At 62.0% G+C, this 57,671-nt stretch carries 50 protein-coding genes and 1 riboswitch (1 of these 51 running past the window's edge); of the genes, 20 read left to right on the top strand and 30 right to left on the bottom strand.

The features are described from left to right. From H7C86_RS21450 to H7C86_RS21435, 4 genes are all read right to left on the bottom strand, one after another. Positions 1–3,025 carry the 5' portion of an NAD-glutamate dehydrogenase domain-containing protein gene (locus H7C86_RS21450; protein ID WP_182262199.1) on the bottom strand. 182 nt of this gene lie to the left of the window's left edge, so only the first 3,025 of its 3,207 coding nucleotides appear in the window; it begins with the start codon at positions 3,023–3,025; its stop codon lies beyond the left edge, outside the window. 127 nt (positions 3,026–3,152) lie between these two features. After that, on the bottom strand, positions 3,153–4,841 hold the full coding sequence (locus tag H7C86_RS21445; protein WP_020906039.1) for an NAD(P)/FAD-dependent oxidoreductase: 1,689 nt from the start codon (positions 4,839–4,841) through the stop codon (positions 3,153–3,155). Next, positions 4,838–5,683: a carbon-nitrogen hydrolase family protein gene (locus tag H7C86_RS21440; RefSeq protein ID WP_092765463.1), complete on the bottom strand. Its 846-nt coding sequence runs from the start codon at positions 5,681–5,683 to the stop codon at positions 4,838–4,840. Before H7C86_RS21440 ends, H7C86_RS21445 begins: the two co-directional genes overlap by 4 nt. Before the next feature lie 133 nt (positions 5,684–5,816). Then, positions 5,817–6,452, bottom strand: a complete 636-nt coding sequence (locus tag H7C86_RS21435; protein WP_092765464.1) for a helix-turn-helix domain-containing protein — start codon at positions 6,450–6,452, stop codon at positions 5,817–5,819. 146 nt (positions 6,453–6,598) lie between these two features. Between H7C86_RS21435 and speB the strand changes: the two genes are divergently transcribed. Continuing rightward, the gene (gene speB, locus H7C86_RS21430) at positions 6,599–7,555 is read left to right on the top strand and encodes an agmatinase (RefSeq protein ID WP_003941134.1); all 957 of its coding nucleotides are present in this window, start codon (positions 6,599–6,601) and stop codon (positions 7,553–7,555) included. Here the strand turns inward: speB and H7C86_RS21425 are convergent. Beyond that, complete coding sequence (locus H7C86_RS21425; RefSeq protein ID WP_020968309.1) at positions 7,519–8,193, bottom strand: bifunctional 2-polyprenyl-6-hydroxyphenol methylase/3-demethylubiquinol 3-O-methyltransferase UbiG; 675 nt, start codon at positions 8,191–8,193, stop codon at positions 7,519–7,521. The genes speB and H7C86_RS21425 overlap by 37 nt on opposite strands. 111 nt (positions 8,194–8,304) lie before the next feature. Between H7C86_RS21425 and H7C86_RS21420 the strand changes: the two genes are divergently transcribed. Both H7C86_RS21420 and H7C86_RS21415 read left to right on the top strand, forming a co-directional pair. Then, positions 8,305–8,742 carry a hypothetical protein gene (locus tag H7C86_RS21420; RefSeq protein WP_069147328.1) on the top strand — a complete coding sequence of 146 codons (438 nt, stop codon included), beginning with the start codon at positions 8,305–8,307 and terminating at the stop codon, positions 8,740–8,742. A gap of 168 nt (positions 8,743–8,910) precedes the next feature. Beyond that, positions 8,911–10,512, top strand: coding sequence for an ABC transporter substrate-binding protein (locus tag H7C86_RS21415; protein WP_029254380.1), 1,602 nt, complete (start codon positions 8,911–8,913; stop codon positions 10,510–10,512). A 41-nt stretch (positions 10,513–10,553) separates the two neighbouring features. Here H7C86_RS21415 and H7C86_RS21410 read toward each other — a convergent pair whose 3' ends face one another. From H7C86_RS21410 to H7C86_RS21400, 3 genes are all read right to left on the bottom strand, one after another. Next, entirely contained in the window at positions 10,554–10,934 is a 381-nt protein-coding gene (locus H7C86_RS21410; protein WP_029254379.1) for a 6-carboxytetrahydropterin synthase, read from the bottom strand. A gap of 35 nt (positions 10,935–10,969) precedes the next feature. Continuing rightward, positions 10,970–11,335 (bottom strand): metal-sensitive transcriptional regulator, encoded by a 366-nt coding sequence (locus H7C86_RS21405; protein WP_020968305.1) that lies wholly within the window; start codon positions 11,333–11,335, stop codon positions 10,970–10,972. Between the two features lie 198 nt (positions 11,336–11,533). Next, on the bottom strand, positions 11,534–12,340 hold the full coding sequence (locus tag H7C86_RS21400; RefSeq protein ID WP_024487558.1) for a hypothetical protein: 807 nt from the start codon (positions 12,338–12,340) through the stop codon (positions 11,534–11,536). Between the two features lie 251 nt (positions 12,341–12,591). Between H7C86_RS21400 and H7C86_RS21395 the strand changes: the two genes are divergently transcribed. The 3 genes from H7C86_RS21395 to H7C86_RS21385 all read left to right on the top strand — a co-directional run bounded on the left by H7C86_RS21395 (position 12,592) and on the right by H7C86_RS21385 (position 15,929). After that, the gene (locus tag H7C86_RS21395; RefSeq protein ID WP_020968303.1) at positions 12,592–14,022 is read left to right on the top strand and encodes an MFS transporter; all 1,431 of its coding nucleotides are present in this window, start codon (positions 12,592–12,594) and stop codon (positions 14,020–14,022) included. Between the two features lie 73 nt (positions 14,023–14,095). After that, positions 14,096–14,623 (top strand): carboxymuconolactone decarboxylase family protein, encoded by a 528-nt coding sequence (locus H7C86_RS21390; protein WP_021333740.1) that lies wholly within the window; start codon positions 14,096–14,098, stop codon positions 14,621–14,623. After that, positions 14,607–15,929, top strand: a complete 1,323-nt coding sequence (locus tag H7C86_RS21385) for an MFS transporter (RefSeq protein WP_019746698.1) — start codon at positions 14,607–14,609, stop codon at positions 15,927–15,929. The genes H7C86_RS21390 and H7C86_RS21385 overlap by 17 nt, the downstream gene beginning before the upstream one ends. Before the next feature lie 79 nt (positions 15,930–16,008). Here the strand turns inward: H7C86_RS21385 and H7C86_RS21380 are convergent, their stop codons facing one another. Beyond that, positions 16,009–16,287 (bottom strand): YHS domain-containing protein, encoded by a 279-nt coding sequence (locus H7C86_RS21380; protein ID WP_020968300.1) that lies wholly within the window; start codon positions 16,285–16,287, stop codon positions 16,009–16,011. A gap of 272 nt (positions 16,288–16,559) precedes the next feature. Between H7C86_RS21380 and H7C86_RS21375 the strand changes: the two genes are divergently transcribed. Then, on the top strand, positions 16,560–17,519 hold the full coding sequence (locus H7C86_RS21375; RefSeq protein ID WP_030534848.1) for a DMT family transporter: 960 nt from the start codon (positions 16,560–16,562) through the stop codon (positions 17,517–17,519). Here the strand turns inward: H7C86_RS21375 and H7C86_RS21370 are convergent. Continuing rightward, positions 17,509–18,183 carry a TetR/AcrR family transcriptional regulator gene (locus H7C86_RS21370; RefSeq protein ID WP_182262198.1) on the bottom strand — a complete coding sequence of 225 codons (675 nt, stop codon included), beginning with the start codon at positions 18,181–18,183 and terminating at the stop codon, positions 17,509–17,511. The two genes, H7C86_RS21375 and H7C86_RS21370, sit on opposite strands and share 11 nt — an antisense overlap. A 158-nt stretch (positions 18,184–18,341) precedes the next feature. Between H7C86_RS21370 and H7C86_RS21365 the strand changes: the two genes are divergently transcribed. Then, entirely contained in the window at positions 18,342–19,844 is a 1,503-nt protein-coding gene (locus H7C86_RS21365) for an MFS transporter (RefSeq protein ID WP_182262197.1), read from the top strand. Positions 19,845–20,185: 341 nt separating this feature from the next. Here the strand turns inward: H7C86_RS21365 and H7C86_RS21360 are convergent, their stop codons facing one another. Together H7C86_RS21360 and H7C86_RS21355 are read right to left on the bottom strand one after the other, a co-directional pair. Beyond that, a complete protein-coding gene (locus tag H7C86_RS21360) occupies positions 20,186–21,793 on the bottom strand; it encodes an ABC transporter substrate-binding protein (protein WP_080908862.1) in 1,608 nt (535 codons plus the stop codon). Positions 21,794–21,952: 159 nt separating this feature from the next. After that, positions 21,953–22,531 (bottom strand): CGNR zinc finger domain-containing protein, encoded by a 579-nt coding sequence (locus tag H7C86_RS21355; protein ID WP_060939644.1) that lies wholly within the window; start codon positions 22,529–22,531, stop codon positions 21,953–21,955. A 63-nt stretch (positions 22,532–22,594) separates the two neighbouring features. On the opposite strand from H7C86_RS21355, the gene H7C86_RS21350 reads away from it, so the two are divergent. Both H7C86_RS21350 and H7C86_RS21345 read left to right on the top strand, forming a co-directional pair. Further along, positions 22,595–22,972 carry a hypothetical protein gene (locus H7C86_RS21350; RefSeq protein ID WP_020906022.1) on the top strand — a complete coding sequence of 126 codons (378 nt, stop codon included), beginning with the start codon at positions 22,595–22,597 and terminating at the stop codon, positions 22,970–22,972. 93 nt (positions 22,973–23,065) lie between these two features. Then, the gene (locus H7C86_RS21345) at positions 23,066–23,410 is read left to right on the top strand and encodes a hypothetical protein (RefSeq protein WP_019746690.1); all 345 of its coding nucleotides are present in this window, start codon (positions 23,066–23,068) and stop codon (positions 23,408–23,410) included. Here the strand turns inward: H7C86_RS21345 and H7C86_RS21340 are convergent, their stop codons facing one another. Together H7C86_RS21340 and H7C86_RS21335 are read right to left on the bottom strand one after the other, a co-directional pair. Next, positions 23,411–24,622 carry a saccharopine dehydrogenase family protein gene (locus H7C86_RS21340; protein WP_182262196.1) on the bottom strand — a complete coding sequence of 404 codons (1,212 nt, stop codon included), beginning with the start codon at positions 24,620–24,622 and terminating at the stop codon, positions 23,411–23,413. Then, positions 24,615–25,613 (bottom strand): S9 family peptidase, encoded by a 999-nt coding sequence (locus H7C86_RS21335; RefSeq protein ID WP_029254370.1) that lies wholly within the window; start codon positions 25,611–25,613, stop codon positions 24,615–24,617. The genes H7C86_RS21340 and H7C86_RS21335 overlap by 8 nt, the downstream gene beginning before the upstream one ends. Positions 25,614–25,756: 143 nt before the next feature. On the opposite strand from H7C86_RS21335, the gene H7C86_RS21330 reads away from it, so the two are divergent. Beyond that, the gene (locus H7C86_RS21330) at positions 25,757–26,635 is read left to right on the top strand and encodes a PaaX family transcriptional regulator C-terminal domain-containing protein (protein WP_182262195.1); all 879 of its coding nucleotides are present in this window, start codon (positions 25,757–25,759) and stop codon (positions 26,633–26,635) included. Here the strand turns inward: H7C86_RS21330 and H7C86_RS21325 are convergent. The 8 genes from H7C86_RS21325 to H7C86_RS21290 all read right to left on the bottom strand — a co-directional run bounded on the left by H7C86_RS21325 (position 26,614) and on the right by H7C86_RS21290 (position 36,557). Next, positions 26,614–27,228: a hypothetical protein gene (locus H7C86_RS21325; protein ID WP_060939646.1), complete on the bottom strand. Its 615-nt coding sequence runs from the start codon at positions 27,226–27,228 to the stop codon at positions 26,614–26,616. The genes H7C86_RS21330 and H7C86_RS21325 overlap by 22 nt on opposite strands. Positions 27,229–27,438: 210 nt before the next feature. After that, the gene (locus H7C86_RS21320; RefSeq protein ID WP_019746685.1) at positions 27,439–28,764 is read right to left on the bottom strand and encodes an aminotransferase class V-fold PLP-dependent enzyme; all 1,326 of its coding nucleotides are present in this window, start codon (positions 28,762–28,764) and stop codon (positions 27,439–27,441) included. A 53-nt stretch (positions 28,765–28,817) separates the two neighbouring features. Continuing rightward, positions 28,818–28,932, bottom strand: a riboswitch (SAM riboswitch). 60 nt (positions 28,933–28,992) lie between these two features. After that, positions 28,993–30,528 (bottom strand): CdaR family transcriptional regulator, encoded by a 1,536-nt coding sequence (locus tag H7C86_RS21315; RefSeq protein WP_182262194.1) that lies wholly within the window; start codon positions 30,526–30,528, stop codon positions 28,993–28,995. Then, entirely contained in the window at positions 30,525–31,583 is a 1,059-nt protein-coding gene (locus H7C86_RS21310) for a DUF917 domain-containing protein (protein ID WP_182262193.1), read from the bottom strand. The genes H7C86_RS21315 and H7C86_RS21310 overlap by 4 nt, the downstream gene beginning before the upstream one ends. Positions 31,584–31,589: 6 nt before the next feature. Further along, entirely contained in the window at positions 31,590–32,699 is a 1,110-nt protein-coding gene (locus H7C86_RS21305) for a DUF917 domain-containing protein (protein WP_020968290.1), read from the bottom strand. Beyond that, positions 32,696–34,276, bottom strand: coding sequence for a hydantoinase/oxoprolinase N-terminal domain-containing protein (locus tag H7C86_RS21300; RefSeq protein ID WP_021333724.1), 1,581 nt, complete (start codon positions 34,274–34,276; stop codon positions 32,696–32,698). The genes H7C86_RS21305 and H7C86_RS21300 overlap by 4 nt, the downstream gene beginning before the upstream one ends. A 30-nt stretch (positions 34,277–34,306) precedes the next feature. Further along, a complete protein-coding gene (locus tag H7C86_RS21295) occupies positions 34,307–35,674 on the bottom strand; it encodes a cytosine permease (protein WP_019746680.1) in 1,368 nt (455 codons plus the stop codon). A gap of 151 nt (positions 35,675–35,825) precedes the next feature. Continuing rightward, positions 35,826–36,557: an SDR family oxidoreductase gene (locus tag H7C86_RS21290; RefSeq protein ID WP_021333722.1), complete on the bottom strand. Its 732-nt coding sequence runs from the start codon at positions 36,555–36,557 to the stop codon at positions 35,826–35,828. Positions 36,558–36,801: 244 nt separating this feature from the next. Here H7C86_RS21290 and H7C86_RS21285 point away from each other — a divergent pair, with 244 nt between their 5' ends. After that, positions 36,802–36,942 (top strand): hypothetical protein, encoded by a 141-nt coding sequence (locus tag H7C86_RS21285; protein ID WP_003941170.1) that lies wholly within the window; start codon positions 36,802–36,804, stop codon positions 36,940–36,942. Positions 36,943–36,957: 15 nt separating this feature from the next. Here the strand turns inward: H7C86_RS21285 and H7C86_RS21280 are convergent, their stop codons facing one another. After that, positions 36,958–37,422: a hypothetical protein gene (locus H7C86_RS21280; RefSeq protein WP_397517267.1), complete on the bottom strand. Its 465-nt coding sequence runs from the start codon at positions 37,420–37,422 to the stop codon at positions 36,958–36,960. A gap of 3 nt (positions 37,423–37,425) precedes the next feature. Here H7C86_RS21280 and H7C86_RS21275 point away from each other — a divergent pair, with 3 nt between their 5' ends. The 4 genes from H7C86_RS21275 (at position 37,426) to H7C86_RS21260 (ending at position 45,339) form a co-directional block, all read left to right on the top strand. After that, entirely contained in the window at positions 37,426–37,728 is a 303-nt protein-coding gene (locus tag H7C86_RS21275) for a ribosomal protein L7/L12 (RefSeq protein ID WP_252858595.1), read from the top strand. Positions 37,729–38,156: 428 nt separating this feature from the next. Beyond that, the gene (locus H7C86_RS21270) at positions 38,157–40,010 is read left to right on the top strand and encodes a BCCT family transporter (RefSeq protein WP_182262191.1); all 1,854 of its coding nucleotides are present in this window, start codon (positions 38,157–38,159) and stop codon (positions 40,008–40,010) included. A gap of 122 nt (positions 40,011–40,132) precedes the next feature. Next, positions 40,133–44,026 (top strand): Pls/PosA family non-ribosomal peptide synthetase, encoded by a 3,894-nt coding sequence (locus H7C86_RS21265; RefSeq protein WP_003941141.1) that lies wholly within the window; start codon positions 40,133–40,135, stop codon positions 44,024–44,026. 11 nt (positions 44,027–44,037) lie between these two features. After that, entirely contained in the window at positions 44,038–45,339 is a 1,302-nt protein-coding gene (locus tag H7C86_RS21260) for a M1 family metallopeptidase (RefSeq protein ID WP_182262209.1), read from the top strand. Here the strand turns inward: H7C86_RS21260 and H7C86_RS21255 are convergent. Then, positions 45,315–46,139, bottom strand: coding sequence for a bifunctional 2-polyprenyl-6-hydroxyphenol methylase/3-demethylubiquinol 3-O-methyltransferase UbiG (locus H7C86_RS21255; protein ID WP_182262190.1), 825 nt, complete (start codon positions 46,137–46,139; stop codon positions 45,315–45,317). The genes H7C86_RS21260 and H7C86_RS21255 overlap by 25 nt on opposite strands. A 168-nt stretch (positions 46,140–46,307) precedes the next feature. Here H7C86_RS21255 and H7C86_RS21250 point away from each other — a divergent pair, with 168 nt between their 5' ends. Both H7C86_RS21250 and H7C86_RS21245 read left to right on the top strand, forming a co-directional pair. Further along, positions 46,308–46,823, top strand: a complete 516-nt coding sequence (locus tag H7C86_RS21250; protein ID WP_063315111.1) for a hypothetical protein — start codon at positions 46,308–46,310, stop codon at positions 46,821–46,823. An 11-nt stretch (positions 46,824–46,834) separates the two neighbouring features. Beyond that, positions 46,835–48,406, top strand: coding sequence for a flotillin family protein (locus H7C86_RS21245; RefSeq protein WP_020906004.1), 1,572 nt, complete (start codon positions 46,835–46,837; stop codon positions 48,404–48,406). A 49-nt stretch (positions 48,407–48,455) separates the two neighbouring features. On the opposite strand, the gene H7C86_RS21240 is transcribed toward H7C86_RS21245, so the two are convergent. Together H7C86_RS21240 and H7C86_RS21235 are read right to left on the bottom strand one after the other, a co-directional pair. Then, positions 48,456–49,730: an MFS transporter gene (locus H7C86_RS21240; RefSeq protein WP_030534864.1), complete on the bottom strand. Its 1,275-nt coding sequence runs from the start codon at positions 49,728–49,730 to the stop codon at positions 48,456–48,458. Then, positions 49,730–50,374: a GntR family transcriptional regulator gene (locus H7C86_RS21235; RefSeq protein ID WP_020968281.1), complete on the bottom strand. Its 645-nt coding sequence runs from the start codon at positions 50,372–50,374 to the stop codon at positions 49,730–49,732. The genes H7C86_RS21240 and H7C86_RS21235 overlap by 1 nt, the downstream gene beginning before the upstream one ends. Positions 50,375–50,549: 175 nt before the next feature. Between H7C86_RS21235 and H7C86_RS21230 the strand changes: the two genes are divergently transcribed. Beyond that, a complete protein-coding gene (locus H7C86_RS21230; protein WP_182262189.1) occupies positions 50,550–51,671 on the top strand; it encodes a GGDEF domain-containing protein in 1,122 nt (373 codons plus the stop codon). A gap of 14 nt (positions 51,672–51,685) precedes the next feature. Here the strand turns inward: H7C86_RS21230 and H7C86_RS21225 are convergent, their stop codons facing one another. The 4 genes from H7C86_RS21225 to H7C86_RS21210 form a co-directional block, all read right to left on the bottom strand. After that, positions 51,686–52,483, bottom strand: coding sequence for an SDR family NAD(P)-dependent oxidoreductase (locus H7C86_RS21225; RefSeq protein ID WP_020906001.1), 798 nt, complete (start codon positions 52,481–52,483; stop codon positions 51,686–51,688). Positions 52,484–52,560: 77 nt separating this feature from the next. Beyond that, on the bottom strand, positions 52,561–53,253 hold the full coding sequence (locus tag H7C86_RS21220) for a class F sortase (protein ID WP_182262188.1): 693 nt from the start codon (positions 53,251–53,253) through the stop codon (positions 52,561–52,563). 129 nt (positions 53,254–53,382) lie between these two features. Beyond that, positions 53,383–54,867 (bottom strand): hypothetical protein, encoded by a 1,485-nt coding sequence (locus H7C86_RS21215; protein ID WP_259349262.1) that lies wholly within the window; start codon positions 54,865–54,867, stop codon positions 53,383–53,385. Between the two features lie 620 nt (positions 54,868–55,487). Next, on the bottom strand, positions 55,488–55,946 hold the full coding sequence (locus H7C86_RS21210; protein ID WP_021333711.1) for a carboxymuconolactone decarboxylase family protein: 459 nt from the start codon (positions 55,944–55,946) through the stop codon (positions 55,488–55,490). A 49-nt stretch (positions 55,947–55,995) separates the two neighbouring features. On the opposite strand from H7C86_RS21210, the gene H7C86_RS21205 reads away from it, so the two are divergent. After that, positions 55,996–57,387, top strand: coding sequence for a PLP-dependent aminotransferase family protein (locus H7C86_RS21205; RefSeq protein ID WP_182262207.1), 1,392 nt, complete (start codon positions 55,996–55,998; stop codon positions 57,385–57,387). Positions 57,388–57,671: the final 284 nt, after the last annotated feature.

The following is a 57,671-nucleotide window of genomic DNA, read 5'->3' as shown; positions in this document are numbered from 1 at the left end:
CGGTCCACAACTCGACGACCTCCGGAATACCTTCTCCGAGCGCTCCGGACACGAGGTCCGCGAAACGCGCCGTCAACCTGGCGTGGACGGCAGCGCTGCCCATGACCTCCCAATGCGAGGCACCGACGGCAACGTCGACGCCCCCGAGAACGTCGCCCAGATCGAGGGTGTCGGAGAGTTCCCGGTAGATCGCAGCCGCAGCCTGAACCGTCGTATTCTCCTGCAGTGCAATGTCTGCCAGGGCGAGCGCTCCGAAAGACGCCTCGATGCGCTCGCTGGCCGACAAACCGTCGGTGAGTTCCCGCACCGGGGCTGCCCACCGATCGATGTCGGCGCGCGGGTTCACGGTGAACCGGCCGGCTGCTCCCGGACGACGCAACACCCAGCTCATCTCGGATTCCAACAACTGCTGCAAGCGATCGAGAGCCTGCAACTGCTCGGTGGCGCGCAGCTCCGAGTTCAAGATCTCGCGCCGAAGTTCCTCGGTGCCGAGCACTTCGCTGACCACTGCGTAGGCCAGAGCCGCTTCCGGACTGTGGACTCCGAGGTGTTCCTCGAGCCGGAACAGCACGCCGGGTCCGACGCGGTTGACCAGTTCGTCGACCACCGAGGTGATGATGATGTCGCGGCCCAACCGATGTGCGCGGACCGCGTCCGGTGCTGCCTCGACGACGGAGAGCGGGAAGTACTGCGGGAGACGATCGGCGAAGATCTGATTGTCCGGGACGGTCGACGCCCCCAATTCCGCCGTCAGCACGTTCTTCGACTGCGCCACCAGCACAGCAAGTTCCGGACGGAGTAGGCCCTGCCCGGCTCGCGCCCTGACCGCCAGCGCCTTGGCGTCCGGCAATGATTCTTCGAGGCGCTTCATCGCACCCGCCGAGACCAGGTTCTCGATCAACCGTTCGTGCTGATCGAGTAGGGCGGGAGCGCGGTGCTCGGCCAGGCTGATCGCGAGGGTCTGATCTTCACTGGCCTCGAGTACCGATGCGGCTACCTCGTCCTGGGCCGCCGCAAGTAGTTCATTGCGCGAGGTCGCGTCCAACTCTGCGAGTGCGATCTTGATGTTGACCTCACGGTCCGAGGTAGCCACGCCGGCCGCGTTGTCGATGAAGTCGGCGTTGATTCGTCCTCCGCCAGCGGCATATTCGATGCGGGCACGCTGGGTGAAACCCAGGTTGCCGCCCTCACCCACCACGGTTGCACGCAACTCGTCAGCGCTGACGCGAACTGCGTCGTTGGACGGATCGGCCGCGTCGACGTTGCTTTCGGTCGACGCCTTCACGTAGGTACCGACGCCGCCATTCCACAACAGGTCCACCGGAGCGCACAGGATCGCTCGGATCAGTTCCTGCGGAGTCAGCTTCTCCTCGGTGATACCGAGGACCTGACGCGCCTCGAGCGGGAGGCGGATCGACTTCGCGCTACGTGGCCAGACGCCACCGCCAGGCGACATCACGGTGCGGTCGAAGTCGTCCCAGGACGAGCGCGGCACGGTGAAGAGGCGAGCGCGTTCGGCAAACGTCGTCTCGGTGTCGGGGTTCGGGTCGATGAAGATGTGGCGGTGATCGAATGCCGCGACCAGACGGATCTTGTGCGAGAGCAACATTCCGTTACCGAACACATCGCCGGACATGTCACCGATGCCCGCGACGGTGAACGGATCGGTGTCGACGTCGAGGTCACGCTCGGCGAAGTGGCGTCGAACCGCTACCCAGGCGCCGCGAGCGGTGATGCCCATCGCCTTGTGGTCGTAGCCGGCCGAACCGCCGGAAGCAAAAGCGTCGCCGAGCCAGAAACCACGTTCGACGGCGATGCCGTTCGCGACGTCGGAGAACCGTGCGGTCCCCTTGTCCGCCGCCACGACGAGGTAGGAGTCTTCACCGTCGTACTCGATTACTTCTGCCGGGTGCACCGCTGCGCCGTCGACGATGTTGTCCACCACGTCCAGCAAGCCGCGGATGAAGGTGCTGTACGACTCCTGCACCTGCGCCGGGGTCGGTGACGACGTGCCCCGAACCACGAACGCACCCTTGGCTCCCGAGGGAACGATCGGCGAATTCTTCACGCTCTGGGTCTTCATCAGACTCAGAGCCTCGGTGCGGAAGTCCTCGTATCGATCCGACCAACGCAGGCCGCCACGGGCGACGGAGGAGCTACGCAGATGCACGCCTTCGACATTGGGTGCGCTGACGTAGATCTCGCGGAAAGGAACTGTCTTCTGCGGGGTGGAGAGCAACTGCGAGTCGATCTTGAACGACGCGTACGGCAGCGGTTCGCCGGCCTCACCGCGCAGGTACCAGTTGGTGCGCAGAGTCGCCTGCAAGAATGAACGCACACCGCGCAAGACGCGATCCTCGTCGAGAGTGTCTGCACCGTCGACTGATTCGTCGATGGCCGCCGCCGCGGTGGCCACGGCCGTCTCACGCGAACCTGCTACTGCGGGATCGAAACGCGCGGTGAAGAGTTCGATTGCCTGCCGTACGAAGAGCGGCTTCGCTGCCAACACTCCGACGATGTAGCTCTCGGACAACCCGATACGAGCCTGAGCGAGGAAACGGCACGCAGCGCGCAGCAACTCTGCGTCGCGCCACGTGATGTCTGCTCGTCCGATCAGACTGGAGAATGCGTCCATACGGGTCTGTCCGGCGATGACGGCTTCGAAGGCGTCCGCCATCTTCTCCAGCGCACTGCCGCCGAAAGTGCTCGGCTCGAAGGTGAAGTAGTGTGCCGAACCCAGAACGGTCGGAAGCGGGCGGTGCGTCGAAACTCGGAGTCCGAGGGACTCGAAGTTCTCACACAGATCGGAGAGGGAGGGCTCTCCGGACGGCCACAGCACCACACAGGTCAGATCGTCACTGTTCAGGGCATCGCTGGTCAAGTCGTCGCCCTGACGGAAGACGAGTCGCTGGCCCGCTGCTGCCAATTCGGCGACCAGTTCGAGCGCCGGGTCACCGGATCGATCACCGCCCGCGGGTCTCGATTCTGCAGCTGCGGTCTTGGTCGCCGATGATGTGCTCGCCATTGAACACCCTCCTGGAAATTATTGGATCCGAACACTTTCCAGTGTTGCGTGGATCACCGGAAAGAGGTCGTGCCCGATAGGAGTACCAACCCCCATCGGGCACGACATTTCGGCAGTTGCGGTGAGCTCAGTCGCCCAACCTGATCGGAGCGAGCTCCTCGAACACGTCGCCGGGTCCGGGATTCTCGGTAGGCGCAGCGCCGCCGAGATGGTTGACGACGCCCCATACCGCGTTGATCGCGGTCTGGATCGCGCCCTCGGCCCAGCCGGCAGTCCACGACACGTCGTCTCCGGCGAGGAAGATTCCCCGATGACGCGGTTCGAGATCATTCTGCACGAAGTGAGAGAACAGGCGCTCCTGGTACCGGTAGTGCCCCGGAAGGTTCGCCTTGAACGCACCCATGAAGTCGCGCTCGGTTTCCCACGACAGCGTCACCGGGCTCGAGATGATGTGGCTGCGGAAGTCCACGCCTGGGTAGATCTCTTCGAGAGAGCGCAGCATGATGTTCATGCGCTCGGTGGCGTCGAGCGCCAGCAGCTTCAGCGAATCGTCCGACCAGGTGTACGACAAGCAGATCAGGCCTGGCTTGCCCTCGCCTTGATCGAGCAGGTAGGTGCCGCGACTCATACGGTCGGTCAGTGTCATCGACACCGAGTCACGGCCGGTCACGGGGTCCTTGTCCTTCCAGAACGGGCGGTCGACGAGAACGAACACCTTGGTCGAACCCATGTAGTGAGTTCGCTCGATCGCAGTCCAGTGGTCGATCGGGAACAGATCGTCGTCACACCTGATGTTGTTCAGCAGCATCCAACTCTGCACTGTCACAACGGCACTCGCATACGTGCGAATGAAACCTTCGGAGTCCGTGACCGTGATGTTGCCGGGCTCGGTACGCCGGAGTTCGGTGACGCGGGGACGCGTCTCGCCGTCGTTGAGCGAAGCGACCGTCGTACCGGCAGGCCAATGCGCCATGTGCTCCGGGGCGCGGTTCCACAACCGCATCGGCAGCTGCTGCGATCCACCGACGATGCCGCGGTGGTCGTCGTCGGCGGCCGTGATGACCACACGAAGGATTTCGAGGATCGAGTTGGGGTAGTCGGTATCCCAACCACCCGTACCGAATCCGACCTGCCCGAACACTTCCCGCATATGGAAGGACTTGAAGTGCTTCGACGCGGCGAGGAATCCGTAGAACGTCTGGTCGTCGTAGCGCACCACGAGGTCGTTCCAGATCCGCTTGATCTCTGCGGTGTCGCGGTCACGAATGGCCTGCTGCAACGGAATCAGATCGGCATGCTCTTCGAGAGTGCGCTGCCAGGCCTGCGCCACCTCGGTGTAGATCGGAGGCAGATCCTCGAGAGTGTGCGCGTAGTGGCTCTCACCCTTGAGATCGATGACCGTGCTCGGCGTGACCTCGGCAAGGGGATTCGGGAACTCCTCGGTCTGCAGACCCAGTTCGTTCAGGTAGTGGAACAACGTCGTCGACGACGGTGGGAAACGCATTGCGCCCATCTCGGCGACAACCCCGGGGTGCCCGTCGAACTCGACCGACCGCATCCGGCCACCGATCTGATCAGCTTCGTAGACAATCGGTTTGAGACCGACCTTGAGCAACTCGTAGGCCGCGATCATGCCGGAGAGTCCACCACCGATCACGGCAACTTCTGTACCCAGTGCCAGATCGGGCACCGAGCCGAGTCCCGCCGGACTGGAAACGTAGTCGTCGTACGGGAACGGAAAATCCGGTCCGAACATCGTGAGGGGCGGCTGCTTGCCGGGTTCCGAGGAACTGTCCGGAGCTACTGGGATGGTCATCTACGGTTCTCCTTGGAGACAGTCGTGACAGAAAGGTCTGGATACAGATCGAGGCGTCGATCGTCGAGATGCGTGTTGAGGGTGCGCGATTGCGAGACGGTGGCGGCGGCGATATCCGCGAAGAGTAATTCCTGGCCGCCCCCGGCCCGCGCCAACTCGGCACCGTCGGGTGCGATGGCGCACGAGAGACCGCAGTAGGTCAGCTCGGTTTCGGCGCCGCAGCGGTTGACGTAGGTGACAAACATCTGACTCTCGTATGCGCGGGCCGGAACCACTTGCTGCGCAATGTGTTCGTACGGAGTCATCAACCCCGTCGGCACGATGAGCCATTCGGTACCGGCGTCGGCATGGGCCCGAACCGCTTCGGGAAATTCCACGTCGTAGCAGATCAACAATCCGCAGCGGATGCCCTCGAAATCGAACCCGACCACCAGGGTCTCACCTGGCCGGAAATGTTCGCGGTCGAGCGTGCCGAACAGGTGTGTCTTGCGGTAGTGCGCAAGCGAAGTGCCGTCGCGGTCCACCACCTGCACGCTGTTGTAGATGTCTCCCCCGTCGAGTTCGGGGTAGCCGTAGACGACGGCGATGCCTGCACTTCGAGCAATCTCGGCGACGGAATCGAAGATCGGGCCGTCGGCCGGTTCCGCGCGCAGCGACACCAGTTCGCCGATGTCGTAGCCGGTTGCGGACATCTCCGGCGTCAGCACGATCTTCGCACCGGATGCCGCAGCCTCGCGGGCAGCGGTGTCGATTGCAGCGAGGTTGAACTCCACCGACGCAAAGGTGTCCGGGGTGGTGAGCGGACCTTGGAACAGGCCAACTCGAACTGAATCGACATGCATGGTGCGCTCCTTCAGGAGTTCCGTGACGCCAATTTTCGACGGTGTGTGTGACGGGGACAACTACCAGCGTGACGGGTGCCGCCAATCATGTCAACTCTTGTTTCCTAAGAATCAACATTCACAGATTCGGGTCTCACGAAGGCGACGCGCGTGGCCCTTCCGGCAATGCCGGATTCAAGACCCACAGAACCTTCGCCAGAGCCGAGCCTTCGGCCTGAAAACTATGGTTGTGCGTCGGCGTGAATGTGAAGGAATCGCCCGCCGCAAGCACGACGTCCTCGGCATCGACGGCCTCACCGTTCGGATCCGTCCGACCGCCCTCGAACGAGACCCGCAAGCCGCCCTCCAGCACGTGCACGAAGTTCACGTCGATCGGCAGACTGTAGAACTCCTGACCACTTCCGCCGCCTGGTTCCAGCTCGCCGAGCAGCACCTGAATTCGACGCTCGTTGGTAGGCGTGAGCAGGTACTCCGTCATCTTTTCGCCGCCGAAGCTGATTTGCGGCATGGCGTCGGCGCGGACTACTTCACCGGCGGACGCATTCTCGAACAGGGATCCGACGGGGATCTCGAGCACCGCGCACACCTTGATCAGGGTCGCCACCGACGCGTTGACGTGATCGCGCTCGAGTTTCGAGAGATACCCCTTGGTCACACCACAGGCCTCGGCCAGGTCGTCGAGGGTCAACCGCTTCGACTGACGTGCCGCCTTGAGCCTCGCCCCGATGCGCGGTCCGACCGGCTCGACCGCTTCCTTCGCCTTGGCCACTGAACCCACTCCTTCACGACCGCCGTGTCCCTTTCAGGAAACAGGGGTTGACAACCGAGCCTCTTGAAGAAACCATACTTGCTCAGAGAGCTACATCACTGAAGGGCGCCCGGTGTGCGCCGAATCGAGAGCAGGGACCTCTGCACATGGCTACCAACAACCCCGGATCGTTCATCGGACCCGTCGACGCCACGCGCGTCCCCCGCTACGCCGAGCCGACCACTTTTGCGCGTCTGCCGCGCCTCGACGAGGTCTCGCGCGCCGACGTGACAATCCTCGGCATCCCCTTCGATTCGGGTGTCAGCTACCGACCCGGCGCTCGGTTCGGTCCGGGGCACATCCGCGCTGCGTCGAAGCTGCTGCGTCCGTACAACCCCGCGCTCAAGGTCTCGCCCTTCGCCAACCAGCAGGTAGCCGATTTCGGCGACATCGGCGTCAACCCCTTCGACATTCAGGAAGCTCTCACGACGGTTCAGTCCGCCGTCACCGACCTGCGCGCCGACGGTTCCTCCGTGCTCACGCTCGGCGGCGACCACACCATCGCACTTCCAATCCTGCGTTCACTGGCCCGCGATCACGGCCCGATCGCCGTCCTGCACTTCGACGCTCACCTCGACACCTGGGACACCTACTTCGGTCAGCCTTTCACCCACGGCACCCCCTTCCGCCGCGCCAGCGAAGAAGGCCTGATCGACATGGAGCGTTCCCAGCACATCGGTATCCGTGGACCGCTCTACAGCGAGAAAGACCTCGAAGACGACCGCGTCCTCGGCTTCCAGGTGATCCGCAGTGACGACTACGAGGTCGACGGCGTCGCCAGCATCGTCGAGCGCATGCGTAAGCGCCTCGACGGTGGCCCGGTGTACGTCTCCGTCGACATCGACGTGCTCGATCCCGCCCACGCTCCGGGTACTGGAACACCCGAAGCGGGCGGCATGACCTCTCGCGAATTGTTGAACACACTGCGCGGGTTGGTGGGACTCAACGTGGTCGGCGCCGACATCGTCGAGGTAGCGCCGGCGTACGACCACGCCGAGATCACCGGTATCGCAGCGGCTCACGTCGCTTACGAGTTGCTGTCGGTGCTCGCACTCAATCGCTGAAGCAGCACAACGGTATCCGTCGTGTGATGCATCTCGGGGTTCGCGGGAAGATCACGTTCCCGCGACTCCGAGACCAACACCTTCCAACCATCGGTGAACAGCGACTCCACGTATTCGGGTGTATGGAGCATGGCCCGATGATGCTCGGTCGGCGACTCGTGTGGCGAGTGGCCCACGATCAGCAAATGCCCGCCGGGCGCGACCAGATCTCCGAGAGCACGGAACAATTCCCCGCGCGCGGGTTCGAGCATGTGGAAGAACTGCGCGGACACCAGATCGAACGATCGACCCTGCGGATCCCACTTCGTCAGGTCGGCTTCCAGCCATTCGATGTCGACGCCCTCGCCCTCGACGTGAGCCTGGGCGCGACTGAGCGCAACCGACGATATGTCGGTGCCTGTGACCTTCCACCCGCGACGTGCCAACCACAAAGCGTCGGCGCCTTCGCCGCAACCGACGTCGAGTGCAGTGCCCGGTTCGAGGTCGGAGGCTTCGGCAATCAACTGTGGGTTGGGATTTCCGCTCCAGCGCGCGGGACGTTCCTCGTACAGCGAGTTCCAGAACTGTGCGTCCGCCTTGGCGTACGGATTCTCGGTGGTTTCAGAGTTTTCGTGGTGATTGTGGTGTTCGTGGCTCATGCACCCAGGATGAACGACCTTCCACAACTCACGCAACCATCTTTGCCGAAACAGCAACTTCTCCATTTCGACGCTCTGCTAACGTCACGCTTCGTGGCAGGTGGATTTCCCGTGTTTCGTCTCTACTGCAACTCAGAGGGCTCACACGTTTTGTGTTGTGCGCATTTCCCCGAGTTCAGCGGTTCGAACGCGGACGAAGAGTTCACCACTCAGCAGAGTTTCGACCGCGCAGTCGAGAAGATGCTGCGCGAGGCGTCCTTCGAACCGACAACCCTGACGTTGGTGGGCGAGCAACAGGGATATCCAGTCGGAGCCCACCTGTTCGATGCGACGGTTCCGCGAACCGGCAGCGTCTCCTTTGCCTTTCAAGAAGCCGGACCGCCGTGGATCGTTCTCGGCCTCGATGTTTCTTCTGAAAAATTCTGGTCCGAGATCGACGAAGACGAAGATCTCCTCGCCCTCGGCCCGATCTCTCCGTTGACGTCGGTCCCTGCCGTTGTACTCACTACAACCGGGTGGCCACAGCGAAATGACCTCGACTCGCTTTGAGCCAGACTGGTTCATCACCCCGGTTCTCGTGAAATCGGACAAAAATCCACCCCTTTTTCGTGAAGATCGACCGAGATGCCCGTCACGTCCTACGCCAAGATTTAGCGGTCACACTCGACCGCGCCCTCTCGAACTTCGCTCGGGCCCTGGCTCCTTCACGGAGGCACAATGAAACACCGCTCTTATCCGGCACTTGCAACGGCCGCGGGGCTCGCACTCGTGTTGTCGGCTTGCAGCTCGGGAGGCACGTCCTCGGGCTCCGACGGCGGTGAACCTCTGACAGACGGAACCTTCCGTTATGCGTTGCAAGCCGATCCGGGTGCACTCAACCCGATCATGTCCGGCTCCGCGGCAACCGCTGACATCTCGAGGCTGGCCTACGACTCCCTGGTCTACCAGGATCCGGACACCAGTGAATTCAAACCGTGGTTGGCAGAGAAATGGGAAGAGACGCCGACCTCCGCATCCTTCACCATCCGCGAGGGAGTGACCTGTACCGACGGGTCGACGCTGAACGCGCAGACCGTCGCGAACAACATCAACTTCGTGGCCGATCCGGCCAACGGTTCACAACAACGCGGCACTACGGTCCCCGTAGGCGCTTCGGCCACTGCCGATCCCGCGACCCGCACCATCACGGTCACCACTCCGGCGCCGAGCCCCTTCCTCCTCCTCACGGTCAGTCGCCTCCCGATCATGTGCGACGCCGGACTCGCGGACCCGACCGCCTCGAACAAGAAGTCTCTCGGTTCCGGGATGTTCGAAGTCACCGAAGTCGCCGCCAACGACCACTACACGTTCGAGCGTCGTGACGGCTACAACTGGGGCCCCGACGACACCACCTCCGACACACCAGGTGTCCCCAAGACCGTCATCGCTGTCATGGCACCCAATGTCAGCACCGCCGCAAACCAGCTTCTCTCCGGCGAACTCAACGCATCTCCGATCGCCGGTCCGGACAAGGACCGGATCGAAGCCGCCAATTTCGCCTCGATCAATCGCCCGATGCCGTCCGGTCAGATGTACTTCAACCAGATCGCGAACAATCCCACCAGCGATCCCGCCGTTCGCAAAGCACTCATCCAGGGAGTCAATCTCGACGATCTGGCAGAAGTTATCACTGCCGGCCAGGGCACCCGCGCAACAAGTCTCGTCGGTGTAGAGCCCCGCGCCTGCGTGTACGACTCCGTCACCGGCAACATTCCGGACTACGACGTCAGCGCAGCGAAGGCAACCTTGGACGCGGCCGGCTGGACCGCCGGGTCGGACGGAAAACGAAGCAAAGACGGAAACCCGTTGACACTCCGCCTCTTCTACGCAGGAGGCGAAGAGGCTCGCAGCGCAGCAGCCGAACTCGCTCAATCTGCATGGTCGGATCTCGGCGCAAACGTCGAGGTAACGGGAGCCGACCAGACCAAAGTTGTCGACGTCATGCTCAGCGGTAAAGACAACAATCAGTGGGACATCGCATGGATCCAGATCAACAATTCGATTCCCAGCGGGTTCACCCCGTTCTTCACCGGACCTGCTCCGGCAGCCGGTAAGAATTTCTCTTCGATCAACAACCCCGCCTACGAAGCAGCGGTGGCCAAGGCTTCCGGGTTGACCGGCGACGCAGCGTGCGCAGAGTGGGCAGACGCCGAGTCGCAGATCACCAAGACGGTGTCCGCGGTGCCGTTCGCGAATACGAACATGAGCTTCTACTTCAACAAGGCCGGGCTCGCATTCGGTAAGTCCTTCATCGGGTCTGCACTGCGTCTCTACCAGTAGTCCGATCGATCGAAACCCCTGTGGCAACGAGATATGTCAGATCAGTGCGATCTGACGTATCTCGTTGCCACACCTATCGTCTCGTTGTCCAGCTCGACGTAGGTCAGCTGAGGAATCGTGGACGCAAGTTCCGTGAAAGACCACTTCGCAACATTCTCGAATGACGGACGGAAATCGAAAATCTCCGGCCAGACACCGCTCGCCAATCGCTCGGCGCACCGATCGACGGACTCGTCCAGAGCGTCCGTGTCGACAAACCATCCACGTTCGCCGAGTTGGTCGTCCTCGAACGAGAACCCGACTCGCATCGTCACGCGAAATCCCTCGGCAGGCATCAGCGGCGGCAAATTCTTTGCGTCCCGCACGGGTGCCGGAAGCCCTTGCCTCACAGCGAATGTACGACGGATCTCGATGCTGAACATGACGACCACGGTATCAATGTTCGTCGAGCACAGTTCTACGAGCGAACGAGCCTCGCAATCGCATCGGTCGCTTCCTTCACCTTTGCCTCCGCCTCGGGACCACCGTCAACGGCAGCTTTGACGACGCAGTGGCTGATGTGGTCCTCGAGCAGCCCCATGGCCACCGCGTGGAGAGCCTTGGTCATCGCCGAAACCTGCGTGAGAATGTCGATGCAGTACTTGTCCTCGTCGACCATGCGCTGCAGGCCGCGGGCTTGACCCTCGATGCGACGCAGGCGCCCTAGGTAGTCGTCCTTGGCGGTGATGTAGCCGTGGGAATCACCCGTGCAGCACACATCGCCGGTCGTATCATTGCCCGGGGCACTGCTTGGAGCGTTGCCCACTTCTGTCGCTTCCGACATTCGATGTCCTCCTGTTCGTCAACGCGTGACTTCGCAACAATTCTCGTTACCGGGGCGATGTGCGGATACTCTTCGACTTCCGTTGTCTTGCAGAGCAATCACTGCGCACATCGCCACGCATTTCGCTACTGCACGAACAGATGGGTGCATGGTGATCGCCCATGCCCGTTTTCCCGTTGCTGCGAAACTCATTCGGTCTCAGTGCCCGTGGTGCGAGTGGCTCGAGTGTTCGGCCCCAGGCGTGGTCGCATTGTCGGCCGTCAGAGTGAATTCCGCCGTACGCACCACTTCGCCATGTTTGAAGTCCAGGAACAACCGGTAGTCCTCAGCGCTCGGCATGTTGGCGTAGAAGGTGATTGCCGGTCCAGCCGGCGTGACACCGTCACCCGGATGACCATCCGGATGCACATGGAGATAGGCGAGGTCGGAGGCACGCAACGCGACCAGATGCCCGTACGCGGCAAGGTAGGGCTGCAAGTCTGTGACTGGGATTCCGTCACGACTGACCGAGAGCGTGAGCTTCGATGTCTGGCCGGCATGGGCCGCGCCTTCGAGAGAGACGGTATAGCCGTCGACCGTCGTGACGGCAGCAGCGGCGGGCAACGGCCGAGGATCATAGGACCCGGCGACGCGTACATCCGCACTCAGCGTCATTCCGTCACCCCCGTCCGGGGTGAAGTCAGCGAAGACTCGGTAGTCTCCCGCGTGATCGAAATCGACTGACACACGCCAGTTTCCGTTCTCGTCTAATTCGGGATGCACGTGTTGGAATCCGGTCAGGTCCAGACCGACCACGATCAGATGCAACTGCTTGTCGTGGGTGTCGGTGTACCTGGTCAACGGAGTTCCAACCGAATCCAGGATCCGGAACTGCAAGGGGACATGGCTGCCGACGGCCGCCTCCGACGTTGCCAATTCCAGTGTGTAGCCGTTGCCGCTGAACATCTTGCCCTCCAAAGTTTGGGTCGGCAGCACTTCCGTTGCCGTCTGCGTCGGGTTCGACACTCCTTGAATTCGAACCTGTTGCAATTTGTACCATACCCCCCTAGGGTATGCAACGAACTACTCGAACACCATGAATTCACTCGAAGGAGATCCGATGCGCATCTACGCAGAGCGCCGGCCGAATGAGTTCCAAGAACAGCATTTCCCCGCGCACCTCAACGAAGCGCTGCGCCGATGTCGCCCAGGCTCGCTTTCGACACCCCCTGACCACACGAGCATCACCTATACCCCGTAGAGGTAAGGAACTCAGAATGTCCACACAACCGAAATCCACCCGTAAGTGGTGGGCGTTGGCGTTGATCGCCGCCGCTCAGTTCATGGTCATCATGGACACCTCGATCATCGGTGTCGCTCTCCCCCAGATGCAGAGCGATCTCGGCTTTTCCCAGGAAGGCCTGACCTGGGTCTTCAATGCGTACGTCATCGCATTCGGCGGGCTACTCCTCCTCGGCGGCCGCCTGTCCGACCTGTTCGGCGCCCGCAGAGTGTTCTCCGCTGGTTGGCTGATCCTGCTGATCGGTTCCGTTGTCGCCGGTGCCGCCGGTAACGTTGCCGTCGAACTTGCGGGCCGCGCCGTTCAGGGTGCCGGTGCCGCACTCATCGCACCATCGGCGCTCACCTTGCTGATGATGCTGTTCGGCAGCACGCAGAAAGAGATGACCAAGGCGCTGTCCATCTACGGCGCTGCCGCCCCGGCAGGCGGTACGGCCGGAGTGTTCCTCGGCGGCGTCATCACCGAATACACCAGCTGGCCTTGGGTGTTTTACCTCAACATTCCCATCGCCGTCATCGCGCTGATCGCTACTCCCCTCCTGATGCCGAACGCACCGGCACGTACCGGGTCGATCGACTTCCTCGGCGCACTCGCTGTCACCGCAGGTCTTGCTGTCGGAGTCTTCGGCATCGTCAGAGCACCTGATGTCGGATGGGGATCCGGGCAGACGTGGCTGGCGCTCGCCGTTTCGGCCGCTCTGTTGGGTGCATTCGTGTTGATCCAGTCCAAGCGTCGGGAACCTCTGGTGCGTCTGGGAATCTTCAAGGCGCCCAACCTCGGTGCCGCGAACATCGCTCAGCTCGTCCTCGGCGCTGCCTGGATACCGATGTGGTTCTTCCTGAACCTGTACCTGCAGCAAGTGCTCGGATACAGCGCCTTCCCGGCCGGTGCGGCGCTGCTGCCGATGACGATCTTCGTCATGCTCGGCATGGTCGTCGTGGCACCACGGGCCATGGCACGCTTCGGTGCAAAAGCGATGATCGTGACCGGATTGCTGGTACTGGGAATCGGTTTGGGTTGGATGTCGTTGATCCGGCCCACCGGCAACTTCTGGGTCGACGTACTGCCGGCGTCGCTCGTGGCTGCGGCAGGTATGACGCTGGCGTTCATTCCCTCACTCGGTACGGCGATTTCGGCTGCACGCCCGGAAGAGGGCGGATTGGCTTCCGGCATCGTCAACGTCAGCTACCAGGTCGGCTCGGCTGTCGGCCTCGCGGTGATGACCGCGATCGCAGCAGTGTTCGGCGCTGATCAACTCGGTGACCTGACGGAGTTGACGAACGGTTTCTCCGCCGTGTTCCTGGGAGCAGCCGCCATCGCAGTGGTGGGCGCAGCAATCACCGCGGTCGTGATGCGGTCGACCAAGGTCGACGATCCTCGAACCGTTCAATCCACCGTCAATTCTTGACCAACTCCGGTGGTGGGTTCGGCCGGCTGTCACCAGCCGAACCCACCACCGGCGGAACCACTTAGGACTCGTTATGTCGCGCCTTGCATCTCTCACACCCGCCACCGCTGTCGGTGCATCTAAAGACCTTCTCGCCGAACTCGTCAACCGTCATGGACAGGTCGGTGACATGGTCGCGGCGATGGCTCATTCGCCCGCCGTACTGGGTGGCTATCTGCAACTCAGCCGGGCAATGAAGCGAGCGAAACTGAGCCGCAAGATCACCGAGCGAATCTCGATCGCCGTGCAGGTCCAGCAAGGTTGCGCTGTTTGCCTCGAAGCCCACGTTGCCGCCGCGCACGCCAACGGCGTCGAGGCGGACGAGATCGAGCGTGCCCGCGCGGGCACGTCCGCCGATCCTGCCATCGCGGCAATGATCGACCTCGGACTTCGCGTCTATCGGGAGCCTGCCTCGATTTCAGACGAACACATCGCTGGCCTTCGAGCGCACGGCTACGGTGATCGCGAGATCGCTGACGTCGTCGGAATCGTCGCCCTCAATGTCCTGACCGGAGCTTTCAATCTTGTCGCGGGAGTGAAACCAGATGAACCGGACCGCTAGGACCGCACCGGAACGGAACAGCATGCGTCTGTTCTTGATTCGCGACTATCGCCTGCTCTTCAGCGCCCAGATCATCGCGCTGTTCGGCACCGGATTGGCGACGGTTGCGCTGGGTCTACTCGCCTACGAACTCGCTGGGCCGAGCGCCGGAGCTGTGCTGGCCACCGCGCTGACGATCAAGATGTCCCTGTACGTCGTGATCGCTCCACTCGCGGCGGCGTACGTCGACCGGTTGCCGAGACGGGCTTTCCTCGTTGCCCTCGACGCCCTTCGTGCAGCGGTCGTGATCGCATTGCCCTTCGTCAGCGAGATCTGGCACATCTACGTGCTGGTAGGCGTTCTCCAAGCTGCGTCGGCAGCGTTCACTCCCACGTTCCAAGCGGTCATTCCTGACATCGTGACCGACGAGGCCGATTTCACCCGCGCACTGTCGGCATCGCAGGTCGCTTACACTATGGAAAGCCTGCTCAGCCCTGTTCTTGCCGCAGTCGCACTGTCCTTCATGACATTCAACCTGTTGTTCGTCGCCACCTCCGTGGGCTTTGCGGTCTCGGCACTGCTCGTGCTGGCCACCCGAATCCCCAACGCTCGCCGGAGTACTCACCGCAAGGCGTGGGATCGGATCGCGTCGGGGGTGCGAATCTTCGTGACCACACCGCGACTGCGCGGCATCATGGCACTCAATCTCGTGGTGGCAGCAGCCGGTTCGATCGTCGTGGTCAACACCGTCAACTACGTCCGCGACGAGCTCGGTGGAACCCAATCCGACGTGGCGTGGATGCTTGCCGCGTCAGGCACCGGCACGTTGGTGACCGCGCTGCTTCTTCCACGCGTTCTCGACAGAACCGCTGAACGCACTGTGATGACAGCAGGTTCCGTTGTCCTGGTCGTCAGTGCCAGCGCGGCAGCCGCCCTCGCCGTGGCCGGTGTATTCACGTGGATGCTCACTGCCGCAGTGTGGGCACTCGTCGGCGCCGGGATGGCCATGATCGTCACGCCGACCGGAAAAGTACTTCGGCGCTCCGTCGAGCCCGCAGGTATACCGGAGGTATTCGCAGCCCAGTTCTCCCTGTCGCACCTTGCCTGGCTTGTCACCTATCCGATCGCCGGATGGGTTGGTTCGAGCGCGGGATTTGCGGTCACCTGGAGCATCCTTGCAGCGCTTGCCGCAGTGGGAGCCGTTGCAGGATTTGCACTTTGGCCTCGGGAGACAGTTGCTGAATTGCCCGGACAAGCGACGTACGAAACCACGCGAGGCGAATGCACCTTGGCGGCCACCCAGTGCGCGTGCGCTCGCACCGTCTGATGTCGACGGTCTGCCCGAACCCCGATTGGGCCTCAACGAAAGTGGTGGTGCAGCCATCGCCTGCACCACCACTTTTCGCTCAGCTCACGTCAGCGTACTTCCGCGGATTTGCGTCGAATCGAGGACCACAACCCTTGCAGCAAAACCAGTACCGATTACCTTCGTAGTCACGGAACAGGCCTTCCGCTTCGGCACGCGCCTTTTCGATCACACTGCCGGGCATGACCCGACATTCGACGAGTTCACTGCTGCCAGAGTTGAGTAGGTCTTTCCCACCGGTCGGCATCGCCGTACCGACAGTGCCTACAGCGCCATTGGCGTCGGCCTTCGGGGTATTTCCACAGCCACAACTACTCATTGGGATTCCTGTTCTTTTGCTGGACGGATGTGGCCCGGAAAGCGAGCCCGACACAACCACCAATATACCCCCTATAGGTATACTGAAGATAACTTGAAGGTCTGCGCGTACAGCACCTCGACACATAAACCATTGCAGGAGAACGAATAATGCGTCCTCAGCCTCGGATCACCTGCAGCATCATGACACAAGAAGCATCATACCTACTGGGGGTATAGGGTAGGTCTGGCATCGACCATCCATGTCCGCGAGGTCGTCGACGAAGAGGCGCAATGAAGAACTGGAAAGCAATCGGCAGCAGCCGATTCGCCGTAGTTGGAGCTTTGCTGTTGGTCGGCGCGCTCTGGGGAAGCTCGTTCCCCCTCGTTGCTGTGGCAGCACCAACACTCGGCGCCGTCGGCACGACGCACGGCCGCTTCATTGTTGCAGCGCTGGTTCTCGCACTGATAACGGCTTCCAGCAGATCGACCTGGCGCGCGGTCGGTCACCGGTTTCCTGCATTCCTACTGCTGGCAGCCCTCAACGTCGCTGGGCCCCTGACGCTTGTCGCAACTGCGATCGTCGGCCTCAACTCGTCGACGGCGTCGATCCTGAATGCCACGACGCCGATGTTCACCGTATTCGTCGCCGCTTTCTGGCTTCGACAAAAGATCACCTGGCGAAAACTCTCGGGGGTCGCGATCGGCATCGTCGGCGTCTCGGTGCTCGTCGGTGGAATTCCTTCAGCGATCGACAGTCGCGCAATGCTGGCCATTGGCGCATCTTTGACCGCGGCGCTGCTGTACGCAGTCGGAGGTGTTTACGCACGAAAGTCGTTCCAGGACACTCCACCGATGACACTGGCCCTCGGACAACAACTTGCCGCGGTTGCCCTATTGGTTCCCGTGTCCGCCGTCGCTCCCCCACCGGGGCCCATAACCGTCGGTCCACTCATCGCCGTGGCGGCCCTGGGGCTGGGGGCTACCGCCGGTGGCTACCTGGTCTACTTCTGGATAATTCGTCAGGCGGGTCCAGTCGCGGCATCGGCCGTCACTCTTCTCGTTCCGATTTCGGCATCAGCCATCGGAGTGCTGTGGTTGAACGAGCCTGTCACCTTCGCGCTCGTTGGCGGTCTTGTCATCATTCTTGCCGGAGTGGGCTTGCTCCTGGATCTTCCGCCGACGCGAGATCCATTGCGCAGGGTTGCCCCGGGGCGGGCGGCTAGCGCGGACAAACGGCCGGTCAGCGGCTGATCGGAGCCGTCCAAAGTCCGACCAGCGCGTCGACGAGGTCGGTCGTGAAGTCCTCCCATGACGTGACCGCTTCCGGCCCCTCTTCGGCAAGCGTGCGCTCACGTTCGGCGAACATGTGCACGATCGCATTGCGTCCGATGTCCGCGCGGGCGCGTCGAACACTCATCGGCATGTCGGCCAGACAGTCAGAGAGTCCCCGAAGCGTCTCCTGCAGGGTGGGCGAGGCCAATACCTCGCCGTAGACGATTTTCCGCAGGACCGGGTCGGTGAGAATCTGTGCACTGAACCGCGCGTACCAAGTCGGGCCACCCATTTCGGCGTAGTGATCGGTCGACGCCCGAACCAGACACGAAATCCAGTCACGAACGTTTGTGGACCCTTCGATCTCACACAGCAGTTCGCCACGCTTCTTCTCGACCTGCTGGGAATGCTTGTTCACGATCGCGCGGACCAGATCGGTCTTGGTCCCGAAGTGGTATCCGACGGCTGCATTGTTGCCCTGACCTGCCGCTTCACTCACCTGGCGGTTCGAAACCGCGAAGACTCCGTGCTCGGCGAACAGCTGCTCGGCGACGGCGAGAATGCGGTCTCGGGTTGCAGCAGAGCGCGCGGAATTTGCGGCGCCGCCGACGTCGGCCGACGCGTCCTCAGTCCTCGTAATCATGGACACCATCATCCTCGACCATCCGAAGCTGCTCGGCACCGGAGATATTCGTCACGATCGGAGGCGCACCCTTCCGTTAAGTCAGTCACTTGATTTAACTTTAGTTCAATCAACTGACTTAAACCATTATTCGTTCTTCCTCCGATGGAGTTACCGCAATGTCGTCAACCACTTCTCCACCACCGACAACGCCGCCACAGACAACGAAGTCGCCAGCCACCACCGCAGTGGTGGCTGTTCTGGCGTTTTCCGGCATCGTCGTCTCGCTCATGCAGACGCTGGTCATCCCGATCATCCCGCATCTGCCCGAGTACCTGAACGCGCCGGCGTCCGATACCGCGTGGGCTGTGACCGCCACGCTGCTCGCCGCCGCCGTCGCCGTCCCGACCATGGGCCGCTTGGGCGACATGTTCGGCAAACGCCGTCTGCTCCTGATCAGCATGGCGCTGTTGGTCACCGGTTCGGTGGTCGGAGCCCTCAGTTCGAGCGTTATCCCCCTCGTTGCCGGCCGAATCCTGCAAGGCCTTGCTGCCGGCGTCATTCCGCTGGGTATCAGTGTGATGCGCGATGTACTTCCGCCCAAGAAGCTCGCCGGCGCTGTTGCGATGATGAGCGCTTCGCTGGGAGTCGGTGGCGCTCTGGGGCTTCCGATCGCGGCTTTGATCGCCGAGTACGCCGACTGGCACGTCCTGTTCTGGGCGTCAGCCGTGCTCGGCGCGCTTGCGGCCGTTCTTGTTGTCGTCCTGGTCCCCGAATCGGCGGTTCGCACAGGAGGCACGTTCGATTTCGGCGGGGCAATCTCACTCTCAGCCGCCCTCATCGCTCTGCTACTCGCAATTTCCAAGGGTGGCGACTGGGGTTGGACGAGCACGCTCACGCTTTCCCTGTTCGGCGCCGCGATCCTGATATTCGGATTCTGGGCATGGTGGGAACTACGCACCCCCAAGCCGCTGGTGGATCTACGCGTATCCATCCGCCGCCAGGTGCTCTTCACCAACCTCGCATCCATCGTGTTCGGATTCGCGATGTTCGCCGCCAGCATGGTCTTTCCCCAGGTAGTCCAGCTGCCTGAAATCACTGGTTACGGCCTCGGCGGTTCGATGCTCACCGCAGGTCTGGTCATGGCTCCCTCCGGCATCATCATGATGCTGATCTCTCCGCTGTCCTCACGCATCACCAATTCGCACGGCCCCAAAGTGACGCTCATGCTCGGCGCCATTGTGGTCGCAATCGGTTACGGCATCGGCATTTTCGCCATGCACTCGATTTGGGAACTGATCGTGATCGCAGTAATCATCGGCGCCGGTACCGGTATGGCTTACGGCGCAATGCCCGCTCTCATCATGGGGGCTGTTCCTCCGTCCGAGACCGGAGCGGCCAACAGCTTCAACACTCTGATGCGCTCCCTCGGTACATCATTCGCCAGCGCCATCGCGGGTGTCGTCATCGCCCAGATGACCATGTCCGTCGGTGGGGCAACGCTGCCGTCGGAGAACGCTTTCCGCGTCGTCATGGCCCTCGCTGCCGGATCCGCCGTCATCGCACTCGTCCTGGCCGGTTTCCTCCCTCGGTTCGACGGCTCCAACTCCCGCAAGGAGATTGGTAGCCAGCACACCGATACGTCCCCGACCACGTCGAAGGAATCCGTCCCGACGCACTGAGCAAGTGCGCAACACACACAGCACGGCCCCGGCGGAGTCCAACTCCGCCGGGGCCGACGCGTTTCACACATTTTGCGGTTGATACACCTGCAGACGACCGTTTCGTGACATGCTCCGTTGAGATGGGTGCTCGTTCGATACTCGGGGAAAGGATGCCGCGATCGCCGCTCCTCGTGCTGACGTCGCCCTTGCCGTCGCCGCTGCTGCCGTCCTGGGCATAGGCGTCGGTGTTCTTCTTGCCGATGTCGTCGCCGGCCTGGCTGCAGGTGCCGGTGCTGCAGTGGTATTTCGGTTTGCACTTCGGATGATCAATACCCGAAAGTGAGCGTTTGCCGAGGGTCCTACTTCAGGACACGGATCGCCGAGCCCGGAAGGATTCCGCTCGACGGCGGGTAGATCGACGTTGCGCCGTTGAAGAACATGTGAGCGGGAGTCGTGGATACCGGCAGCAGGTCGATGTCGTTGAACAACGCGCGCTCACTTTCCTCCCAGACCTTGCAGGACTCGTCACCGGGAAGAAGCGAAGCCTCAGTGGACAATTCGATGTACTTCTTGTTGTCGAGGGAAGCGAAGTTCACTCCTTCAGGTTTGGGCGGGCCGGTGAAGTACTTCGCAAAGATGCTCGGCGTATCACTCCCCAGCGTCAAACCGATGGAAACGTCCCACGACGACAGGTCGGTGGTGCTGAATGTGTTGGCAATGACGAAACTGTAGTCGCCGCCGGTCAGTTTCACCTTCGCGCCCAGTCCTTCCCACTGTGTTGCTACGTATTCCGCGGCGGCAGAGTTTGTATCGCGTGAGTTGTTGAAAATTACGTTGAGGGCAAGCGGTCGACCGTCCTTCGTCAGGAGGCCGTCGGGACCCGCCTTCCAACCTGCGTCGGACAGCGTTTTCTTTGCTGCATCGACGTCGAAATCGGGGATCGTCCCTTCGACACTGTTGTAGTCGCAGGCAAGGGGTTCCGAAACCGCGAGGGCGCGTGCACGGGTTCCTTTACCGCCGGTGGTGATCTCGGTGTAGTCGTCCAGGTCTACTGCCTGCACAAGGGCCTGCCGTACAGCACGGTCTGCCGTGGGTAGGGCCGCGAAATGATTGAAGATGAACTCGCCGGACAACGTGGTGTAGGTCTTCGAATCCAGACCCGCTGCCAAGACTCGTTCCTCGTCCGAACCTGTCACCGCCGCGGCATTCACTCCACCGGTGAGAACAAGATTCGCCGTCGTACTCGGATCGGTGACAATCTTGATCGTCACTGTCTTCGGCACCCCGAGAGTGTCGGAAGTGGTCTCACCGTTCGGACTCCAGGTGTAACCGTCGCGGCGTTCCATCGTGATGTGATCGTTGGGAACAACTTCGGTGACCTTGAACAGACCCGTTCCGTTACTACTCGAACGGATACTGGCCGGGTCTTCGAGCGTCGCAGCGCACGGAAGCCGCATCGAGCCTATTCGGGAGAGCAAGAAGGGTGCAGGTTCGGCTGTAGTGACCGTCAGTTCGTCACCGTTCGCGGACGCGACCGTCGACGACGGCACGGTGGATCCTCGTAGCGGTGAAGCGTTTTCAGGGTCCATGACCCAGTTGATGTCATCGGCTGCGGTCTGTGCGGTGAAGGAAGTGCCGTCGGCACAAGTGACGCCCTTCTTGAGCACGAACTTCAGCGTGTTTCCTTCTTCACGCCAACTCTCCGCCAGATACGGACGCACCGTGCGGGTTTGCGCATCGATGTCGATCAACGAATCGTACGAGTACGCGTTCACGATCTGAGTCGACGTAAGGTTGGTGATCAGAGGGTGCAGATTTCCGGGATCGGCGTTGATGACAGTCGTGAAACTGCCGTCCTTTGCATACTCACCGACCGAACCTTCGGGACTGGATGCGCCGCCACACCCGGCCAGAGTGAATACGCCAACGCTGATAACTGCTGTCGCGGAGACAGAACGGGCTTTCATACGAGCCGCCATCTACTAGGAGTTGCCATGGCGACAATCGTGCGGGACTGACGTGGTCTGTATCTCGTTGAAGTTCCCCATACAGTCGGCCGTACTCTGTTCGATTGTCACTATCGACCGGGCAATCGCAGGCGCTAAGTGCGACGCCATCGTTGACGACTAAGTACGACGCTGCCGTTGACGGTGATTCGCGACGTTGATTCGGTTGCCGCACAACGCCGGCATGCAGTAGCGGCGTCGCCCTCCCCGGCTTGTATCGACAAACACCCCGTTGCACGTCGGCGACGCGCATGGGCGGAATCGTTCGTACCCCAATGTGCGCAGAGTCCCCAGCAACGAGTAGCCGATCAATAATGTTAGTTCGCCCGTGAGATCGATTCTTCTGTCCGGTAACGCATTCCATCGATAGTCGAACTGGGCATCAGGCACGAGTCGAACGTGATGCGGGACAGTCTGCAGGAGTTGATCAGTGCGATCAACGAGCTCATCAGAAGTCGGAGCATCGAGAATCGAACGAATCGCCTCTCTGAGTGCCTGCACGTCGGCAAGTTCACCGCCGGTAAGCCGACGCCCGTTGCGGAGCGCATCCGGCGAGAGTCCATGTTCATCCAGTAGATCGTGAAGCGCCTGAGGATCACGCAACGCGTCGCCTGCCTCCACCCACACGCGGGGCGAGGTGTTGACCAGGTCGGTCGCGAACGACGCACCGACGACGTAATCGTCTAAAACTACTTGCATCCCTTACCGTCCTGCCTTACCGTAATTGAATAACCCAACTTTACACCTTACGGAGGCGGCGGGATGAAACATTGCGCAGACCACAGACTGCCCGAGATACTCCGAGACACTCATCACCGATTGCGCCGCGCCGGCACCGTGGCATCGGAGACGCCTGTCGTCGCTGCCGATCTCTACTGGTCGATCGGCGCACTCGCCCAGTGCCTGACCGCGATGGACGAGGTCATTTCACAACTTGGAATCAATGCCCGAAAGCAGTTGCGAGCTGGAAAGTTCGACGTCCAGAGCGGACCGTTCGAAGGAGAGCCCGACGCCGCCTTACTCACCGCAGTTCTTGCGCTCGCCAGAGCATCGAGTAGTTGCGAACCGGTTCAGGCGGCAATCGGCAACGCTCAGATCGCGGTGAGCGATCTCGTCGTCGCGAGGACTACCAGCGCCTGAGACTCGGGCGGGCCACCCGCTCCCAGTAGAGACTGTATGGTTGGTTTTCGGCATCCGCCGAGAGCGTCGAACAGCAGGGACCGGGTTTTCACTGTGAGTACAGGGACATCAACGATCTACGAGGACAGGACCGTCCGAATCGACGATCAGGGCGTCACGATCCGCCACTATTACTTCCCGTTTGTCAGCAAGTTCGTTCCGTACTCACAGATCGAATCCGTCGACCTCGGAGTCATGTCATGGCTGAGTGGACGCTTACGAATTTGGGGAACAACAGATTTCAGCTCGTGGTACAGCCTGGATCTTTCACGCCCGTGGAAGGAGACCGCGGTGGTACTCACCCTCGCCGGCCGCGGAGCGCCTTCATTCAGCCCCAAGGACGCAGATCGCGTCGAGACCGAAATCCGCAGTCGCATCGGATCGCACGCCGCGAACTGACTAGCGAAACTCGGATTCGACGGTAACGATGTCACGCCAGTCGGTTCGACCGAACAACCGCGCCAGTGCAGTGAACAGAACGTCCGGGTCGATGACACTCTCGGCTGAGTGCACACCGACCCGATCCCGAATCGTTCCGTCGGCCAGCCGGGACACCACCTGAGCAAGGCCGAGCGCCAAGGGGATTCCGGTTGCACCGGCCATGTCCGACAGTAACTCCGATACCGGTGAATCGTCAGCGATCCGTGCCACGACGCGCATCTCTCGACCTTCGCGCACCCCGGTCGCCGAGGCGAAAAACAACGGCAAGGATCCATGACCGGCACGCGTGAGCATTCGAGGCGCAGCACGGATCATCCGCCGGAGCGAGGGCTTGCCCAATTCTTCAGCAGCCGAGTCGAGATCGATTCTCCCCTTGTCGATATCGGAGCGGAGAACGTCGAGGAACGCCACGGTTTCCGGTGTGATCACCATCAGATTTGCCGAATGCCCTGCAGGATTGATGGTCCGATGAAACATCACCGGCTCCGGATGCCCGACCACGTAAGCGTTCCCCCGACGTCCGCCGTGCAGTTCGAGTGCGATGGAACGCAACGGTTCTTCGTTGACGATTCGCCCCGCACGAACCACTGGAACCGTGCCGCTGATCTGCTGCATCCAGTGAACGGCCGCTGCACTCAATGTGTCCACCGACTCGTCCTCGCCCTCGACATCAACCGGCCAGGCTGTATACAGATCGTCGACCACGTCCAATCGCGAGACTGCCATCGCGGCCAGGAGGTTACTCATCCCGGGACTTGCGCCCATGCCGACTACCGCACAGATTCCGGCTCCCCTCGCGGCACAGTCCAATTCCAGCATGTCGACGGCCGGCTCCCAGTCGTCGCAGATGTCGAGATAGTGAGTCCCGGTCTCGATCGCTGCCTGGAGAATGCCGACGCCGAAACGGAAGAACGGTCCGACCGTATTGACGACCACGTCTGCGCCGTCAAGCAATTCACGTAGCGTGCGACCGTCCGTGACGTCGATGCTGCGCGCCTCGACTTCCGCTGACGCCTGCGCCAGTTCAACTGGAAGACGCTTCGCAACATCGATATCGCGATCCGCGACTACTACCTTGCCGATTCCCGGCAATGTTGCGGCCAGACGAACTGCTGCCGAGCCCATGGCACCGGCACCACCCAGTGCGACAACCGTGATTCCGTCAGCCATGAATTCCCTCCAAAAATGCAGTCTGATCCGCTAGATAGCCGGGAGCGAAGATCGAACGGGGAGCAAGAACGGCCACCAGAGCCGACATCAATTCCGAGTCTTCGAGGTCCTTCTCCACAATCGAGTGAGTGGCGTCGGGGTACTTCTTGACCACCAGTTGCCCTGGCGAGTCGAGTAATTCGCGGTACACCCTTTCGGTATCAGCCACGTCGACGTTGACGTCTTGTCCGCCGATGATCAAGAGCACCGGAACCTTCACGGTTTCGAGATCGGCTCGCGCATCCGAGAGGTAGTTCTTTCGGATGAAGTTCCACCGGTCTTCGGTGAGACCGTCGGCCTCGCCGGAGGCCACGAGATCGTCGAACGATGCATCACGGGCCAACTGATCCAAGTTCTTCGCACGATCGACCCGCGCTTTCTCGAACTCGTCGGCCGACGCATTTCTCTCGGAAAGTTCTGCAAGGGTATTGAATTCGCCTTGTTGGAGCCAGTTGATCGCGGGACCCACGGCAATGACGAACGCTACGTCCGGGTCGAGGTTCACCACCTTGGGCATCACCCACCCTGCCTGGCTTGCACCCCACAGACCGATACGAGACGGATCGATATCCGAACGTCCCCGCGCCCACTCGATTGCCGCTTCCGTTTCTGCCGCGCGATCGTCCATGCTCTGATCGAGCCAATTGCCCGGTGCCCCATTCACCCCCGGCTTGTCCCAGGAGAGTGACGCGTACCCCGCCTTTGCGAACGCCTCCCACACCGGTCGATAGAACGTCTCATGTGTTGCATCGACCGGGCCGTCTCCGTGGACGAAAACCACGAGCCCGAAGGGACCGTCACCGTGTTCGGGCAGTGCAAGGACTCCCTGGAGCGGCACCGATCCCCCGGTGATCGTCACTTTTTCCTCACGGATGTCATAGGTGTTCTGGTACAGCGTCCAGCCCACCAGAGTCGCGATCAGAACAACGACCACCGCCAGGGAAGTAACCATCCACCTGCGTAAACGAGGCTTACTCTTGCCCTCGCTCATCGATTCCGCTGCCATCTTCCCGCCCTAACGTACGAATTTGAAACGATCGTATTGCATTCGATAGTACAGTTGTGGGCGAAGATGTCGAGAAGCGAGGAAAGGACATGGCGATGACCGACAGGGACGTCGATGTACCCACGAGGATCTTGATCGAGGGACTACTGCGCACGGACGGAACTGTCGACGGACGCACCCTTTATGCCACCGCCGACGCCCTCGGCAAAACTGATCAACAGGTTCGGCTGTGCATCAAGCGGTTGGTCACCGAGGGGAAGTTCACTCAGGAAGGTCGCGGGCGGCAGGCCACGCTACGAGCAACGCCGAAAGCCCTGCGCGAGATGGAACCCGACGTCGAATTCGTTCGGCTGGCCTATCAACAAGACCGCGACACTGTGACGCCGTGGGACGGGTATTGGCACCTGGCCGGATTCGCAATTCCGGAGTCGTCACGGAAAGCGCGAGATGCGCTGCGTACCAGGGTCGTTTACCTCGGCGGCGCGCTCGTCCAGGGCGGTCTGTACGTCTCGCCGCACGCCTGGGAACCGTATATTCGCGATGCGGCCGCCGAACTCGACGTCGAACAGCACCTGTCTTCTCTTACCACTCGAGATCTGAAAGTGGGCATGCTCGAAGACCCTGTGAAGATTGCCGCGGAGTTGTGGCCACTGGACCAGATCGCTGACGGATACGAACGGCTACTCGACGTAGCGACCGCACGCCTGCACAAACTGCAGAACAGTCCGGGTACCGATGCTGTCACGATGACCATCGAACTCGCAGCGGAATTCACGCGAGCCATGGAACCGGATCCGCTGTTGCCACCGGAACTACTGCCCACCAACTGGATCGGCACGAGGGCTCGGTCGATCACTGCGCAATGCTGGACGCTTCTGGCACAGGTGGACGGTGCCGACGACTTACCGTCGCTGTTCCACCTGTACTCAGATGCAATCGGTGACGATCAGGACGCGAGCGTGCGCTGACGGGGTGGCAGTCCGAAACGCCCGAGAACCTCGTCGACTGCGGTGGACGGTGTGACAAGTCCGCGATCCTGAAGCCACGGAATGGTGCTGTCCACCAGATGCTCGAGCGTGCGAGGCAATGCGAGAGGCAGCAACGTAACGCCGTCGGCGACCTCGGCAGCTCGGATATCGGCGATCAAACTGCCGAGACCGGAAGGCGTTCCGACGTAGTGAAGCGAAACGGGAACCCGCGGCGCCGTCAACGCGCTGTCCAACTGTGCAAGCTCTTTACGGGCGGAGCGAGCTTCCGGCGCGATCAGAATCTCGAGATCGACCAGTACTGCGACGCTGTCGGGATCGCGTCCTTCTTCGGCGACAGCAGCGCGTATCCGTGCACGTTCGAGCTGTGCCTCACGCAGGTCCGCAGCGCGAATCCGAACCACATTGGTAGGGAATGAAGCTAAATCGAGAGGCTTTTCGCCCTCGGTGAGGTCCACCCAGTAGTCGCCGCCGATGATGGGCAGGTTGCCGGGTGCGCCCTCAGCTGCCGGATGGTGACCGGATCCGGTCAACTCGACCGCTACGTGCAGAGAATGCGAAGCGCGTGAAGACATGTGAGACCTCCGAAAATCAGAAAAGTATGGGATGAGCGAGACGAATCGTCAGCTCGAACACATTCCTGACGAGGTGCGGCACAGATCGACATGGCGACGGCACCACTGACCGAGAGTGATGCTCACTCTCGAAGGGGTGGCGGGGAAATCCGCTGGTGCCATGGCTGCCATGCTAGTTGTCCGTTCGAGTTTTCGGGGACCGAGCTCAGCTCAGACGCACTCGGCTGCGCCGGCGTTGTCGTCTGCGGCTCCGAGGAAGGGGCGGGTCTCGGGCACGGGGTTCCACGCACCGGCAGTCTTGGCGTAGTTCCAATCACGCTGATTCGAAACCAGGATGTTCACGGCGTCTACCAACCGCGTCACGTCGTCCGAACTACTACCGAGGCCGAGGCTGGCGCGAACTGCACCGCCGGAGAGGCCGAGGCGTGCGAGAACCGGGTGTGCGCAGAAGCGACCGTCGCGAACTCCGATGCCGTGCTCGGCGGAGAGGAATGCGGCGATTTCGCCCGCTTCGAATCCGTCGACGGTGAAGGTGACGATTCCGACGGCGTCCGGTGCGTCATTCCACAGTCGCACGAGCGAGACGCCCTCGATGGCGGACAATCCGTCGGTGAGCTGGGCCGTGAGTGCCTTCTCGTGCTCGGCGATGACGTCGAAGTCCAGCGCGTGCAGGGTTTCGCATGCGGTCGCGATGGCTGCCGCACCGAGAACGTTGGGGGAACCTGCCTCGTGGCGGGCAGGCGCGCAGGCCCACTCCGTGGACTCGATCGTCACCTCACGCACGGCGCCGCCGCCGGCGAGGTACGGCTGAGCCTCGTCGAGCCAGTCACGGCGTCCGACCAGAACACCCGCGCCGAAGGGCGCATAGAGCTTGTGACCGGAGAAAGCGATGTAGTCGACGCCGCATTCCTGCAGGTCGATGCGACGGTGGGGAGCCAGCTGAGCAGCGTCGACGAGGATACGTGCGCCGCAACGATGAGCGATGTCAGCCAAGCGTGCAATCGGCAGGATCTCGCCGGTCACATTGGAGGCACCGGTGATTGCGAGCAGCGCTGCAGGCTTGGTGCACAGTTCACCGATCAGACGCTCGATCGTCTCTTCGATGGTGTCTGCGGCGGTGACAATACGAGCGTCGTTCCACGGCAACAGGTTTGCGTGATGCTCGACATCGAGGACGACGGTGCTGCCGGGGACGCACTGCGCAAGCAGGTTCAGCGAATCGGTGGTGTTCCGGGTGAAGACGACAACCTGATCGTCGGCACAATTCACGAAACGAGCAACGGATTCACGAGCGTTCTCGTAGGTGAGCGTGGAGATCCGAGACGCGTAGCCGGCACCGCGGTGGACGCTGGCGTATGTCGGCAGCAACTCGGCGATACGGTCGGTGACCTGGGCCAATGCCGGCGCACTCGCGGCGTAGTCGAAGTTGGCGTAGGAGCATTCGCCACCCTGAACCAATGGAACCTGCAGGTCAGCACCCGAAACCTTGGCAATCGCGGTGGTGCGGCAGGTGTCGGCACTCAATACAGCAGTCATCGAAGACAATCCTCACGTTCAAGGACTCGTTCGTCGGGTGATGGCCCCGGAAGAGTCCGCGCTTGCCGCATTCGTTTTCGAACGCAGCCGGGTCGTCACCCGGAGCACCCCACCGCGGAGGAGGGTTGCCGACCAGCAAGCCGGGGCTGAACACTGGTACTCGTGACCTGGCAACGAGGATGGCAGGAACCTCCCGTGCTTGTCAAGACGAAGCCGCGAAGATCTCCGTCAGGGCGCGATGGTCCGGCAAGCAAGGTGGAGCGCGAGTCTCGTTTCCGGATCTGCGAGATCCACCGAGAGAAGGCGCTGAATTCTATCGATCCGACTCGATACGGTGTTGCGGTGCAAGCCCATTCGGGTTGCGGTGTGAGCCAGAGACGATTCTTCGTCGAGGTACGTCGACAGAGTCTCGAGCAACTCTCCATTCGAATCGCGTAGCGGCGCGAGCAGCGCCGCGGCTGCGGGCTGAAACGTGTCGGTTCGCGTCCACGCCAGCAGCAACTGCGCCAGACCCAGGCGGTCCACGTGCAGGAAGCGGCCTGTGTGCGACCTCGAACCCGCGAGCCGAGCGGCATCCCCGGCCTCAGACAGGGACGCACCGATTCCAGCCGGACCGTCGTGTGCGCGTCCCACACCGACCCAGGTCTCCATCGTGGGTTCCAACCTCGCCTGAGCTGCACGGATACTCTCGGCGATCCTGGTGATCGACTCCGGTCGCGGCTCGCCCGGCAGAGTGGTCCACGCTGCCCAGCCGTCAGCCTGTTCCACGACATTGGCGTCGATTCCCTCGGCGGCGAGGGCGTCTGCGACCTCACTGCGCCTGGCCACCAGGTCGACCTCACCGACCGCCAGGACTTTGATGCCGATATGCCATCCGTCCAGTGCCCAACCCGAGTCGAGTGCGCGCCGGAGCAGTCCGGGTGTGGCGTCTGCTGACGTGTCGATCAGTTCACCGAGTAACGCGCTACGCCGGCGCGCTTCACGCTCGTCGACCATGCGTGCAACGGCCAGTCGGTGCCCGGCAGCCAACGAGGCCACGTCGAGAACCACTGAGAGAGAAGCCTCTTCGACGCTTTGACGCACCGGGAGCAGCACCGCCAGCCAGGGCTCTCGGGCTGCGCCGGACATCACCGGGCACGCAATCAGGACCCCGCCGGAGTCCAATTCAACAGTGGTGGGCGCCCCGCGGCCCGACAACATACCGGCGGCTGCTCGATCAGCGTCGGACAACAAATCGGCGCCGGTCAGCGGGCGTCCGGACGCGTCCAGGAGGATGAACGAACGCTGAAATGTGTTCAGCAGCACCGACAGAAGATTCTCGACGCTTCCGCCGGCCCGCTGGCCCGCGTGTGTCGCCCGCAGTACCGCGTCGGCCATCACCGCCCGCGAATTCGAGAGAAGATCACGAAGATCCACGCTGAACTGCCACGGGTCGGATACTCCGAGCACCACCAGCCCGAGGCGATCGGCAAGCAACGAGAGATTCGCATCCTCCGCCGCAGTGCTGTGTACCGCGAGCACCCGGCAGCCGGTCGCCGCCGTGCGTCGAAGGAGAGCGTCGAATCTCCACTCCCCGACGTCGATTCGATCGAGAATCACCAGAACTGATCCTGCACGCGCCGCACCCGACACGGCCTCGGCTGACTGTGCCGATTCCCCGGTGAGCGCTCCCACTGTCGTCACGACGGGATCACCTTCGCCGGCAAGTCGATACAACCCGACAAAGATCGGGTTGTTCAGCAACGCCGACACACTCGCGCTCATTGCGCCTCCATCAGCACTGCGTCGTGGTCGATCCCGAAGGCCCGCGGGCCGACAACTTTCAACCTGCTCACATCTTCCGCCCACCACTGAGGGCCGGGCAGAACCAACACGGCCACATCTTGCCCCTGGTGCACTGATTCGCACGAGACGAAGGCACCGGTCCGGACGTCGAGCAACGTCACGATGTCCGGACATGTCGCAATCATCTCGCCGTCCGACGCGACGGTCAGGAACTCACTTTCGAATTCGACTCGTATCACCGCAGAATCGTGTTCGAGAATCACGTTGCCCCGACGATCGCCGGCGTTCGAGCGACTACGACGCACCGCACGCACCCGGCCTGTCCCCATTACTCGCCCCCCGGAGCTTTCGGCGATCTCCCGCCAACTGCCTACTGCCCCGATGTGCTGACCCAGTTCATATGCTCGGGACAGAGTTCCCGGAATGCACGCCTCCTGCACAGTCCGCGCATCGATCGACGCGATCGCCAGAGCGCCCCAACCGCTGGTTCTCCCGATCAACGACCGCACTGCTACCTCGGCGCCCAGCACATCCACTCCGTCGACGACGGTAATGAGGCCGCCGGGCTGGGCGAGGGTGACCGGGCACAATTCCAACCCGGCCGCGGCGAGAGAGAAGTGATCGAGCCGCGGCATCGCTCGACCGAGCAGGTCCGCGTCGACCACGGGAATCCCCAACGCCAACGCCGCCGCAATGCCGGAAAGAGCGTTCAGCCCACCGCCTTCGAAAGTCATCACCGCGGTCGGACGCTTACCAGTCCACCGCGTCAAAGCTGCTGCAGTGTCGGCAAACTCATGCCCGGAGGGCAGTTGCTCCTCCAAAGCCAGGGCCGATCCGACGATTCCCACCGGCATGATCATCGCCCCGGACGGCAACTGGTCCGGCGCGATGACTTCTACCGACGTTGACGTCATCAGTGGACGCAGCATTTCCACGAACAGGCGTGGATCGCCGCCCCCACCGCAGCCCAAGACCACCGCCCCCGCTGCGATCGCGTCGAGGTCGGCCTCCCGGACCGCGTGCAGCCTGCTCACGGCTCGCTATTCTGCCAGTACAGGTTGCTCGAGTGTCTCCACCGGCAGGAACGGGCGATCGAGTCCGAAGCTTGCCGGGCCGAAGACCGCCAGTGCCTCCGGTGTTCTCATGATCGGCGGAGTCGCGATCCCGATGACCGCAACTCGCTGCCCGTACCGCAATCCCTCGGTGGTGATGGGCTCGGCAGTGTCGGCCTCGACGATGCAGATAAGGTCTGGCACGATCGCCACCATTACTCCGGATTGCACGGCGATCAGATTTTCGTTCTGGAATTGAACTTCCAGCTCTTCGTCTCCGACGCCGGCGATCCGCACCGAACCTCGAGCGAACCCCTCATCGGTTCGCCGGTCGACATCGATCACCTTGCCGTGAAAGAGAACTCGCCCGTATCCGTAAAGCGTGTCGGAGAGACCGTCCACCAGCGCCTGAACCGGGTCCACCCGCTGCTCACGTGAAAGCCTGATGGACCGACCGATGGCCAAGGCCAACGACAGAGTCCGTGGGATCGCCGTCCGCTTCACATCTGCACCCGTCATCGAGTACTGCGCGATATGCGCCATCCCACCGAACCTCGACGTCACCCCGCGAGCGAGGCCCTCCAATCTGCTGTTGTCGCTGCCGGTGTCGAAGATCGCCACCTCGTCGTGCTCGTTCGCCATGGCGAGCGGACTCGCCGAAATCCCGTACACCGAGAAGGTTTCCATCTCGAGCTGAGGAAAGGCTCGTCCCATCCCGTCGGCGTCGACAACCGGCAGTCCGCGCCGCGCTGCCACCAGCAACGGAATCATCGAATTGATCCCGCCGCACTCCATCGGCATCGTGGCATCTGCAGTTCGCCCCGTGTGCTTCTCCAACGTGATCAGCGCCAGCTCGGGTTCGGTTCCGCGCGGCATCTTCTCGACCACGACGGTCGGTGCACCCATCTGCGCGACGGGGATCACCCACGCGTCGTCGTCGAGCTCCTCCGGATCCAGAATCGTGATTTCACCGGCTTCCCCGAGCGCCTGCGTGACCAACATCTTGCCGACGAACGGATCTCCCCCGCCGCCGGTCCCCAACAAAGCTGCGCCCCTGGCGAGGTCGTCGAGGTCTGCCGTTCGTAGTGTCCAACTCATCGTGAGCCTTCCTGACCGGTGGAGACCAGACCACTGTGCAGTGCCAAGTCACCGACTGCCTTCACTCGAATACGTGTTGCGTTGCCCGGCAGATACGGAATCGGGACCTCGTCGAACTCCACGATCTGCACCGACTCGGGCCGTGCGCCTGCTGCGACTGCCCGATCGATCGCCTCCTGGCGAGCGTCGTCGGCAAGAATCTGCCTGCGCCCGTCCCGTACCGCTTCGACTCGATCTACCTCACCACTGACCTGCGCGATCGCAGCGCCGATCGCATTGGCAACGTCGAAGCGCTCAGGACGAATCACCGTTCCCAGGCCGGGAAGTTCGTGCTCCAGCAAAACCGATCCCCCGCCAACCGCCACAACGGGAAGTGGATCCGACGTGGTCCGCATCTGTTCCACGGCGTCGGCGACCCGGCGCGAGATCCGGTCGAGTGCCGTCGACACCAGACCGCGGTCGAGGTGCGCCACCGCACTGCGATCTCCGACGTCGGCCAAGCCTGCCGCGACGGCTATGTCGGTGGCCGTCAACGTGTCACCACCGAATACGAGTGCCCGTGAACCCAATTCGTATCCCACAGATTCGGGTCCGACTGTGAGTCCGTCCGCATCCACCAGCGAACCACCACCGATACCGATCGAGAAGACGTCCGGCATACGGAAATTGGTCCGTACCCCCGCGACCGTCACCTCCGTGGTGGCTTCTCTGGGGAAACCGTTGGTCAGTACGCCCACGTCGGTAGTGGTGCCCCCGATGTCGATCACCGCACAGCTGGCCAGACCGGACAGAACAGCGGCGCCTCGCATGGAGTTGGTCGGTCCCGACGCGAAAGTCGCCACCGGATAACGCCTTGCGTACTCGATGTCCATCAAGGTTCCGTCGTTCTGGCTCAGATACAGCGGTGCGGCGATGCCGTGCTCGACCAAAGAACTGGCAAGACCGTCGACGATGTGATCGGCAAGCTCGCGCAGCGCAGCGTTGATGATGGTCGCGTTCTCCCGCTGGAGTAGACCCACTCGACCGATCTCGTGAGAGAGCGAAATTGCGACGTCCGGACCGAGTTCCTGACGCACGATCTCCGCTGCCGCCGCTTCGCATTCGAGATTGACCGGAGAGAACACCGACGATATTGCGACCGAACGAGTACCGCTGCGAGCCATGTCGGCGGCATGGCGACGAATCTCGTCGGGATCCAGCGGTGAGATACGACGACCGTCGAACTCGTGCCCACCGTGAGCGAGGTAGTGCCTTCCTTGCACAGCGGAGACCAGGTCTCGCGGCCACCCCACCATCGGCGGAAGCGCTGCGGTCGCCGGAAGCCCCAATCGCAGAGCCGCTGTTGGTGCAAGTCCTCGCTGCTCGATGAGAGCATTGAGAAAGTGCGTCGTGCCGATCATCACTGCTTGAACAGCGCTGGGAGAGAACGAGTACTGCTGCTGCAGCGCCGTCAGAGCTCCGCCGATTCCGCCGGTGATGTCCTTGCTGGTCGAGTGTTTGACATGCCCGATGACGGTGGTCCCGTCCATCAGGACCGCATCGGTGTTTGTACCACCGACGTCGATTCCGATTCGCATCGCGAACTCCCTTCTACAGTGTTTGCAGTGCTAGTGCGTGAGCGCAGATGTTCCCGAAGGCTCTTGCGGCGCTTCGGTTGTGGTGCGTCCGACCCCGCGAATCAGGCCGAGTCGACCCGCGACGACGTAGAGAACGAATGCCGAGGCCACGGCGTTGATGGACGGCAAACCGAAGGTGCTGTAATGCCCGATCAGCGCCGAGACGATCCAGATCACCAACGTGGCCGGCACCCAAGTGGGCGCCGAGTTCGGGAGGGTACCCGCGGCTCGACTCTCTTCCAGGTCCTTGCGCCAGGTCTTGACGATGAAGTACTCCGCCACCATGATTCCGGCGATCGGCGGGAATCCGACGCCCAACAGGATCAGGAAGTCGGTGAACGAGTTCAGGATTCCGGCAGCCGCGAGGATCGAACCGGTCACGCCGACCACAGCGGTGACGACGGCGCGATTGATGCGTCGCCCGAACACTACGTCGATGAAGTTCACGATGCCGAGCCCCGAGCTGTACAGGTTCCAGTCGTTGATCTTGAAAGTCCCGAGAACAATGATGAGAACGCCGACCCAGCCGACCGACGACAGGATGATCGTGGCGATATCGGAACTGCGAACGGCATGCGCAAGAAGTACACCGGTCAATCCGATCACGTATTCGCCCAATGTGATTCCGACGAGTGTCTGCTTCACGACGTCACCCGCCGTGCGGTTGAATCGCGTCATGTCGGGTGTGATCACTGCTCCGGCAATGAAACCGCCTGCGACGATGGTGGTTCCGGCGAGGAAGCTGAGCTCCGGTCCGGCTGGAGCAGATGCCATCAGATCTGACAGCGAGTGATTACGCAGTTCGGCGATGACGGCCCAACCCACCAGAAGCAGGAACAGGGGAACGGTGATGTTTGCGATCAGCTGCATCGAGCCGAATCCGCGAAGGACTATCGCGGTGATCAGAAGGCCGAAGACCAGGGCCCACGCCCACTGCGGCAGAAACGGCATGATTCCGTGCAAACCTGATGCAGAGACAGCAGATTGGATGCCGAACCAACCGATCAGGCTGACTCCGATCACCAGGCCGATCACCGCGGAACCAGCGTGCCCGAATCCACACCAGCGTGCGACCACCGACGTGTTGAGCCCTTCACGAACCCCGATGATGCCGATGAAAATACAGACAACCTCGAGAATCACCGCCCCGACTGTCAATGCCCAGAAGGCATTCCAGAACGTCATGCCGTAGCCGAGCGTCGCACCGAGCAGGAACTGTGCGAGTGCCGATACCTGACCAAATCGCTGTACTGCCACCGAGAACCACGAATACCGTGCTTCGTCGGGAACGCGGGTGAGCGCGTAGTCGTCACCGTCGGACACTTCACCGCCGGCGGCGGTCGTTGATGTGTTTTTCATGACGGACTCCTCGAATAGTTGGGAAGTGTTCTCGGAGAAGACGGTACGAATGTGGCCGGGGTCACGCCTATGGGCGAATTGGCGTTTCTTCGTGTTACGACAATGCATTTCGCACAGTCGTCATTTCACACAGTCGTCAAATGGCACGGGTCTAGCGCAACGCGTACCCGCCGTCGGGGTACAGCGTGGAACCCGTTGTGTACGTGTTGGTGAAGAGATAGAACACCGCTTGTGCGATCTCGTCTTCGTTCCCGACGCGGCCGAGCACGTTGTTCTCCGCACTCCAGGTGAACGCCGCCTCCCGAACCTCCGCCGGACGCTGAGCCCACAGATGCCCGTCGATGGTTCCGGGAGCAACGGTGTTGACGCGAATCGGCGACAGCTCGACCGCCAGCCCCCGCCCGAGCCCCTCGATTGCCGCATTGGCCGCAACGTAGGCCGCGGCAGCCGCGGGTGGCCGCACACTGGCAGCACCGGACATGAGGACCACCGATGCGGTGGGTGTCAGCTTGTCGAGCGCAGCGTGCACGACGCGGTACTGCCCCCAGAACTTGGAGGTGAACGGCGACGCCGCTTCCTCGACGCTCTGTTCGCGGAACGAGCCGACCTGGTAATCGGCAGCCGTGGTGAAGAGAGCGTCGACGCTGGGGATGTTGGTGAAGAACGCTTTCACCGAGTCGTCGTCGGAGGTGTCGACTGTGAACCAGTGCGCCGCCTCACCCAGCTGCGTGGCCGCTGCTTCCAGCTTGGATGTGGTTCGGCCACCGAGAACTACCTGCGCGCCGGCGTCGACGGCAAGCTGCGCCACCCGCAGCCCGATGCCTGTTCCGCCACCGATCAGTACGACGGTCTTGCCTGAGAGAGGAGAAGGTGTCGTTGTCATTTAGCGACTGTAAGGCTCACCGAATTGTCCCGACATGTGCAGAATGCACAGATTTCACTACGCCACGGTGCTAAGTATCCAGAATAAGCCGGTGGAGACTGCCGCCCCCAAGGATCTCACTTGACTGAGTTTGCTGCGTCGAAACTGCCGTCACATGCACTCCTCCTTCGAGTTCGCTTGTAACAAAACAACTCCCACGACCGAAAATGTCGGTGCACCACAACCGCGAAGGGAAGTAACGAATATGGGATCAGCAGATGTCATGGCCTGGCTCGCCGAGGGTTACCTCGCTGGCGACCCGATTCGCTATCCGCTCTACGTCGGATCGATGTTCCTCGCGATGCCGTTCCAGTTGATCGGCGTAATTCTGGGTCACCCCTTCTGAGTCGCCCCTATTGAGTCACCCCTTCCGAATCGTCACATCAGGCCAGGGCGGTCGACGTAGAACGGCCAGGGTTGCGATCACCGCGGCCGCCAACCCGATGAACTCCCCCATCAAAGCCGCCCTGGTGTGATCGACGGCCGGTGACCACGACGGCTCACCCTCGTGGATCGAGAACACTCCCACTGGCACCGGTATCGGGTCGCCCCGCCACCGCCGGTGTAGTCGCGAAACCGTGATGATCGTCGATCCGTCGCTGGTCTGGTGCAGTTCTCCGAAGATCATCGAGGTCCCGGAATCCGCCCGAAGTCGCTCCACCGCATCACGAATCTCCATGATCTCCATCGTCGCACCGAAACAGCAGCCCTGTGCGAGTATCGACCGATGGCCGAGTGGTGGGTACCGAGCAGGCGCGTCGAGCGATGGGGCCAGACGATTGGCCTCGTCCTGCTCGTAGTCGTAATCGGTCCGAGCACCATCCATACAGTGGCCACGGAACCGACAACCGGTAATTGGGTTCGCCTGGCAATCTGGCTTTTCGCGACGGTCGGATTTGCCTACGGCACCGTCCAAGCCTGGCGAACCAGGAACAATCCTCAACCGGCGTGTTGGGAAGGGACAACTGCCCCCACCGAAATACCCGCCGACGACGTCCGTAGCGCACTCGCGTCGACTGACGACCGTATTCCGGCAATCAAGGCACTACGCGAACTGCATCCGGGCTTGGGTCTGAAGGATGCGATGGATCTGATCGACGCTCAGCGGGGCGAACAGGGCCCGCATCACTGATAGTTGCGACCATCACAATCACAGTTAGGTATCGACACCTGACCGCCACGATCGGGCAAGCACGCCAGGAGTTAACCACCTGACAGACAGGCTGTTTCGCCGAGTTTGACAAATGTGGTCAATCGGTGAGCGTCGACTCGACCGATTCAACTCACCGTACCAATCGAATTCGCCGTTCAGCATTCCACTCATGGCCCAATGCCACTATTACCCAACGATTTACAACCGGAACTACGGCATCCAGTGAGAACTTTCGCGACAGTGCAGCATCTTTCGTCCAGTTGAGTTGACCGAAACTTGACGTTACGTTGAATTTCAAAGCAATAGCCCGGTCTTGACCTGCGATGGTGTGAGCGAAACGCCCACCTACGCGTGACACGTGGCCGCCCTGATGGGCGCTGTGAATGCCTGAACGTTCGAGGAGTGGAATGACTGCGGTCAAAACTGCGTGGCGTGAACTACGGAAACCCGTGTTCATCCCCGCGTCGATAGTGATCTTTGCCCCGATCGCCTTTGCCGTGATCTACGCGGGAACCGCCGCGGATGCTTTCGAAACACTCAACAACGTGATCAGCGACGGCGTCGGCTGGTGGTACATCCTCTCGGCCACCGGTTTCGTGATCTTCGCGCTGTACTGCGGAATCAGCCGCATCGGCAACATCCGATTGGGACGTGACGACGAGCAGCCCGAGTTCGGGATGCTCTCGTGGTTCGCGATGCTCTTCAGCGCCGGCATGGGCATCGGGCTCGTGTTCTACGGAGTAGCCGAACCACTTTCGCACTACGTGACCCCACCCGTCGCCGGGCAGATCGCCGGATCCACGGACGCCGCAGCCAATCAAGCCATGGAACTGACGCTGTTCCACTGGGGCTTGCATGCATGGGCGATCTACGTCGTCGTCGGCCTTGGTCTGGCGTACATGACCTACCGAAAGGGTCGCCCGCTGTCGATCCGTTGGCTGCTCGAGCCGCTCCTCGGACGGGCTCGCATCGAAGGAAAGATCGGCCACGCCATTGACGTCGTCGCCATCGTCGGCACGCTGTTCGGTGTCGCGACGTCGCTGGGCTTCGGTGTCCAGCAGATCTCGGCCGGCCTCGACTACCTCGGCTGGGTGGAGACCGACAACTGGTTGGTCATCACCATCATCGTCATCGTGACGGGCATGGCGACCTTCTCGGTCGTCTCCGGTGTCACGAAGGGCCTCAAGTGGCTCTCCAACATCAACATGATGCTCGCTGCCGCGCTGGCACTGTTCGTCCTGATTCTGGGACCGACGCTGTTCCTCATGCAGTCGTGGGTGCAGAACCTCGGCGGATACGTCCAGGCCTTGCCCGAACTGATGCTGCGCACGTCCCCGTTCGCCGAAGACGGCTGGCAGGGCGCATGGACCATCTTCTACTGGGGTTGGTGGATGAGCTGGGCACCGTTCGTCGGCATGTTCATCGCGCGCATCTCACGCGGCCGCACCATCCGCGAATTCGTCTTCGGTGTGCTGCTGGCCCCGACGCTGGTTGGTTCGTTGTGGTTCACGATCTTCGGTAACTCCGGCATTCTGCGTCAGCGCAACGAGGGCACGATGCTCGACGCATCCGGCGCAGTGGACACCAACACGTCGCTGTTCACGCTTCTCGACGGACTTCCGCTCGGAACGATTTCGAGTGTTCTCGCGATCGTCGTGATCGTGTTCTTCTTCGTCACGTCCGCGGACTCCGGCTCGATCGTCATCGACATCCTCGCGACCGGTGGCAGCTTGGAGACCTCCAAGATCACGCGTGTCTACTGGACGTTCCTCTCCGGTGCCGCGGCCGCAGTTCTCCTCATCGTGGGTGGCAGTGGATCGCTCACGGCGCTGCAAACCGTTGCCATCGCCACGGCGGTACCGTTCTCGGTCATCATGGTGCTGGCATGTCTGTCGATGCTGAAGGCGTTCCGATACGAGGTCGCGTCGGCACCACGCTACCTGCGGGTTTCTACAAATGCCTCGGCATCGACCGACGTTCCGCAACCCACCGAAAAGCGGCTCCGCGATCTGAAGATCTCGTCGACCTTCGCCGGGCTCACCCCGTCACAAAGCGGAATCATGACGGATCCCTCCGACGCCCACATGCTCGTCGCGGTCCACGAAGTTCCCGCCCATGCGGTCAACATCGACCCGGATACCGGCGCCGTCGACTTCTCCGAGGAATCGAAGGTCGTCGATCCGCTGGGCGGAGAGGTGTTCGACACACCCGAGTTCGCCGACTCGGCAGAAGGCCACGCGCAAGCTGCCAGTACGGACTGACCGGCACGTTCGGCATGTTGCATTAGGCATATCTGTTCACCAACTCGCAAACTTGTCATGAGACTTTCAACTCGACAGTTCGCAGGACTCTAAGTTTCGTGAGTAGAACAGGACCAACGGGTTTGCCACTCCAGTCGCAGTCGGAGACGGAACAATCTTTCGGGATTCCGTCCGTATTCCTACGGTCGGCGCATGCACCTGCGCCGCGCACGCTCATCGACATCGTGCGGGCCTCAGCCGAGGCCAACCCGGAAGCACCTGCCATCGACGACGGCGACACCACACTGTCGTACTCGGAGTTGCTCGACGAGATCGCGCTCGGTGCGCGCTGGCTCGGTGATGCCGGCGTCGGCGCAGGTGACCGCGTCGGAATCAGGATGCCGTCAGGTTCGCGTTCGCTGTACGTGGCGATCCTGTCGATCCTCGCTGCGGGCGCCGCGTACGTGCCCGTCGACGCCGACGATCCGGAAGAGCGCGCCGAGTTGGTGTTCGGCGAGGCGCAGGTAGCGGCGATCATCACCGGCGACGGAATCCAGCCGGGGACGGCGCCGAAGCGGCTCGAACATCCACCGGTTCGCGAACCCGAACCCGAGGACGACGCCTGGATCATCTTCACCTCAGGATCCACGGGCACCCCCAAGGGCGTCGCGGTCACTCACCTCAATGCCGCAGCCTTCGTCGACGCCGAGGCGCGCATGTTCCTCCAGGACGAGCCCATCGGGCCTGGTGACCGCGTCCTCGCGGGACTCTCCGTGGCATTCGACGCGTCCTGCGAGGAGATGTGGCTCGCGTGGCGCCACGGCGCCTGCCTCGTCCCGGCTCCTCGTTCGCTGGTTCGCAGCGGCATGGACCTCGGCCCGTGGCTGGTCTCGCGTGACGTCAGCATCGTCTCCACTGTGCCGACGCTTGCGTCTCTGTGGCCGGCCGAGGCCCTCGAAGCCGTTCGACTCCTGATCTTCGGCGGCGAAGCCTGCCCACCCGAACTGGCCGAACGCCTGGCCGTCGAGGGCCGCGAGGTCTGGAACACTTACGGCCCCACCGAGGCAACCGTCGTCGCCTGCGGCGCACTGATGGACGGCAAGAGCCCCGTCAGCATCGGCCTCCCCCTCGACGGCTGGGACCTTGCCGTCGTCGACGCCCAGAGCAATCCCGTCGCGGTCGGCGAGGTGGGCGAGCTGGTGATCGGCGGCGTCGGCCTCGCCCGTTACCTCGACCCCGCGAAGGACGCCGAGAAGTACGCGTCGATGCCCTCGCTCGGGTGGGAACGCGCCTACCGAAGCGGCGACCTGGTCCGGCTCGAGACCACCGGCCTGATGTTCCAGGGCCGCGCAGACGATCAGGTCAAGCTCGGCGGCAGGCGCATCGAACTCGGTGAGGTCGACAACGCCTTGCAGAATCTGCCGGGTGTGAGCGGCGCTGCCGCAGCCGTGAAGAAGACGGCAGCCGGCAACCAGCTCCTCGTCGGGTACATCGCCAGCACGGATCCCGACTTCGATCTCAAGGCCGCTCATGCACTGCTCAGCGAGCAGCTACCAGCAGCCCTCGTGCCGCGTCTGGCGTTGATGGACGAACTTCCGACGCGTACGTCAGGCAAGGTCGACCGCAATGCGCTGCCGTGGCCGTTGCCCGGCGCCGGTGAAGATGCCGGGGCCGCGTTGGGCCTCGACGGCACCGCTGCCTGGGTTGCCGGCCTGTGGGGATCGATCCTGGGGGCCCAGATCACCGGACTCGACGACGACTTCTTCGAAGTGGGCGGCGGATCCCTCTCTGCTGCTCAGTTGGTGACCGCCCTGCGCGAGCGGTTCCCAGAAGTGACCGTCGCACAACTCTACGACCATCCACGGTTGGGATCGCTCGCCGAATATCTCGACGAATTGGCACCCACCGAAACTGTGGAGCCGCGCATCGTCGCTCCAACACCCTTGAAAACTCAGCTGGCGCAGATCGCCGTCACCGTTCCACTCACGACGCTCACCGGACTGCAGTGGGTGACGTGGCTGGCGATCGCGAACAACGTCCTCGGCTGGTTCGTCGACGTCAGCTGGGCACCCACGGTCTCGTGGTGGTGGATCCTGTTGGCGTTCATCGTGTTCATCACGCCGATCGGCCGTATGACCATCGCCGTCGTCGGGGCGCGCCTGCTCCTACGCAAGTTGGAACCAGGAACGTACCCGCGAGGTGGTAGTGAACACCTGCGTCTGTGGATAGCGCTGCGACTCACCGAAGCCAGTGGCGCAGCCAACCTTTCGGGCGCACCGTGGATGCTCTACTACGCCCGCGCCCTCGGCGCCGACATCGGCAGCGGCGTCGATCTCCACACACTTCCTCCCATCACCGGCATGCTCGAACTCGGTGACGGCTGCTCCGTCGAACCCGAAGTCGACCTCTCGGGCCACTGGATCGACGGCGACGTCATTCACATCGGTGAGATCAAGATCGGCGACGGCGCTTCCGTCGGTTCACGCTCGACGCTTCTGCCCGGCGCGCGTATCGGTCGGGACGCCGTCGTCGAACCCGGATCTGCGGTGTTCGGCCGAGTGAAGGCAAACCAGCAGTGGGCCGGCTCCCCCGCCACCAAGGTCGGGAAAGCGAATCATCCTTGGCCGGCCGAACATCCGAAGCGCGCACCCGGCTGGGTGCCGGTATACGGCGTCACCTCGGTCTTCCTGGCCGGTATGCCGATCTTCGCTCTGATGGCCGGAATCGCCTTGATCGGTTGGTGGATCCGCGACACCGACACGCTCGCGAGTGCAGTGCTCCAATCGCTGATCATGCTTCCCGTCGCGACCATCCTGAGTTTGCTCGTCTTCGCAGTCGTCACACTGGTGGCCGTTCGTCTTCTCTCGATCGGGCTGACCCCCGGCTACCACCCTGTCCGCAGCCGCATCGGCTGGCAGGTGTGGGCGACCGAACGCCTGCTCGACTCGGCCAGAACCTTCCTCTTCCCGCTCTACGCGAGCCTGCTGACGCCGGGATGGCTCCGCCTCCTCGGCGCCAAGATCGGCAAGAACGTCGAAGCATCCACCGTGCTCCTCCTTCCCAAGTTCACGACGGTCGCCGACGGCGCATTCCTCGCCGACGACACCATGGTTGCGAGCTACGGCCTCGGCGGCGGCTGGATGCACATCGAACAGGCGAAGATCGGCAAGCGTGCGTTCCTCGGCAACTCCGGTATGACCGCACCCGGTCGACGCGTCCCCAAGAACGGTCTCGTGGCGGTTCTGTCGGCCACCCCGTCCAAGGCCAAGTCCGGATCATCGTGGCTGGGTAGTCCACCGGTACGTCTGAGAAGGGCTGCCGGGGACACCGACGCCGCCCGCACGTTCAATCCGCCGATGCGACTCAAGATCGCCCGCGGAGTGGTCGAAACCTGCCGACTGATCCCCGTGATGGTCACGTTCGGCATCGGTCTCGGCGTTCTGTTTGCACTCGAAGCACTGGTCGGCGCCGTCGGATTCTGGTTCGCGGCTCTGTTGAGCGGCGTAATTCTGCTCGTTGCCGGAGCAGTGGCTGGCGCGATCACCATCGCCGCCAAGTGGATCGTCGTCGGACGCATCGCAAAGGTCGAGCATCCGCTGTGGAGTTCGTTCGTCTGGCGCAACGAGGTCGCCGACGCGTTCGTCGAAACCGTCGCGGCGCCGTGGTTCGCTCGCGCGGCGACTGGTACTGCCGTACTGAATATCTTCTTGCGTGGGCTCGGGGCCAAGATCGGCAAGGGCGTTTGGTGTGAGTCGTACTGGCTACCCGAGGCAGATCTTGTGACTTTGGGCGACGGAGCGACAGTGGAACGGGGGTGCGTCGTGCAAACTCATCTCTTCCATGATCGGATCATGTCCATGGACACCGTCACCTTGGGAGCAGGAGCAACGCTGGGACCGCATTGTGTCGCGCTACCCGCAGCCGGGATCGGCGCGGGAGCGACGGTAGGGCCTGCATCTCTGGTGATGCGAGGTGACACCGTTCCGCCCTCCACCCGCTGGCAGGGCAATCCGATTGCACCGTGGGTGGCGTCGTGAAGCCGAACAGAATGCTCGAAGAGCCGCTCGATCCGTACCTGCCACACAACGGCAACCGCGGTTACCGCGTGTCTCGGTACGAACTGGAACTGACGTACAAGGTCTTCAGTAACCGTCTCGCCGGCAAGGCAGTCATCACCGCTGTCACCACCGAGAGCCGATCCAAGTTCAGCTTCGACCTCGCGCAGAACCTGCAGGTGTCCAAGGTGTCCGTCAACGGTGCCCGCGGCACCAAGTACGCGCACTTGAACAACAAGCTGATCCTCACGCCGTCTACCAAGATCCCCGCGGGCGGTGCCCTGTCGGTCACCATCGCGTACAGCGGCAACCCCGAGCCGATCAAGAGCCTGTGGGGCGAAGTCGGCTGGGAGGAACTCGACGAAGGAACTTTGGTCGCAAGTCAGCCCAACGGCGCGGCGTCCTGGTTCCCGTGCGACGACCATCCGATTTCCAAAGCGTCGTACCGCATCTCGATCACCACCGATTCCCCGTTCTATGCCCTCGCCAACGGCAAGCTGATCCGCAAGCAGACCCGTGCGAGTCAGACGACGTGGGTCTACGAGCAGACCGAACCGATGGCAACCTACCTGGCGACGATTCAGATCGGTCAGTACGAGCACCGACAAGTGAGCGCCGGGCCGGTACCGGTCTTCGCCGTTCACCCACCTCGGCTGCGCGCAGCGTTCGACGTCGACTTCGGGCGCCAACCCCAGATGCTGGAGGTATTCGGAAAGCTGTTCGGCCCGTATCCCTTTGCCGACTACACCGCTGTGGTCACCGACGACGAACTCGAAATCCCCATCGAAGCGCAGGGACTCTCGATCTTCGGAGCCAACCACTGCACGGGTAGGCGCGGTTCCGAACGTCTTGTCGCACACGAGCTTGCCCATCAATGGTTCGGCAACAGCCTCACTCTCGGGCAGTGGTGCGACATCTGGCTACACGAAGGCTTTGCCTGTTACGCGGAGTGGATCTGGTCCGAGAATTCCGGTGGCCCATCCTCGAACCAACTCGCGACCAACGCCTATCAAGGGCTCGGGCGTAAATCTCAGGACTTGATCGTCGCCAATCCCGGGCCTGCCCTGATGTTCGACGATCGAATCTACAAGCGGGGCGCGTTGACTCTGCACGCCCTGCGCGGCGTTCTCGGAGACGAGAAATTCTTCGAACTGATCCGCCAGTGGACCACGAAGCATCGGCACAGCACGGTCAGCACCGAGCAATTCACCGATCTCGCTTCACGTTTCACTGATACTCCGCTCCGCCCGTTGTGGGACTCGTGGCTGAATCAGCGCTCTCTGCCTCGCCTCTGACGCGCGTCCTTTGACGCGCGCCGCCCGATGATCTGAAACAGTCGGGCGGTGTGCATGTACGGCCAGCGCGCCGTCGATGCAAGCTCGAGAGCTTCCAGCGCTGAATAGAATTCGGGATCCCACTTCTCGTCGTCGGCGGCGATGAAGTCGGAGAAGCATCGAATTCCGTAGTGGTTGACGTCCCCGAAATCGCCTGTGGCTTCAATCGCATCGATGATGTCCCCTGCGGCGAACATCGTGAGGTCTGAATCGAAAGTGACGCTACGATAACGGCTTTCACCAAGAAGGTTCAGCGCTTCCGTCGGGTCGGCACGCCTCGCCGCGGCAGCAATGGGTTCGGAGAACTTGTTGATCGAGATTACCGAGAAAATTCCACCGTCGGCCAGCGGCGCAGTCACGGCGGGCAAAGCGCCGATCCCTTGCGGAAGATATTGCAGAACATTGTGCAGAAGAACCACATCGAAGGATCCGGTTGCCATCGACCTCGGAAGATCCAGCACTTCGCTGTTCACGAAGGTCATCGATGCACTCACACCAGCGGCATCGGCGCGACCTGACGCAATGTCGAGCATCGCCGGGGAACTGTCGACCAGCGTGACCTGATTCCCGTTCCGCGCCAGGAGTATCGATTCCAGACCGTCACCACCGCCGAGGTCCAAGACGCGAAGCCCAGATCGACCGCCGACATATGTGTCGAGATTTGCCCGAGCCACCGAGTATCGCAGCCGCCCCCATGGCGAGCTCTGCCAATGCGCCCACGCGTCGACGGACTTGTCGAACTTCGAATCGCTTTCAGACATGCTGCCGACCGTAGTTCCACCGAGCAGCGTGCCGCAGCACACCACGCCGAAACATTCCGAATGCGCCGATTAGCTTTGTCTTACCTTTACTATAGAGGTGGGCCGAGGGACGACCCCGACAACACAATTCTCAGGGCACGCTTCCTCGACAGGTAGATCGGGGGATCGATGTTTGTTGTATTCACAATATGTTTCGTGATCGGGGTCGTCGCCCTGATCGGAGCCTTTGCCGTCGGCGAGGTTGCAGATCTGGGCGGCGGCCACGCAGACGGGCTGCCATTTCTGAGCCTGACAACTTTGGCCACAGCACTTTTCGGCTTCGGCGCCGGCGGCGTAGCTGCCACTCTCGCGGACGCTCCGACGTTGGTAGCGGTGATTGCAGCACTCGCACTCGCCGCCGTTCTCGTTGTCGTCACGCGCGGCCTTCTTCTCCCCTATCTCCTTAAACAACAAGATAATTCGCACATCGGGCGCAATTCATACCACGGACTGTTGGGCACGGTCACCCTCACCATCGCAGCCGAAGGTTGGGGAGAAGTCTCGTTCGTCGACGCCGAAGGCAATCGCGTCCAGGCCAAGGCCGTCAGTGCACAGCCGATGGCGCTCACCACCGGCACCACCGTCTACATCGCCGATGTAGACGATCAATACCTTCACGTCGTCACGGTTGACGACGCGATCTAAGGACTCGATACATGCTGCCAATCATCATCATTGCGGTTGTAGTCGCAGTAATCATCTTCATCGTTCTCCCCGCGATCTACGTGAAGAACTACGTCAAGGTCCCGCCGAACGAAGTGGCGGTCTTCACCGGACGAGGCAAGCCGAAAGTCGTCCGCGGCGGAGCCCGATTCAAGATTCCCGGAATCGAACGCGTCGACATCATGTCGCTCGAGCCGTTCAACGTCAGCATCAATCTCAAGAATGCGCTCTCCAACGACGGTGTTCCGGTCAACGTCGAGGCAGTCGGCCTGGTGCGAATCGGTTCCGCCGACGAAGCGGTTCAGACAGCGGTGCAACGATTCCTGACTTCCGACCTGGACGAGCTCCAGCAGCAGATCAACGAAATCCTCGCAGGCAGCCTGCGCGGAATCACCGCGACCATGACGGTCGAGGATCTGAACTCCAATCGCGATTCGCTCGCTCGCAGCGTGGTCGAGGAGGCAGGCGGCGACCTCGCCCGCATCGGCATGGAAGTCGATGTCATCAAGATCGCGGGAATCTCCGACTTCAACGGCTATCTCGAATCGCTCGGTCAGCGCCGCATCGCCGAGGTCAAACGTGATGCCGCGATCGGAACTGCTGAAGCAGAGCGTGATTCGCAGATCCAGTCGGCAAAGGCGCGACAGGCAGGTTCGGTCGCACAGGCCGAGGCCGACACCGCGATCGCGAGTGCAAATCAGAAGCGCGACGTCGAACTCGCTCGCCTGCGAGCACAGACCGAAGCCGAGAACGCAGAAGCCGACCAGGCCGGACCTCTCGCGCAGGCAACAGCCGAGAAGGCCGTCGGCATCGCACGTGAGCAGGCCGAGGCGGCCCGCGTCGAAGCTCGCACCGAGGTCGAGCGTCGTCGCGCCCAGCAATCGGAAGCGGCATTGCAGGCAGATGTCATTGCACCGGCCGAGGCCGAACGCCAAGCCTCCATCGCACGCGCAGAGGGTGAGCGACAGGCCGCGATCCTCCGCGCCCAGGCACAGGCCGAGTCAGCAAGGCAGGCCGGCGGCGCTCAGGCCGATGCACGAAAGCTCGTCGCCGACGCCGTTCGCTCTGAACAACAGGCTGATGCCGACGGCCTTCGAGCACGTCTGGAAGCCGAAGCCGACGGCCGCAAGGTAGCGGCCGATGCGGTTCGTGCCGAGCAACAAGCCGAGGCGGATGGTTTGCGTGCCAAGCTCGAAGCCGAGGCTGCCGGTAAGCGTCAGATCGCCGAGGCGCTCAATTCCTACACCCCGCAGGCCGCGCAGTTGCTCACTCTGCCTGATGTTCTGGCAGCATTGGTCGACGCCACCGCAGCGGCGGCGAAGCCGGTCGGCGACATCGACCGCATCTCCATCGTCGGCGGCAGTGATGGGGCCCAGGGTTCGATCGGCTCGATCCTGGGCATCAGCCCCCAGGTGATCGCCGGCGTCATCGAAACTCTCGAAAGCTCAGGCGTCGATATCACCGGATTGCTCAACGGCCTGAACAAGACCGCATCGGTTCCGGTTGGTTCGGTACACAATTCGGTCCACAATTCGGAAAACGGTTCCGCAACTGTAGACGCGTGATTTCGCCCCGGTCCGCCGACTCTCCCAGGTGTCGGCGGACCGGACGGCATCACGCGCTCGGAAGATGTGAACGCGACTTGAAGAGAATCAGAATCAAGCAGGCAGCGGCGGCGGCTGATCCAAACAGAAGAGTCACCGTGTAGCTCAGCGCCGGAATGCTTTCCGACAGCATCGCCAGCAACGCAGGCACAGCAAAACCGATGTAGGTGATCGAGTAGAACACCGCGGTCAGTCCTGCCAGATCGTCCGGCCCCGCGATTCGCTGGATCTCCAGTAACCCGGAAACCAATGCCATGCCGTACCCGCAACCGAGGATCGCTGCAGCCACGATCGCGATCGCCACGGTCAGCGTCGACGCAACCAGAGCAGCGCCGGCCATACCAACCACCAGAAACACCAGAGCCACAACGGCGCCGCGCGCGCTGCGGTCGGTATCGATCTTTCGCCCCAACGACTGAATCGCGAATCCGCATGTCAGCGCGACCATGCACAGTAGAGCCGAAAAGGCCACGGGCGCATCGCCACTGTGCCCGGTCATGAGCGCCGGAATAACTGCATACGCGACACTGGCAGCACCGAACACCCACGGCGCCAACGGAACAACGACGTAGAGGAATCTGCGATGACCTGCCGAGGGGATCTTGAGGTCGTCGATCAACCTGCGACGGTCGGATTTCGCCTGTGCCGGTCGTGTTTCGGGAGCACGCCACAGCGCCATGGCCGCGAGGACGGTGATCGCGATGTGCAGCACGTACGCCAACACACTCGGCAGGGGCGCCCACTGCGCCAAGATTCCCGCGGCACCCGCCCCCAAGGCGAAGCCGGCAGTCAGACTCATCGCTGCTCGCCTGGCACCCGTGCCTTCCGACGCCGTCGAATCCCAAGGTTGCGTGGACAACTCCTTGACCCAGGAGCCGCCGACGGCCATACCGATCCCCAAGGCGATGCCGCAGAGGATTCTTCCCAGAATGAGAGCGGCAGCGGAGTCGGCCCCGAAAGCGAGCAGCGTCGAACCGGCGATCGCGATGATCGGAGCGGGGAGCATGATCGGGCGTCGACCCAATCGATCGGACAGCGGGCCGCCGAGCAGCAGGGCCGGCACAATTCCGAGGACGTAGGCGAAGAGGAAGAAGTCGACCATCACCGGCGAATAGCCGTGGTCGAGTCGGTACATCACCAGCAGTGGCGTGAATTCGTTTCCGCCCCAGGCCGCGGCGAACATGCTGGCGGCAACGGTCAGCCACAGCCATTTTCCGCCGGTGCCACGTTCACTGCCTGGACGACGTTCGGCTGCGGTCCCAGCGTCTATCGTTTGGGTGCTCATCACAGAGTTCCTTCGAAGCCGAGGCCGTGCACCTGGCGCATGTGTGTGAGGACGGCAGTGTTGTATCCGTCTGCATCGCCTGTTTCGACGAGGTCGGTAAGCGCGGTGTGGTCGGCAAGGATGCGAGACAGTTGGCCGGGGTCGCGTGAGATCGACCGCGCTGTCATCCGTCGTTGCCTGTCGCGCAGACTCGCGTAGAACGAGTCGAGCAAAGGGTTCCCACCGGCGGCAACGATCATCTTGTGAAAGTCGGCATCGATCGCGCTGAACGCGGCAACGTCCCCGCGATCAGCAATCTCACGTTGCTCGATCAGATTCGCGCGCAACGCTGCGACAAGCGTTTCACGTGCGTGCGGTCGGACCGACACCACTCGAACGCTCTGAGTCTCGACGAGTTGTCTGGCACTGACTACGTGTTCCGCTTCCCCATCCGCGACCGGGACGATCAGCGCCCCCTTCTTCGGGTAGAGGCGCATCCAACCTTCCGACTCGAGACGCAGAAACGCCTCACGCACCGGCGTTCGGCTCACATTGGTCCGAGCGGCGATGTCACCCTCGCTGATCAGCTCCCCGCCGGCGAGTTCGCCGGAAAGGATCAGCTCCTTGACTTCGCGGAAGACGTTTTCCGAAGCGGAATACAACATAGACACAAGATGTATTTATACTCCACGCTGGCGGAACCCAGACATTCGGGTCGCCGATCCGAACATCTCGGTCCAACACGGCATCGATCCAGCTAGCATTGCAAGGTGCCAGACAGAAGAGGAGTCAGTTCACGATGAACGGCGCACGCTCCCGCCATCGCAGACTGACGCACTCATGACGTCGCAGATGAAGTCCATGAGGACCCTGACCCGCGAGTGGCTGGCCCTCCCCGATCAATACGACCGATTCACTCGCTATCTCCGCGACAACGGCCTCACGACCGCCACCCGGCTATTACTTGGCATCATTGTCATCGGACTGGGCGTGTGCGCACTACTCAACAGATTCAGTCCGGCCGGTCCGACAAGCACGATTGCGCTGTTCTTCAACACTGTTGTCGTGATCTCGTGCTTCATGGTCGGAGTCTCATGGTGGGTCTTCGGCCCGACAAAGCGCCGCTCGTTCGGTTTCGTAGTCTTCTGCGACATCGCAGTCACAATTTCCGTACTTGGAGATTCCTCGCAGCTTGCGCGATTACTCACCTGTGTCATCTACGCGCTGATCGGTATCTACATCGCCTATTTTCACAATCCGAAGTTGCAGATCGCACACCTGACCTTCTCGGTTGTGATGATCGTGGTGGCTGCGCAGCCGATCCTCTTCGGGCCGGAGCAAGATCCCGCGCTCGGTGTTTCGAAAGTGCTGGTTGTCGTCACCGCACTCGTGGTCTGTGCGTTCATCTCGCAGATCGTGCTGACGATGCTCAGCATGGACGCGTCCAGCTCCGACCTCGATCCCCTCACCGGGCTCCTGAACCGTCGTGGCCTCGACCGCCACGTCGAGAAGGTACTCGCGGAGTTCCAGCGTCAGGAATCGGCGGCACTACTCGTGATCGCGATCGACATCGACCGGTTCAAGACGATCAATGACGTACACGGTCACGACGTGGGCGACCGCATAATTCTCCGGGTTTCACAGCGGTTGTCCGCCTGGGCACATGCCGATGCTGTTGTCGCACGGGTCGGCGGCGACGAATTCATCCTCGCTCAAAGACTTTCCGTGCCGGCCATCGGCCCGATGCTCGACTCGATCGGACCGGCAATGCACTCGAATACCGACGAGATACCGTCGACATCGAGCATCGGAATCGCCGTGCGTACCCACAAATTCGTCGCCGGAGAAGAGCGTGCAACAGCGTTCACCGACATGCAGAAAGTCGCCGATTCGGCGATGTACGAAAGCAAGAGACTCGGCGGCGGACGCGTTCACACGATCGTCACCACTGCGAGCAGGTAGCAGTACGTGAGTTATCAGTAATAAACCGGCCCCGGCACTCCTCCACCCGCTGCCACCGCGTCACCGGTGATCGCGATGCTTCGCGGCGATGCCAGGAAGGTCACGACATCAGCCACCTCTTCGGCGTCGATGATCCGGTGTATCGAGTTCGTCGCGATACCCCGCTCCACCTCTGCCTGCGAGCGGCCGGATTCTTCCGACTCGCGCGCAATCCGCGCGGTCAACCTCTCGGTCCGCGTCACGCCCGGATGGACGACTGTGACGTTGATTCCCTTGGGGCCCAGCTCGTCTGCAAGATTTTTGGTCAGCGCAGACACACTGACGTTGCGGATCGTGTGGGCGATCGAGGTTGCCTGTCTGGCACCCAAACCGCTGATGTTGATGATCCGACCCCAACCCTGGTCGATCAGATACGGCGCTACAGCACGCGCAGTGCGCAGGTAGCCGAGCACTTTCACTTCGACTTCGTCGCGCACGACGTCGTCTGTGGTCGCCTCGAAATCCGTCGGCTTTCCGGCGCTGAACGGAGTCGCTGCGGAGTTGACCAGAATGTCGACGCCGCCGAACTCCTCTACTACTTGCCGCACCGACGCTTGAACTGCGTCGTCGTCTCGTGTGTCCGTCACGACTCCGGTCGCACGAATTCCGAACTCCGAAGCCAAATCTCGGGCAACATCCACGACCGTTTGCTCAGTGCGCGCGAGTATCGCGATGTCGACCCCTTCAGCGGCCAGACCTCTGGCGATTGCCAGACCGATCCCCTTGCTACCACCGGCAACGATCGCACGCTTTCCAGACAGGTGAAGATCCATACCTGCGACACTATCCAACAGGCGATCCCCGATCTCTACGAAGAGGGATCGGGGACCGACTGGATTGTTTCTGTGTCTCAGACCATCAGATCCGCGTACAGGTAGACGTTGTCGGCGTAGTTACCCACACCGTCCTCGAATTGCAGTTCGCCGCCGCAGGTTACGACTGCCAACTTTCGAGGGCCATCCGGGCCGGCCAGCACGCTTTCCTCCACGCCATCGGCCTTCGGACGCGTCGTCACCGCAGTCACCTTCCACGACGTGCTCTTGCCCGTCGCGTCGGATGTACGGATCACTTCACCCGGTTCGATCGTGCCCAGGTCGAACAGTGCACCGTTACCCTGGCCGGTCAAATTGACATGTCCGGCAATCAAAGTCGTGCCGGTGACCGAGTCGAGCGAGGCGCCGTCGAGCCAGATTCCGACGTTCTTGACGTTCTCCGGCGGAGTGAGAACTCCTTCCGGCACGGTGGCGTCCACGATCGGCGCCTGAACACCGACCGGATCGAGCGAAAGGGTGTTGGGAGTCATCAACTCATCCGAAGGCGCTGCCGGATTCGCGGAGTGCGACATGACAACTCCCGGACTCGGTGGAATAGCGGCATCGTCATCGGAGGATCGCAGGCCGACGAAAGCCATGGAAGCACCAGCGACAAGCACCGCGACGAGGGCCAGGATGAACGCGACACGACGCCCCGTGTTCGCGGGCTGATCGTGGTTGGGATCGTCGTATGGATTGGATGGATTGGGATCCGACTCGTACATGGTCATCGAACTGTCTCCTGCGGGATGAGGCACCCCCGGCGCCTCTTGCGAATTGACGCCCCCTGCGTCTGATCTGTGTCGGCACCGATCACACGAATCGTGACCGGTGCCGACGTCTACTACATCTGCCGGGCGTCAGGAACGCTTGCGGCGGAGAGCAACTGCTCCGGCAGCAGCCATACCGACAAGCCCGAGGCCCGTCACTGCGACGGCGACGTTGCGGCCTGAATTCTGTTCAGCGGCACCACCGTCGATGGCAACCGGGCGAGGTCCGGTGGCCTGCTTCGGAGCGGACGGCGCCGGAGCAGCGGGAGTTGCAACCGGCTGCGACGGAACAGGCGCACCCGGAACTACGGGCACGACCGGCACAATCGGCACGATCGGAACAATCGGCACGATGGGCACAATCGGAACGACCGGAGTTGCAGGCGTCGTGGTTGCCGGTGTCGTGGTTGCAGGCGTCGTGGTTGCCGGTGTCGTGGTTGCCGGTGTCGTTGTTGCCGGTGTCGTCGTTGCGGGTGTCGTCGTGGGCGATGCTGCATATCCGACGCTGGCAGACGCATTCATCAACGCCGGCCGAACGGTGTCGAACGACGCGAAGATCTGGCACTGTGCGCCTGCCGTGTTCCAGTGCAGGTTCTCGACCGAATCCGGAATGACGCTTGCGGTCACGGAGTAGTCACCGCTGTCCGCAGTGGTGAGGCACAGATCCACGGCAGTCGGTGCGTCGCCGCGGCCGTCGACCGTCAATTGGTTTGCGCTCAACGTTGCCTTGGCGTTGTCGCCACAGACGGTGAGTTCGGTGCCCGCCGAGGACTGAACATTGATCGGCTTCCGGTACATATTCGTGTTCAGGGTGAACACGGCAGTCTCGCCGGCCTTCAGAGTTCCCGTCGCGGGTGTCTTACGAACGAGGTCGAGCGTCTGCGTGACGTTCATGATCTCGACGATGCGAGCTCGCTCGTCGTCGCCGATGTTCCTGTCGCACAGGCTTTTGAAATCGGCCATCAGCGGATTGTCGTAGTCCGAAACGCACCACACCAGCGTCTGCCGCGCCGAACGCGCATCCTCACTGCCGTTTCCCGAAACGGCGCCGTCGAGCTTGGCGGGATTCTGCAGCAACCAACTGATGACAGCGAGATCGTCGGCTGACAGATCGGGATTGCCCGATGACGGAACCGTCGCACCCATCTCGTCGTTGTGCTTGTCGACGGGCAAACCCTTTTCGTCGACGCCGGCACATGGATCGAGATCGAAGTCCGTGCAGTACATCCATTCCGACTTCGCAATTCCGTCGACGTCGCGGACACCGCAGACCGGCGCATCCACCGCGGCCGAGGTACCCCGATCCGTGGTGCCGTACATCGGCACGATGTTGCCGTCGTTGTAGTGATCCAGCCGAATGCCGGAGATGTCGAGCATCTGCTCGGAGGGCGTGTACTCAGTGCCCTCACACAACCCGGCGGTGAACGCCGGAGCAGCCGCGGTTCGCACAGGCATCGGCGCGGACACAGCTGGTGAAGCAAAAGCAACGCTACTACCGGCCACCGTTGCGGCAATAGCTGCAGTTAGCGAGAGCCGGAGAACAAGCGGCCTACGCCGTGAACCAGACACAGTCATCAAAGCTTCCCTTTCAAGACATTTCGGTAGCGGGAAGGTTGCTTGGATTCCCAAGGCCACGCCACCCAGCGCTCACTTCCGAGAGGATCGGCTGATCGCTTTTGGCAATCAGCCAGTTACTAGATGGCAATGTAGTGCATGTTTCAAGAAAGTCCACCCGATCGTCGAGCCCCCGTACGCAGCTTGAACCTCCGGACGACGAGTTAGCCAACAAGATGACTGCACCTTTGTCCAACCGCACAACTATCGCGATCAACTCAAAATCGGCTCACGTAACCGGGGCGTTCCCGGCATTCCTCCGACGCTAGCCGGTCGGTAACTCGGACATTCTGGGGAAACTCACAGGAAGGGGCGTTATCAGCTCCCACGCAAAAGAAGGGGCCCGCAATGCGGACCCCTTCACCGGAACTTCCAGCCGAGACTGCTTTGTCTGGATTCGGACAACTTGTAGATACCCGGAACAATCCACCGATTCTCTAAATGTGATTTGCCTCACATTTAGAGAATCTGTTGGTTTTTTTCACAGTCTTAACCAATCTTTTAGTCCTCTTTGTGGCGATTACCCAGATCTCCGACGGCGGAAATCTGCCCCCGACAGAGAGCGGAGTACGAGCCTCGGATCAGTCTCGGACCGGAGGCGCCTTCCTTGTGGTAACCGCAATGCGATTCCACGCATTGATCGTGAAGATGACGCTGATGAGCTGGGCAAGTTCCTCGTCCGAGAATTCGCCGGCCGCCTCGCTGTACACCTCGTCCGGAACGAAACCGTCGGTAAGGACTGTCACGGCCTCGGTCAAGGCGAGCGCGGCACGTTCGCGATCGGAGTACATCCCTCGCGCTTCTTCCCACGCGTTCAGTAGGTAGAGCTTCTGCTCCGTCACGCCGACCTTTCGGGCGTCTCGAGTGTGCATGTCCAAGCACCACGCGCAATGATTCAGCTGCGACGCACGCGTGAGGACCAGCTCGACGAGCGTCGGCTCCAGTCCCTTGCGCGCAGCGGCATCCAACGCAATCATCGCCTTGTAGACCTCGGGCGCCAGCTTTGCGATATCCAGTCGTTGGCCTGTTGTTGTAGTCATACTCAAACCGTAATCCCGAAAAGACCCCGAATCATGGTTCAATCCGGTGATGAATTCATGGGCCAATCTTGGGTTCGATCTGCATATCGAGCTGCCACAGGGAATCGGGATTCGCGCTGCGCTGCTTCAGACGCTTCGCGACGCGATCGACAGTGGACTGTTGAAGCCCGGCACCAGACTCCCACCTTCCCGCACCCTCGCACTCGATCTCGGAGTTGCCCGAAACACCGTTGCGGACTGCTACGCCGAGCTCGCCGCCGCTGGTTGGCTTGTCACACGGCCGGGTTCCGGGACCGTAGTCGCCACGCTCGCCAGCACACACAGTCGCGAGGTCGATCCATCGCCGACCCGACGGCGCTTGACCTACAGCCTTCTCCCCGGATCGCCGGACGCGTCGGCGTTTCCCCGCACTGCATGGATTTCGTCCGCCAGACGTGCTTTGACCACCGCGCCGACCGACGCTTTCGCGACCACTGATCCCAGAGGCCGAGTCGAACTCCGAAATGCCCTCACCACATACCTGAGCCGCACCAGAGGCGTTCGCGTCGATCCGAGCCGCATTGTGATCAGTGCCAGCTCGGGTCACGGGATCTCCCTCCTCGCCCGTGCACTCGGAGGAACGATTGCGGTCGATGCTTTCTGCCTTCACCTGCACCGACAGTTGCTCGTCGACGAAGGACTGCTGACAATTCCCATTTCGGTCGACGAATCAGGGACTTGCACAGACGAATTGGCGTCAACGTCTGCTGAGAGTGTTCTGCTGACGCCGACCCATCAGTTCCCGCTCGGAGGTCCCCTCACGCCGGCGAGGCGCGCGACCGCTCTCGAATGGGCCTCGACTACCGGTGGCGTCATCATCGAGGATGACTACGACGGCGAATTCCGTTACGACAGAAAGCCTGTCGGTGCACTCCAAGGAATCGCGCCGCAGCACGTTGCGTACCTGGGCACTGTCAGCAAGACACTGTCGCCGGCCATTCGCATCGGATGGATGGTGTTGCCGGACAGGCTGATCGAACCCGTCCTCGCAACAAAGGGACCCTACGAACGCTGGGTAAGTTCAACGGATCAATTGACCTTGGCAGACTTCATTGAATCCGGAAGATTCGACAGCCATATTCGAAAGATGCGTACCTCTTATCGACGACGACGCGATCAACTGGTTGCGACCCTTGCACAGCAAGTACCCCGGGTCAGGGTCGCGGGGATCTCCGCGGGTCTTCACGCTGTGATCCGCCTTCCCTCCGGCACCGAACAATCTGTTCTTGCGGCGGCGCAGGCGCGCGATCTCGGGCTCGAAGGGTTGTCCGTCTTCCGACATCCCGACGTATCGTCAGTCGGCGGTGACGGCATCGTCGTCGGTTACAGCACGCCGACGCAGTCGCAGTACTCCAGGACGCTGGATGTGCTCTGCGAGGTGCTGCAGGAGGCTCTGCGATAACGCCTGTCGGATCTGCCCATCCGCTCACTTGCCCTGCCCTGCCCTGCCCTGCCCTGCCCTGATGGAGTGAACGTACCGTTCCCCTCGTCTAGGAGGGTGAGAGTGTCGTTCACTCGATGCGGGGTGGTGTGCCGGCCGTGCTCCCGCCCCTTGATGGTGTGAACGGGGCGTTGGGTCGATCTGAGGCGACGGACGTACCGTTCGCTCGATCCGGGGGGGTGGTTTTTGGGGGGTGTTTTGGGTACGAGAAAGCCCCCCAACCATCACTGGTTGGGGGGCTTCTC

The organism is Rhodococcus sp. UFZ-B548, from assembly GCF_903819475.1.
GTDB lineage: Bacteria > Actinomycetota > Actinomycetes > Mycobacteriales > Mycobacteriaceae > Rhodococcus_F > Rhodococcus_F erythropolis.
This window is presented reverse-complemented; position numbering and strand designations above follow the sequence as displayed.

What these genes read in the sequence shown, in the direction of transcription:
- H7C86_RS21445 (WP_020906039.1), bottom strand. Translation starts at nt 4,841, where the DNA reads ATGACCATCCCAGTAGCTCCGGACAGTTCCTCGGAACCCGGCAAGCAG.
- H7C86_RS21440 (WP_092765463.1), bottom strand. Translation starts at nt 5,683, where the DNA reads ATGCATGTCGATTCAGTTCGAGTTGGCCTGTTCCAAGGTCCGCTCACC.
- speB (WP_003941134.1), top strand. Translation starts at nt 6,599, where the DNA reads ATGGCTACCAACAACCCCGGATCGTTCATCGGACCCGTCGACGCCACG.
- H7C86_RS21425 (WP_020968309.1), bottom strand. Translation starts at nt 8,193, where the DNA reads ATGAGCCACGAACACCACAATCACCACGAAAACTCTGAAACCACCGAG.
- H7C86_RS21415 (WP_029254380.1), top strand. Translation starts at nt 8,911, where the DNA reads ATGAAACACCGCTCTTATCCGGCACTTGCAACGGCCGCGGGGCTCGCA.
- H7C86_RS21410 (WP_029254379.1), bottom strand. Translation starts at nt 10,934, where the DNA reads ATGTTCAGCATCGAGATCCGTCGTACATTCGCTGTGAGGCAAGGGCTT.
- H7C86_RS21405 (WP_020968305.1), bottom strand. Translation starts at nt 11,335, where the DNA reads ATGTCGGAAGCGACAGAAGTGGGCAACGCTCCAAGCAGTGCCCCGGGC.
- H7C86_RS21395 (WP_020968303.1), top strand. Translation starts at nt 12,592, where the DNA reads ATGTCCACACAACCGAAATCCACCCGTAAGTGGTGGGCGTTGGCGTTG.
- H7C86_RS21390 (WP_021333740.1), top strand. Translation starts at nt 14,096, where the DNA reads ATGTCGCGCCTTGCATCTCTCACACCCGCCACCGCTGTCGGTGCATCT.
- H7C86_RS21385 (WP_019746698.1), top strand. Translation starts at nt 14,607, where the DNA reads ATGAACCGGACCGCTAGGACCGCACCGGAACGGAACAGCATGCGTCTG.
- H7C86_RS21380 (WP_020968300.1), bottom strand. Translation starts at nt 16,287, where the DNA reads ATGAGTAGTTGTGGCTGTGGAAATACCCCGAAGGCCGACGCCAATGGC.
- H7C86_RS21375 (WP_030534848.1), top strand. Translation starts at nt 16,560, where the DNA reads ATGAAGAACTGGAAAGCAATCGGCAGCAGCCGATTCGCCGTAGTTGGA.
- H7C86_RS21370 (WP_182262198.1), bottom strand. Translation starts at nt 18,183, where the DNA reads ATGATTACGAGGACTGAGGACGCGTCGGCCGACGTCGGCGGCGCCGCA.
- H7C86_RS21365 (WP_182262197.1), top strand. Translation starts at nt 18,342, where the DNA reads ATGTCGTCAACCACTTCTCCACCACCGACAACGCCGCCACAGACAACG.
- H7C86_RS21360 (WP_080908862.1), bottom strand. Translation starts at nt 21,793, where the DNA reads ATGAAAGCCCGTTCTGTCTCCGCGACAGCAGTTATCAGCGTTGGCGTA.
- H7C86_RS21355 (WP_060939644.1), bottom strand. Translation starts at nt 22,531, where the DNA reads ATGCAAGTAGTTTTAGACGATTACGTCGTCGGTGCGTCGTTCGCGACC.
- H7C86_RS21350 (WP_020906022.1), top strand. Translation starts at nt 22,595, where the DNA reads ATGAAACATTGCGCAGACCACAGACTGCCCGAGATACTCCGAGACACT.
- H7C86_RS21340 (WP_182262196.1), bottom strand. Translation starts at nt 24,622, where the DNA reads ATGGCTGACGGAATCACGGTTGTCGCACTGGGTGGTGCCGGTGCCATG.
- H7C86_RS21335 (WP_029254370.1), bottom strand. Translation starts at nt 25,613, where the DNA reads ATGGTTACTTCCCTGGCGGTGGTCGTTGTTCTGATCGCGACTCTGGTG.
- H7C86_RS21330 (WP_182262195.1), top strand. Translation starts at nt 25,757, where the DNA reads ATGGCGATGACCGACAGGGACGTCGATGTACCCACGAGGATCTTGATC.
- H7C86_RS21325 (WP_060939646.1), bottom strand. Translation starts at nt 27,228, where the DNA reads ATGTCTTCACGCGCTTCGCATTCTCTGCACGTAGCGGTCGAGTTGACC.
- H7C86_RS21320 (WP_019746685.1), bottom strand. Translation starts at nt 28,764, where the DNA reads ATGACTGCTGTATTGAGTGCCGACACCTGCCGCACCACCGCGATTGCC.
- H7C86_RS21315 (WP_182262194.1), bottom strand. Translation starts at nt 30,528, where the DNA reads ATGAGCGCGAGTGTGTCGGCGTTGCTGAACAACCCGATCTTTGTCGGG.
- H7C86_RS21305 (WP_020968290.1), bottom strand. Translation starts at nt 32,699, where the DNA reads ATGAGTTGGACACTACGAACGGCAGACCTCGACGACCTCGCCAGGGGC.
- H7C86_RS21300 (WP_021333724.1), bottom strand. Translation starts at nt 34,276, where the DNA reads ATGCGAATCGGAATCGACGTCGGTGGTACAAACACCGATGCGGTCCTG.
- H7C86_RS21295 (WP_019746680.1), bottom strand. Translation starts at nt 35,674, where the DNA reads ATGAAAAACACATCAACGACCGCCGCCGGCGGTGAAGTGTCCGACGGT.
- H7C86_RS21290 (WP_021333722.1), bottom strand. Translation starts at nt 36,557, where the DNA reads ATGACAACGACACCTTCTCCTCTCTCAGGCAAGACCGTCGTACTGATC.
- H7C86_RS21285 (WP_003941170.1), top strand. Translation starts at nt 36,802, where the DNA reads ATGGGATCAGCAGATGTCATGGCCTGGCTCGCCGAGGGTTACCTCGCT.
- H7C86_RS21280 (WP_397517267.1), bottom strand. Translation starts at nt 37,422, where the DNA reads ATGGATGGTGCTCGGACCGATTACGACTACGAGCAGGACGAGGCCAAT.
- H7C86_RS21270 (WP_182262191.1), top strand. Translation starts at nt 38,157, where the DNA reads ATGACTGCGGTCAAAACTGCGTGGCGTGAACTACGGAAACCCGTGTTC.
- H7C86_RS21260 (WP_182262209.1), top strand. Translation starts at nt 44,038, where the DNA reads ATGCTCGAAGAGCCGCTCGATCCGTACCTGCCACACAACGGCAACCGC.
- H7C86_RS21255 (WP_182262190.1), bottom strand. Translation starts at nt 46,139, where the DNA reads ATGTCTGAAAGCGATTCGAAGTTCGACAAGTCCGTCGACGCGTGGGCG.
- H7C86_RS21250 (WP_063315111.1), top strand. Translation starts at nt 46,308, where the DNA reads ATGTTTGTTGTATTCACAATATGTTTCGTGATCGGGGTCGTCGCCCTG.
- H7C86_RS21245 (WP_020906004.1), top strand. Translation starts at nt 46,835, where the DNA reads ATGCTGCCAATCATCATCATTGCGGTTGTAGTCGCAGTAATCATCTTC.
- H7C86_RS21240 (WP_030534864.1), bottom strand. Translation starts at nt 49,730, where the DNA reads ATGAGCACCCAAACGATAGACGCTGGGACCGCAGCCGAACGTCGTCCA.
- H7C86_RS21235 (WP_020968281.1), bottom strand. Translation starts at nt 50,374, where the DNA reads ATGTTGTATTCCGCTTCGGAAAACGTCTTCCGCGAAGTCAAGGAGCTG.
- H7C86_RS21230 (WP_182262189.1), top strand. Translation starts at nt 50,550, where the DNA reads ATGACGTCGCAGATGAAGTCCATGAGGACCCTGACCCGCGAGTGGCTG.
- H7C86_RS21225 (WP_020906001.1), bottom strand. Translation starts at nt 52,483, where the DNA reads ATGGATCTTCACCTGTCTGGAAAGCGTGCGATCGTTGCCGGTGGTAGC.
- H7C86_RS21220 (WP_182262188.1), bottom strand. Translation starts at nt 53,253, where the DNA reads ATGACCATGTACGAGTCGGATCCCAATCCATCCAATCCATACGACGAT.
- H7C86_RS21215 (WP_259349262.1), bottom strand. Translation starts at nt 54,867, where the DNA reads ATGACTGTGTCTGGTTCACGGCGTAGGCCGCTTGTTCTCCGGCTCTCG.
- H7C86_RS21210 (WP_021333711.1), bottom strand. Translation starts at nt 55,946, where the DNA reads ATGACTACAACAACAGGCCAACGACTGGATATCGCAAAGCTGGCGCCC.
- H7C86_RS21205 (WP_182262207.1), top strand. Translation starts at nt 55,996, where the DNA reads ATGAATTCATGGGCCAATCTTGGGTTCGATCTGCATATCGAGCTGCCA.